The organism is Streptosporangium pseudovulgare, assembly GCF_014648055.1.
Classification (GTDB): Bacteria; Actinomycetota; Actinomycetes; order Streptosporangiales; family Streptosporangiaceae; genus Streptosporangium; species Streptosporangium pseudovulgare.
The window spans coordinates 115,343-170,784 of the sequence record NZ_BMQJ01000014.1; the positions used below are offsets into that span (position 1 = coordinate 115,343).

Genomic DNA, 55,442 nt, shown 5'->3' on the forward strand with positions numbered 1-55,442 from the left:
ATCGTGGAGATGGGCGACGGGCTGACCAGGTCGATCACCTGGCCGACCACCCGGCTGCTGGTGGCCCGGCCGCCGGGCGCCGACCGCGACGTGGTGCTGCTGCGCGGCATCGAGCCCAACATGCGCTGGCGCACGTTCTGCCAGGAGATCACCGATGTCTGCCGCCACGTGGGGGTGGAGCTGGCGGTGCTGCTCGGCGCGCTGCTCAACGACTCCCCGCACACCCGTCCGGTGCCGATCGTGGGCTCGGCGAGCGACGAGGACCTGGCGCGGGCGATCAACCTGGAGCTGAGCCGCTACGAGGGGCCGACCGGCGTCGTCGGCGTGCTCCAGCACATCCTGGGGGCCTCCGGGATACCGGCGGTCTCGCTGTGGGCGTCGGTGCCGCACTACGTCGCCCAGCCGCCCAACCCCAAGGCCACCATGGCGCTGCTGCGCCGCCTGGAGGACCTGCTCGACATCCCGATGCCGCTGGGCGACCTGGCCGAGGAGTCCAGGGCGTGGGAGCACGGCGTGGACGAGCTGGCCTCCCAGGACAGCGAGGTGGCCGAGTACGTCAAGGAGCTGGAGGAGCGCAAGGACGCCGCGGAGCTGCCCGAGGCCAGCGGTGACGCCATCGCCGCCGAGTTCGAGCGCTACCTCCGCCGCCGCGACCGCGACGGCGACGGCTGAGACCCCGGATCCGGGACGGCGCCGGATCCGGACGCTGGCCCGGAGACCATGCCCGGGCCCGGAGACCATGCCCGGGACGGCGCCGGAACCGCACCCGCGTCCGGGCCGGGAGCGCGCCGGCGGTCGCGGGCCAGGTCGGCGGTCCGCACCCTCCGGAAAAACACCCAGCGCATCGTTACCGTTACTCCGTCCCCGGCGCGCCCGCGCGGGGCCATAATCGGCCCACCCGGTTCGGCCGCGGGCCGTCCGCCGGGTAACCGCTCCGCAACGATTCGACGACCCGGAGGAACACGCCTTCGTAAACTCCGGTGAACGACCCCTCCCCCACGCCGCACATTGTCCGGGTGACTGCGCACGTTAGGGCAACCATGGCGACTCCCCAGCTCGACCCCCGTCGGCTCGACCCCTACCAGAAGGCCCAGGAGACGCGGCGCCGCGTCCTTGAGCTGGCCGGGCTGATGAAACGCGAGGACGGCGAGAACGCCGCCTCCTCCCCCCGCGCGGGCGGCGCCGCCCCCGGCCAGGCGGTCGACATGTTCCTCGCCCTGCTGCAGGACCGGCTGCCGGTCTGGCTGCGCATCCTCGACGACCTGGGGTACCTGGTCGGCCGGGGCGAGGTCGGCGGCAACCTTCTGCCCGTCGCGCGGGCCGGCATCGACTACTACGTCGAGGTGCAGTCGGCGGCGCTGCCGGTCTTCAGCTCGCCCTCCGTCACGGTGCGCCTCCGCGAGGCGCTGCGCGACTCCGCGATGGGGCCGATGGCGGAGGTGGTGCCGCTGACCGCCTACCTCGCGGCCGAGCAGCGCGCGGGCCGCGTCTCCCCCGGCGTGGACCCGGTCGCCAGCGCGCGGCTGCTGCTGGCCGGGTGCTTCCGCCACGCCTACTACGAGATGCTCGTCGGCGCCGACCCGCTGCCCTCGCGCGACGCCGCCGCCGGGGAGATCGTCCGGGAGCTGAGGCTGGACCCGTCCTGAGGCCGCCCGCCCCGCCGGGTGCGAGGGCGCGGGGCCGGCCGGCGGCACCGGCGTCCATGACGGCCTGAGCGGCGCCGGCCCCCGCCGGGCGGCGCCGCGGTCGCGAGAAGGCGGGCCGGACGGCGTCAGGCGGCGCCGCGGTCGCAGGCCAGGCGGTAGCCGCGCTTGATGACCGTCTCGACGATGCCGGACCGGCCCAGCGCCCGGCGCAGCCGGGTGACGGCCATCTCGACGGCGTGCTCGGCGGAGTCGCGGGACGTGGCGCCGGGCAGCACGGTCCGCAGCTCCGAGCGGGCCACCACGTGTCCCGGCTTGACGGCCAGGCGCTTGAGCACCGCCATGGGGGCGGGCGGCAGCGTCCGCAGGCCGCCGTCCACGGCGACGGCGTGCCCGCGGATCTCCAGCTCGCAGCCGGCGGCGACGAGGCGGGTGACGCCGTGCTCGGGCAGGTGCCGGGCGAGGACGCGGGCCAGCGCGCCCAGGCGAGGCCGTTCCGGGCACACCACCGGCACGCCCCTGGCCAGCAGGGGCCCGGCGGTGACCTGGCCCACGCAGGCCGCGACGACCGGGCCGGCGAACGCGGCGACGAGCGCCTCCTCCAGCCCCTCGGCGCGGGCCGCGGCGAGCATGGCCAGCACGGCGGGGGCGCTGGTGAAGGCCACCGCGTCCACCGCGCCGGTGACCGTCTGGCTGATCAGGCGGCGCAGCGGCGAGGGGTCGCGGTAGGGCAGCCAGCGGTAGACCGGCACCTCGACGACCTCGGCCCCGGCCGCGCGTAGCTCCGCCACGAAGCCGGTCAGCGGTTCGCCGTGCAGCTGTACGGCGACGCGGCGCCCGGTGAGGTCCTGGGCGAGGAGGTGGCGTTTGATCTCCTCGCACGACTCGGCGGGCGCCGTCCAGTGGTCGTCCAGCCCGGCGGCCCGGACGGCGCCGCGCGCCTTGGGGCCGCGGGTCAGCAGCCGGGCGCGGGACAGGTGCGCCGCCAGGTCGCCCGACAGCCCCCAGCCCTCGGCCGCGGCCGTCCAGCCCCGGAAGCCGACACCGGTGGTGATCACCACGTCGTCGATCGGGCCGGACAGGGCCTCCCGGGTGGCGGCCAGCAGGCCGGCGTCCTCCTCCAGGGGGACGAGCCGGATCGCCGGGGCCCGTACGACCCGGGCGCCGCGCCGCTCCAGCAGGGCGCAGAACTCCTCGCGCCGCCGGGTCGCGGTGACCCCGACGGTGAAGCCGGCCAGCGCGTCGGGCGCGGTCTCGGGGGACACGGCGGCGCGGCCCGCGAGCACCCCTCCCCCGCCGGAGGGATGCTCCGCGCCCGCCCCGGTCGCGGCGCGTCCCGGGATCGCCGCGGCTCCGGTCACGGCGCGCTCACCTCCACCGCGCCGTCCGCGAGCCGTACCGGATAGGTCGGTACGGCCACCGCCGGGTCGTCCAGGCAGGCCCCGGTGGCCAGCGAGAACGCCTGCCGGTGCATGGGTGAGATCACGACGGGCGAGCCGCCGCGGGTGCCGACGATCCCCCGGGAGAGGACCTGGGCGCCGCTGAACGGGTCGTGGTTGCCGATCGCGAACAGCTCGCCGTCGAAGGTCTGGAACAGCGCGATCTGGTGGCGGCCGACGAGCGCGCACACCCCGCGTTCGGGCAGCAGGTCGGTGTAGGCGCACACCGGTGTCCAGCGCGGCGCCGTATCCGCCCCGGGCGGGCCCCCGGACGGGGTTCCGGACGGGGTTCCGGACAAGGCGGCGGGCGGGGTTCCGGACGGGGCGGCGGGCGGCGTCTCGTGGAGAACGGTCATCGGGTGGCCTCCAGCGGGATGAGGACGGGCTTGATCTGGTCGCGTTCGGTCTCGAAGGCGATCGACGGGTCGGGGGTCTGCGGGGCGTTGACGAAGGAGACGAAGCGCCGCAGCTTGTCCGGGTCGTCGAGGACGGCGCGCCACTCGTCGGTGTAGGAGGCGACGTGCCGCTCCATCTGGGCGTCGAGGTCGGCGCAGATGCCGAGGGAGTCCTCCAGGACGACCCGCCTGACGTGGTCGAGGCCCTGCTGCTCCAGCCACGCCGAGGTCCGCTGGAGCCGGTCGGCGGTGCGGATGTAGAACATCAGGAACCGGTCGACGACGCGGACGAGCCCGCCGGTGTCCAGGTCGGCGGCGAACAGGTCGGCGTGGCGGGGGGAGAACCCGCCGTTGCCGCCGACGTAGAGGTTCCAGCCCTTCTCGGTGGCGATGATCCCGAAGTCCTTGCTCCGCGCCTCGGCGCACTCGCGGGCGCAGCCGGAGACGGCCGACTTGATCTTGTGCGGTGAGCGCAGGCCCCGGTAGCGCAGCTCCAGGGCGACGGCCAGCGCCGCCGAGTCCTGCACGCCGTAGCGGCACCAGGTGGAGCCGACGCACGACTTCACCGTGCGCAGCGCCTTGCCGTACGCGTGCCCGGACTCGAACCCGGCGTCGACCAGGCGCCGCCAGATGAGCGGGAGCTGCTCCACCCGGGCGCCCAGCAGGTCGATCCGCTGCCCTCCGGTGATCTTGGTGTAGAGGCCGAAGTCGCGGGCCACCTCGCCGATCACGATCAGCCTGTCGGGGGTGATCTCCCCGCCGGGGACGCGCGGCACCACCGAGTAGGTGCCGTTGCGCTGGATGTTGGCCAGGAAGTGGTCGTTGGTGTCCTGCAGGGCGGCCTGCTCACCGTCGAGGATGTGGCCGCCGCCGAGCGAGGCCAGGATCGAGGCGACGGCGGGTTTGCACACGTCGCAGCCCCGGCCGGTGCCGTGCTCGGCGATGAGCCGGGAGAAGGTGGTGATGCCGCGCACCCGCACGATGTCGAACAGCTCGGCCCGGCTGTGCGTGAAGTGCTCACACAGGGCGGTGGAGACCTCGACGCCCGCCCCGGCGAGGATCTTCCGCAGCGCCGGGACGCAGCTGCCGCAGGTCGTCCCGGCGCGGGTGCAGGACTTGATCCCGGCGACGTCGGTGAGCCCCTCCCCGGCGATGGCGGCGCGGACCCGCCCGGCGGTGACGTTGTTGCAGGAGCAGACCTGCGCGTCGTCGGGGACGTCGAGGTCGGCCGGGCCGCCGGTGAACAGCAGCTCGCCCGGCGCGGCCGGCAGGTCGCGGCCGACGAAGGGCCGCAGCGTGTCGTACGGCGCGGCGTCGCCGACGCAGACGCCGCCGAGCAGGGTTCGGGCGTCGTCGCTGACCAGGAGCTTCTGGTAGACGCCGCCGACGGGGTCCATGAAGGTGACGTCCAGCGCGCCCTCGGCGGCGCCGAACTGGGCGACCTCCACGCCGAGCAGCTTGAGCCTGGTGGAGGTGTCGGCCCGGGTGAAGACCGCCTCGCCGCCGAGGACGCGGTCGGCGGCCACCTCGGCCATCGTGAGGCACGGCCCGGCCAGGCCGTAGACGACGCCGTCGTGCAGGGCGCACTCGCCGACGGCGTAGACCGCCGGGTCGGAGGTGCGCATGCCGTCGTCGACGACGACGCCGCCGCGCTCGCCGACCGCCAGGCCGGCCCGCCGGGCCAGCTCGTCGCGCGGCCGGACGCCCGCGGAGAAGACCACCACCTGGGCCTCGATCGTCTCGCCGTCGGAGGTGACGAGGCCGGCGACCCGCCCGTCCGGCCCGGCGACGACCTCCCGCACGCCGGTCCCGGTGTGGACGGCCAGACCCAGCGCCTCGATGTGGCGGCGCAGCACGGCGCCGCCGCCCTCGTCGACCTGCCGGGGCATGAGCCGGCCGGCCATCTCCACGACGTGGGTGGTCAGGCCGAGGCCGCGCAGCGCGTCCGCGGCCTCCAGCCCCAGCAGGCCGCCGCCGACGACCACCCCGGCGCGGGCGCCGGCGCAGGCGGCCCTGATCGCGTCCAGGTCGTCGATCGTGCGGTAGGTGAAGCAGCCGGGCAGGTCGCGGCCGGTGACCGGCGGGACGAAGGGGCTGGAGCCGGTGGCCAGCACCAGCGTGTCGTAGGGCTCGGCGTGACCGTCGGCGGTGGTCACCGTACGGGCCTCCCGGTCGATTCCGACGACCGGGCGGCCGAGCCGCAGCGCCACCCCCTCGGGCACCGGGTAGGTGAGGTCCTCGGCGGTGCGGCCGGACAGGTAGGAGGTCAGCGCCACCCGGTCGTAGGCGGCCCTCGGCTCCTCGCCCAGCACCGTGACGCGCCCGGCGAAGCCGCCGGCGGTCAGCGCCTCGGTCAGGCGGGCGGCGGCCGGGCCGTGTCCCACCACGACGAGCCTGGTCCCGGCTCCGGCGGGGAGACGGTCGGAAGATCTCATACGGGTATGCCCTCCTGCTCGCACAGCCAGCCGACGATGCCCTCCACGGCGTCACGGCAGCTTCCGCAGCCGGTCGTGGCGCGGGTCGCGGCGGCCACCGCCGCGACGTCCCTGGCGCCCGACTCCCAGCAGCTCCGGATCTGTCCCTTGGTGACGTTGTTGCACTGGCAGACGCGCGCGGCGTCCGGCATCCGGACCGGGCTGTCGGCGGCGGCGCCGCCGGCGAGGCCGGGGAACAGCAGCCCGGCCCGGTCGGCGGGCAGCGGGCCGCCGTGGTCGAACAGCCGGGTCACGGTGCCCACCGCGGGCGTCTCGCCGAGGAGGATCGCGCCGACCAGGCGGCCGTCGCGGATGACGAGCTTGCGGTAGGCGCCCCGGGCCCGGTGGCTGAACCGCACGATCTCGGCCTCGTCCTCGGTCAGGTGGGTCTCGCCCATCGCCGCCAGCTCCACGCCGCGCGCCTTGAGCCGCGTCACCAGCCGCGAGCCGCGGTAGCGGGCGGTCTTGTCCGTGGCGGTCACCAGGTCGGCGACCACGGCCGCCTGCTCCCAGGCCGGGGCGACCAGGCCGTAGACGACGCCGTCGTGCTCGGCGCACTCGCCGATCGCGAAGACCGACGGGTCGCCGGTGCGCATCTCGTCGTCCACGACGATGCCGCGGGCCACCGCGAGCCCGGCGTCCCGGGCCAGCCGGGTCACCGGCCGCACACCGCAGGCGAGGACCACCAGGTCGGCCTCGACGACCTCCTCCCCCACCGCCCCGGACTCCCCGGCCCCGGACTCCCCGGTCCCGGACGGGCTCGCCGCCGCTCCCGCCGTCCCCGGCGCGGTTCCCGTCCCGGCGGCGAGCCGTACGCCGTCGTCGAGGATCTCCCGGACGGTCACGCCGGTACGGATCTCCACGCCCAGCCCGGCCAGGCTCTCCCCGAGCACCAGCCCGGCCTCGGCGTCGAGCTGGCGCTCCATCAGGTGGCCGGCCAGGTGCAGCAGCGTCACCGGCAGCCCGCGCCCGGCCAGGCCGCGGGCGGCCTCCACGCCGAGCAGGCCGCCGCCGACGACCACCGCGCGCCGCGCCGTACCGGCCGCGGCGAGGATCGCCTCGCAGTCGCCCATCGTCCGGAACGCCACGGCCCGCTCCGCACCGGGCAGCGGCGGCACCACGGCCTCGCTGCCGGTGGCCAGCACGAGCACGTCGTACGGCTCACGCCGGCCGCAGGCGGTCAGCACCTCCTGCGCCTCCCGGTCGATCGCGGTCACCTCGACACCGGGCAGGGCCGTCACCGCGTGGTCGGCGTACCACTCCGCGTCCAGCATCCGCACCTGGCCGGGCGTCATCGTCCCGGCCAGCACGTTCGACAGCAGCGCCCGGTTGTAGGGCCGCCCGGTCTCGGCGCCGAACACGGTGATCCGGATGTGCGGGTCGCGGGCGCGGACCTCGCTCACCAGGCGCGCGCCGGCCATCCCGTTGCCCACCACCACCAGCCGGGTCACGCGGCACGCTCCAGGCGGACCGCGCAGACCTTGAACTCCGGCATCCGCGACACCGGGTCCAGCGCCGGGTTGGTGAGGAGGTTCGCCCCCGCCCAGTGGAACGGCATGAACACCGTGTCCGGGCGGATCGCCGGGCTGATCCTGGCCACCGCCTCGGCCGTCCCCCGGCGGCCGACCACCCGCACCCGCCCGCCGGGTTCCACCTCCAGCCGCTCGGCGAGGTCGGGGTGCAGCTCCACGAAGAGTTCCGGGGCCGCCTCGTTCAGCGCGGCGATCCGCCTGGTCTGGGCGCCGCTCTGGTAGTGCGCCAGCACCCGGCCGGTCGTCAGGTACAGCGGGTGGTCGTCGTCGACGTCCTCCTCGGGCGGGCGGTGCTCGACCGGGGTGAACCTGGCGCGGCCGTCGGGGGTGGCGAAGCGGTCCAGGAACGGCCGGGGCGTGCCCGGGTGGCCGGTGTCCGGGCAGGGCCAGAACACGCCCGTCTCCGCGGCGATCCGCTCGTAGGTGATGCCGGAGTAGTCGGCGATCCCCCCGGCCGAGGCCCGCCGCAGCTCGTCGAAGACCTCGCGCGGCTCTGCGGGGAAGCCCTCCGGGCCGCGCAGCCGGGCCGCCAGGCCCCGGAGGATCTCCAGGTCGCCGCGGACCCCGGGCGGCGGCGCGACGGCCCGGCGGCGCAGCAGCACCCGGCCCTCCAGGTTGGTCATCGTGCCGTCCTCCTCGGCCCACTGGGTGCTGGGCAGGACGACGTCGGCCATCGCCGCCGTCTCGGACAGGACGAAGTCGGAGACGACGAGCAGGTCCAGGGAGGCGAGCCGCTCGGCGACGCGCCCGGCGTCGGGCGCCGAGATCACCGGGTTGGAGCCGAACAGCAGCAGCGCCCGGGGGCCCGCGGCGGTGCCGAGGGCGTCCAGCAGCTCGTAGGCGGACCGGCCGGGACCGGGCAGCTCGCCGGGGTCGACGCCCCACACGGCGGCCACGTGGGCGCGGGCGGCGGGGTCGTCGATCCTGCGGTAGCCCGGGAGCTGGTCGGCCTTCTGGCCGTGCTCGCGGCCGCCCTGGCCGTTGCCCTGGCCGGTGACGCAGCCGTAGCCGGACCCCTCGCGGCCGGGCAGGCCCAGGGCGAGGGCGAGGTTGATGAACGCGCTGACGGTGTCGGTGCCTTTGGCGTGCTGCTCGGCGCCGCGGCCGGTGAGGATCATCGCCCGGCGGGCGTCGCCGAGGATGGCCGCGGCCTGGCGCATGCGGGCGACGGGCACCCCGGTGATCCGCTCCACCCGCTCGGGCCACCAGGCGGCGGCCGAGGCGCTCACCCGCTCGAACCCGGTGGTGCGGGCGGCCACGTACGCCTCGTCCAGGTGCCCCTCGGCGATCACGATGTGCAGCAGGCCCATGGCCAGCGCCAGGTCGGTGCCGGGGACCGGCTGCAGGTGCAGGTCGGCCCGCCGGGCGGTGGCGGTGGCCCGCGGGTCGATGACGATGAGCCGGCCGCCCCGCTCCCGCATCGCGGTCAGGTGCCGCACGAACGGCGGCATGGTCTCGGCCATGTTGCCGCCTGCGACGAGGATCGCGTCGGCGCCGGCCAGGTCGGTGATCGGGAACGGCAGGCCGCGGTCCATGCCGAAGGCGCGGTTGGCGGCCGCGGCGGCCGAGGACATGCAGAACCGGCCGTTGTAGTCGATCTGGCTGGTGCGCAGCACGACCCGGGCGAACTTGCCGAGCTGGTAGGCCTTCTCGTTGGTGAGCCCGCCGCCGCCGAACACGGCCACGCCGTCGGGGCCGTGCTCCGCCCGCACCGCGCGGATCCGCGCCGCGACGGTGTCGAGCGCCTCATCCCAGGTCGCGGGGCGGCCGTCCACGAGCGGGGTGGTGAGGCGCCGGTCGCGGCCCAGCAGCTCCCCGGCGGTCCAGCCCTTCTGGCACAGCCCGCCGGCGTTCGCCGGGACGTCGTGCCTCGGGGTGATCGTCACGGTCGTCTCCGCGGTCTCCCCCACGGTCCCCGCCGCTCCCGTGTCTTCCACGGCTCCGGCGGCTCCGGCGGCTCCCGCTGCTCCGGCGGCGACGTTCATGCCGCACTGCAGGGCGCAGTACGGGCAGTGCGTCGCCGTACCCGCCCTCACAGGCGCGGGAGCGGCGGGTGAGATCGTCATGCGTCCGATGGTGCTTTCAGGCGGTTTCACCACTGGGTCCCCTCTGTTACCGGTGTGCTACAAGCCGCCAACGCGGTTCACATCGGCGATCGGCGGGTGTGAACCGCGCCGCCGGCGGCCCGCGCGGGCGGACGGACGGCCGCGCGGACGGCCTCCACGGCGCACGGTCCGCGGGCGGGCGGGCGGCCGGGCGGGCGGGCGGCCGGGCGGGGGCGGCTCACACCCGGGCGGCCGCCAGGCCCGCCACCGGACCGGCCGACCGCAGGTAGCAGGCCCACGTCAGCAGCGCGCACACCGCGTAGAAGCCGGCGAAGGCGGCCAGCGCGGCGCCCGCGCCGCCGGTCCCGGCGATCGAGCCGCCGAATCCGCGGTTGATGAAGAAACCGCCGAACGCGCCGATCGCGGAGATGATCCCGACCGCGGCCGAGGCGTCGCGCCGGCCTGCGGCCAGGGCGGCCTCGTGGGCGGGCGTGCCGGGCGCGAGCCCCGTGGTGGCCCTGGCCCGGAAGATCGCCGGGATCATGCGGTAGGTGGAGCCGTTGCCGATCCCGGTGGCGGCGACCAGGAGCAGGTAGGCGCCGAAGAACAGGACGAAGTCGTGCCGGGCCAGGCCCTGCCACACCAGCGCGGCCACGGCCGCCATGGCGGCGAAGCCGGCGAGCGTCACCCGCGCCCCGCCGAGCCGGTCCGACAGCCAGCCGCCCGCCGGGCGGACCAGCGAGCCGAGGAGCGGGCCGAGGAAGGCCAGCCAGACCAGGGAGGCCCGCTCGGGGAACTGGCTCTTGATGAGGAGCGGCAGCGCGGTGGAGTAGCCGATGAAGGAGCCGAAGGTGCCGATGTAGAGGAGGGACATGATCCACGTCTGGGCCCGTCCGGCGATCCTCAGCTGCTCGCGCGCCGGGGCGCGGGCGGACGACAGGTTGTCCATGAGGAAGAACGCGCCGAGCGCGGCGGCGACGATGAAGGGGATCCAGAACAGCCCGGCGGCGGCCAGTCCGAAGGCGCCGATCACCAGGGGCATGAGGAGCTGGACGGAGCTGACGCCGATGTTGCCCCCGGCCGCGTTGAGGCCGAGCGCCGCTCCCTGCCGCTCCTGGGGGTAGAAGTGGGTGATGTTGGCCATGCTGGAGGCGAAGTTGCCGCCGCCCAGGCCCGCGGTGGCCGCGATCACCAGGAACGCCCAGTACGGCGTGGCGGGGTCGCTCACCGCGACGGCCAGCAGCACGGCGGGGACGAGCAGGAGCAGCACGCTGACGACGGTGAAGTTGCGGCCGCCGAACCTCGCCGGGCCGAAGGTGTAGGGGATGCGCAGCGCCGAGCCCACCAGGTTGGGCAGGGAGACGATCCAGAAGAGCTGGTCGGTGGAGAACCGGTAGGCGCCGAGCTGCACGGCGACGATGCTCCACACCGTCCACAGCGTGAAGCCGAGGTGCTCGGCGAAGATCGAGAAGGCGAGGTTGCGCCGCGCGATCCTCCGGCCCGTGTCGGCCCAGAATCCGGGGTCGTCGGGCCGCCACTCGGCGATCCAGCGGTTCGCCATCGTTCCTCCTGCTCGCTGTCGGAGCGCCGGGCGCCGTTCGCCCGGCAAGATCAGCAGGCATCCTATGGGGGCTGGTTACTCACTTTCGTGACTTGGGGTAGTGAGCCGGTTAAATACGGCTAACCACAGAAATACGCAACGCACGAGCCGCACGGATGAAACATCCCGGAAATCCGGCGGCGGTACGGCCCGCCGGGCCGGGCGGCGCCGGGAGAACCCCGGCCGGGCGCCGGAGGCGCACAGGACGGGCACCGGAAGGGCGTCGGGCGAGAACCCGGAGGCACCGGGCGCCCGCCGGGAGAGCACCCGGCCGGGAGCGGCCGGAGGGCGGCCGGCGCGCGCCGGGGAGGACCCGGTGATCCGCGGTTGAGACGGCGCCGGAGCGGGAATCGTCCGCCTGACCTTTCGCCTGTCGTTTCGCCGCCCCGGGGAGTGCGCGTGGCCGTCCAGCCGATCCGACCGTTCGCCGATCCTGTCCTGCGCACCGCCGCCGAACCGGTGACCGCCTTCGACCGGACCCTGCGGGAGCTGGTCAAGTCGCTCCAGGCCACGCTGCGCGCCGGCGCCGGGCGCGCGGGCCTGGCCGCCCCGCAGATCGGCGTCCCGCTGCGGGTCTTCGTCTACGACGTGGACGGCCGGTCCGGCCACCTGGTCAACCCGCGCGTCGAGGCGTCCGAGCGCACGGTGCTGGCCGACGAGGCGTGCCTGTCGGCGCCCGACGCCTGGTGGCCGCTGGAGCGTTCCTACATGGTCACCGCGCGCGGGCGCGACATGTACGGCAAGCCCGTCACCGTCCGCGGTCTGGGCACGCTCGCGCGGGTCCTGCAGCACGAGGCCGACCACCTCGACGGCGTCCTGTTCATCGACCGCCTGCCCGAGGACGAGCGCGAACGCTTCCTGCAGGAGATCTCCTCCTGAGTGTCGGTGTCGTTCGCCGCCGGAAGCATGTAGAGTCGGGTTGTTGCAGTCGCAGTTCTTGATGACGCTTGACGACGGTTGTCAGCTCAGGTGTTCCGGGAAGCCGCCGACAACGGGCGCTCCATTTTCTCCGGTGATTCTGGCGGATACGTGGTGGTCCGCGCAGCCCCGAGCCGTCACTTGACGGCTCGGTGAGACTAGATCAGGAGAAACAGTTTTGTCTGAGGGCACCGTCAAGTGGTTCAACGCCGAAAAGGGCTTCGGGTTCATCGCGCCGGATGACGGCAGCGCCGACGTCTTCGTGCACTACTCGGCCATCGCCTCCAGCGGCTACCGCAGCCTGGAGGAGAACCAGCGTGTCAGCTTCGTCACCACGCAGGGCCAGAAGGGCCCGCAGGCCGAGCAGGTCCAGCCCCTCTAATCAGGGCTGACCAGGCTCGACCGGCCTAGGGGCCGTGGGCTTCCATCCGGGCCCGTACCGCTTCGGCGGTGCGGGCCCGGACTCGTTCTCCGGCGTCAGAGGGCGACGACGGCGCTCCGGCCGGGGCGCAGCAGGGTGAGCCGGTCGGCGAGCCCGGCCCGGCCGAACGCCTCGCGCAGCTCGTCGCCACCCTCGGTGAAGTGACCCCAGCCCTCGAAGTGCAGCGGAACCACGTGCCGGGCGCCGAGGAGGGCCGCCGCCTCGGCGGCCTGGGCGCCGGTGAGCGTGAGGTGGCCGTCGATCAGCGCGGTCCGCGCCGCGCCCGCGAAGAGGACCGCCACGTCGATCGGGCCGGTCCGCGCGGCTATCTCGCGCACGATCCGGAGAGAGGCGTTGTCCCCGCTGACGTAGACGGTCGGCAGGTCCTCTCCCGACAGCACGAACCCGGCGACCTCGCCGACCAGGTGCTCGCTGCCCTCGGGCCCGTGCAGGGCCGGCACCCGGGTCACGCGCAGCGTGCCCCCGCCGGGGCGCGGCAGGTCGGCGTGCTCCCAGGGGGCGAGCGCGCGGGCGGTCCCGGCCAGCCGTACGGCGGCGCCCGCGGTGGTCAGCACGAGCGGCGCCTCGGCGAGGTAGGCGCGGCCGGAGACGTCGAGGTTGTCGGGGTGCTGGTCGTGCGAGAGCAGCACGGCGTCGATCGGCCCGAGCCGCGGGGGCCGCAGGGCGGGCGGGGCCGTCTTGACGAGGACCCGCCCCTGGCCGACCGGGTACTCCCCCGGCTCGTCGAAGGCCGGGTCGGTGAGCAGGCGGAGCCCGCCGATCTCCAGTACGGCGGTGGACCCGCCGAGCAGGTGGACGCCGAGTCCCCGGCCCGAGCCGGCGGCCGGGACGGACGCCGGGGAAAGGGCGGATCGCCGACGAGCGGCCGCCGGAGGCGGTGCTCGGCGCGCTACGGGCCGCGCACGCCGGCGGCGCCGTGGTCGTGGGGCTGTGCCTGGGGGCGTTCGTGCTGGCGGCGGCGGGACTCCTCGACGGCAGGCGGGCCGCCACCCACTGGATGTTCGCGCCCGCCCTCGCGGCCCTCCACCCGGAGGTGCGGGTGGACGCGTCGGTCCTGTTCGTCGACGACGGCGACATCCTCACCTCCGCGGGCACGGCCGCCGGCATCGACGCCTGCCTGCACCTCGTGCGGCGCCGGTTCGGGGCCCGGGCGGCCGGGGCGATCGCCCGCCGCATGGTCGTCCCGCCGCAGCGCAGCGGCGGGCAGGCGCAGTACATCGAACGGCCCCTGCCCGAGACGGAGACCGGCGACCCGCTGGGCGAGGTGCTCGCCCACGCCATCCGGCATCTCGACGACCCCGGCCTCGACGTGGACGCCCTGGCGGGCCGGGCGTTCATGAGCCGGCGCAGCTTCGACCGGCGCTTCCGGGCGCTGACCGGCAGCTCGCCATTGCAGTGGCTGCTGGCGCAGCGTGTCATGCAGGCGCAACGGCTGCTGGAGGGCACCGGGCTGAGCGTGGACGAGGTCGCCCGCCGGGTGGGCTTCGCGAACGGCGTCGCGCTGCGCCCGCATTTCCGCCGCCTGGTCGGCGTCGCGCCGCAGACCTACCGCGACACCTTCCGGACCGGCGACGCGTTCCGAGCCGGTCACCCCACCGGGGCAGGCGGCATCTGAGGCCCCGGCGGACCCGAACCTCGGAGTGCGGAGGAACGGAAACGTACGCTGAGCCCGTCTGCCCAGCTCACTGCTAGCACGGGATCTTCGTTCACGGAGGGGCGCTGGCGTACGTTTCCGCACCAGTCGCACATTTCGGCGTCGCGCAACCCTCTTCCGTAGGTGCAGCCCTCCAGATTGACATTGCTAGCTATTTCAGTCATGTTTGAAATAACTAGCCAGCAAGTACGGAGCAACCCATGGAACACGTGACCTTCAACAGCCTCGGCACCCGCTGCGCGGGCGATCTCTACCTGCCCGAGACGAGCGACCCGGTCCCCGGGCTGGTGCTCGGGCACAGCGGGGTGATGGTCAAAGAGGCGCTGGCGTTCTTCGCGCCGCACTTCGTCAAGGCCGGCTTCGCGGTGCTGGCCATCGACTACCGCACGGTCGGCTCCAGCGAAGGCGAGCCGCGCGGCCTGGACCACCCGGAGCGGCAGGTGGAGGACTTCCGCAGCGCCGTGTCCTACCTGCAGACCCGTCCCGAAGTGCAGCCGGAGCGGATCGGGGTGTGGGGGGTGAGCATCGGAGGCTCAGTGGCGGCCCAGGCCGCCGTGCTCGATCGGCGCATCAAATGCGTTGTGGTGCAGAGCCCCAGCGTGTGGAACGGATGGCGGTACATGGAACGCCTCCTGGGCCGTGCCGGTGTCCACGCGCTGCGCGACCGGCTGCAGCAGGACTGGCAGCGGCGCTACGAGGGCGGGCAGAGCGCTCGCGTGCCGCACCTGACGCTGGAGGGCGACAACGTGAAGGACACCCCCGACATGTCGGCCCGCCTGTTTCCCACCTACCGCAACGAGAAGACCCTCGACTCCGCCGAGCACCTGCTCACCTTCGCCCCGGAGGACCTCATCCACCGGCTCGCGCCGACACCGCTGCTGATGATCGCCAACGGCGGCTGGGACCCGTACCACATGCTCGAGGAGGCGCAAAGCGCCTTCGCCAAGGCGGGCGAGCCCAAGCGGCTCGCGGTGCTGCCCTACGACGTGCTCGGCCTCTACACCGGCCCGGGTCTGGAGGAGGCGATGGCGCTCGCGATCGACTGGTTCGACCTCTACCTGCGCAGGACCCGGCTCGCGGACATCACCCCGACACCCACCTACGAGTCGGTGGCCGCCATGACACAGTGAACCCGCACACGATCGACAACGGAGGACGCGACGATGAGCACTGAGGAACAGCAGGACCGGCTGCTCCGCTGGGTGGAGCGGGTGGCCGCCTTCTGCGTCGAGGAGTGGGGGCTGCCGCCCATCACCGGACGCATCCTCGGCTGGCTCATGATCTGCGATCCGGCCGAGCAGTCCGCCGGGCAGATCTCGGAGGTCATCCAGGCCAGCCGGGCCTCGCTCACCTCGAACATGCGGTTTCTCACGGCCATCGGCCTGGTCAAGAAGGTGAGAAGGCCCGGCGATCGCGTCTCCTACTACCGCATCGAAGACGACGCCTGGCAGAAGGTCATCCAGCGCAAGCTCGAAAGCCTGAGCGCGTTCGGCGAGATCGCCGACGAAGGGTTCGGCATCGCGGGCGGCGAGGGGCACCGCACCGAGCGCATCAAGGCCGCACACGACTCCCTGACGTGGCTGCAGAACCTCGCGGCCCGTCATCCGCTACGCCGTTAAGGAATCTCCATGCACCGCCGGCAACCCGAGCTCGGGCTGATCCAGGAAACGCTGCTGCTCACTCTCCACGCCAGAGCCCTGGACGCCGGGCAGCCCAGCCCGATCCTCGGCGACACGTTCTCCGCCGACCTGGCCGGCACCATCGATTACGACTTCGGCAAGCTGAAGGTCAAGCCGAACCTCGTCCTCACCACGGCACTGCGCGCCAAGAAGCTCGACGGTGTCGTCCGCGCCTACATCGCCGCTCACCCCGGATGCGTGGTGCTCGATCTGGGCTGCGGCCTGGACACCAGGATGTTCCGCTGTGACCCCCCGCCCGGCGTCGACTGGTACGACATCGACTTCCCGGAAGTGGTGCGCCTGCGGGCCGAATGTCTGCCCGGCCGGTCCCACCTGGTCGGAGCCGACCTCACCGGCTCCGACTGGCTCACAGCCATCCCCGGTGACCGGCCGGCGATGATCGTCGCCGAGGGGCTGCTCCCCTTCATGCCCGGCGACTCCTTCCAGGCGATGACCCGCGCGCTGACCGGCCGTTTCCCTTCGGGCGAGCTCGCGCTCAACGGCTACACCCGCTTCGCCGCCTGGGCCATGAAGTACCACCCGACCATCAAGGCGCTCGGCATCAAAGCCGCCCAGGGCTTCGACGACCCACACGAACCGGAGTCCTGGGACGCCGGCCTGGAACTGATCGAGGAGCAGATCCTCGCCCGCGCACCGGAAGTAGCCCGGTTCCCGCAACCCCTACGCGCGCTCACCCGTCTCGCCGCCCGCAGTACGGCCTTGTCGCGGCAAGGGGCCCGCATTCTCCGTTACCGATTCTGACCGCCCCGGTCCCGCGCGGTGTCCGCGCGCGGGACCGGCGAGGCCGGTGTCAGCCCGGCTGACCGGCGAGGCGGCTTCAGAGGGCGACGCCCAGCAGGGCGTCGGTGAGGTCGCGGACCAGCGCGGGCGCCTGCGGCTCGGCCCCGCCGCCGGACAGGGCCTCCTCCGCCCAGGCGTCGACCGCGGCGAGCGCCCCGGGGGTGTCGAGGTCGTCGGCCAGCCGGGCGCGGACCTCGCCGAGCAGGGCCAGGGCCTCGGGACCCGCGGGCAGCGCCGCGGCGGAGCGCCAGCGGGCCAGCCGGGCCTCGGCGGCGGCGAGCTGATCGGCGGTCCACTCCCAGTCGGCGCGGTAGTGGTGGGCCAGCAGGGCCAGCCGGATGGCCATCGGGTCGGTCTCCTCGCGCAGCCGCGAGACGAACACGAGGTTGCCCTTGGACTTGGACATCTTCTCGCCGTCCAGGGCGACCATGCCCGCGTGCACGTACGCCCTGGCGAAGGGCCACTCGCCGCAGGCGACGTGCCCCTCGTGGGCGCCGCACTCGTGGTGCGGGAAGATCAGGTCGGAGCCGCCGCCCGCGACGTCGAAACCGCTGCCGAGGTTGGCCAGCGCGATCGCGGTGCACTCGATGTGCCAGCCCGGCCGGCCCGGCCCGAACGGCGAGGGCCACGAGGGCTCGCCGGGGCGCTCGGCGCGCCAGAGCAGCCAGTCGAGGGGGTGCTTCTTGCCCGTCCGGCCGGGGTCGCCGCCCCGCTCGGCGGACAGGGCCAGCATCGTCTCCTCGGAGTATCCGGAGACGGCGCCGAACTTGGGGGCGGCGGCGGCGTCGAAGTAGACGTCGCCGTCGAGGTCGTAGGTGGCGCCCTTGTCGCGCAGGGTCTCGATGAGCTCGATGACCTGGTCGATCACCTCGGTCACGCCGACGTACTCGCGCGGCGGGATGATCCGCAGCGCCTCCATGTCGGTGCGGAACAGCCGGATCTCCCGCTCGGCGAGGTCACGCCAGTCGACCCCGGTCTTCTCGGCGCGCTCCAGCAGCGGGTCGTCCACGTCGGTGGTGTTCTGGGTGAAGTGCACCTCGTGGCCGCCGTCCCGCCAGACGCGGTTGACCATGTCGAAGGCGAGATAGGTGTTGGCGTGGCCGAGGTGGGTCGCGTCGTAGGGCGTGATGCCGCAGACGTACATCCGTGCCTCGGGGCCCGGCCGGGTGGGGACGACCTCCCCGGCGGCGGTGTCGAACAGCCGCAACGGAACACCGGCACCGGGAAGCGGAGGGACCTTCGGTGCAGACCACGATTTCATATCAGGGAGCCTATCCAGCAGACAGACCGCCCCGATCGTCTCGGGGCGGTGGACACACAAGGGGCAATAACCTCAACCGCCGTGACGCGCCGGCTCATTCCAGCCGGGGGCGGCGCCGGGCGACGTCAGATGGGGGGCCAGGGGATGGCGGGCCAGTCCTGGGAGGGCAGGGGGTGCAGGCCGGTGTCGAGGAGCCTGCGGACCCTGACCCAGGTGGCCTCGACCTCGGCGAGGGTGAGCAGCTCGCGCAGCCGGCGGCCGAGACGGCCCTGCTCCAGGTCACGCTCCAGGCGGGCCAGGACGTTCATGGCCTCGCGCGACAGGGGCTTGCCGCGCCACTGCCACAGCACGGTGCGCAGCTTGTCGTCGGCGGAGAAGCAGACGCCGTGGTCGACGCCGTAGACGTGGCCGTCGGGCAGCGGGAGCAGGTGGCCGCCCTTGCGGTCGGCGTTGTTGATGACCGCGTCGAAGACGGCCATCCGGCGCAGGGCGGGCTGGCGCCCGCGGATCAGCGCCATCAGGTCGGCCTCGGGGTCGGCGTCGACCCACAGCTGGCACATGCCGGGGCCGAAGGGGCCGTCGCGGTAGACGGTGGGCGGCACGATCCGCCAGCCGGTCGCCGCCGACACCTCGAAGGCGGCCACCTCCCGGGCCGCCAGGGTGCCGTCGGGGAAGTCCCACAGGGGGCGCTCCCCCCGCACGGGTTTGTAGACGCAGGCGGCGGCCAGCCCGCCGTGCCGGATCGAACAGTAGAGCGTCATGTTGGTCGCCTCGACCAGCCGTCCGGCGATCTCCAGATGCCCCTCGCGGAGCAGACGCAGCGCGGTCTCGTCGTCCATTCCCGCCGTGGGCGCCGCGCTCAGCGCAGGCTCGCTCTCGGCACTCATTCGCCTCCCTCGCCCGGTGAAACGCTCTTACCCCGATAACCGTTGAGACGCACGCAGATATGCCCCTCGGCGTCGAGCGGCTGGCCGCACAGCGGGCACGGCGGGCGCCCGGCGGCGACGAGGGCCAGGGCGCGCCTGCTGAACGCGCGGGCCGCGCCGGGGGTGATGTGCACCCGCAGCAGGGCCGGCTCTACGAGCTCCTCCTCGAACGCCTCGCCCTCGGCGGTGACCTCCTGGGCCTCGATGACCACCATGGAGGCGTCGGCGTCCCAGGCGAGCGCCATCGTGCCGACCCGGAAGTCCTCGCTGATCGGCGTGTCGAGCGGGTCGTTGTCGGTGAGCGCGAGCGGAGCGGCGGCGGGCACCTCCGCGGTGCCCCCGCTGCGCCGCAGCACCTCGTCGAGAAGCTCGTCCAGACGGTCGGCCAGCGCCGCGACCTGGAACTTCTCCAGGGCGACGGTGGTCAGCCCGCCCTGTCCCCGTGCCTGGAGGAAGAAGGCGCGTGAACCCGGCTGCCCAACGGCACCGGCCACGAATCTGTCGGGCGGATCGTAGTCGAAGACCGGCATAGTCCTGACCTTACGTCGTCCCGGCTCCGCCGCCGACGGCGGCGTCGCTTCCGGACGGGTTTTCTCCCCCGCCGGCGTCCTCCGTACCCTCGGGGGGCCGCAGCCCGGCCACGTCTCCCCCGACGTCGTTGAGCCTGAGCACGAAGGGGCGCATGGGGGTGTAGCGGATCGCGGTGAGCGACGCCGGGTCGGCGGCTATCCGCTGGAACTGGTCCAGGTGGAGTCCCATGGCGTCGGCCACGATCGCCTTGATGACGTCCCCGTGGCTGCAGACGAGGTAGACGGCCTTCGGGCCCAGCCGCTCGTTCCACTCCCTGACGGCGCTCACCGCGCGGTGCTGGACCGCCGCGAGGGACTCGCCGCCGGGGAAGGTGACGGCGCTGGGGTGGTTCTGCACGACCGGCCAGAGGGGGTCCTTGGCGAGCTCGCCGAGCGGGCGGCCGGTCCAGTCCCCGTAGCGGCACTCGCCGAACCGCTCGTCGGTCCGCACCGGCGTCTCCCGGCCGGCGGCGACCGCCTGTGCCGTCTCCTGGCAGCGTTCCAGCGGGCTGGAGACGATCGCGTCGAGTTCCAGGGCCGAGAGCCGGGAGGCCAGCGCCCCGGCCTGCTCGCGGCCCCGGTCGCTGAGATGGACTCCGGGGGTCCAGCCGGCCAGCACCGGGCCGGTGAGGTGGGTGAGGCCGTGTCTGGCCAGCAGCAGGGTCGTCACGCGGCCAAGTCTTGCAGGCGGCGCTCCACTACTTTTAACTGGCCGGACGGTAACCTGGCCGGATCATGGAGCAGCGCTATGTGGGCCGGAGCGGGCTGTCGGTCTCCCGCCTCGGACTGGGGACGATGACGTGGGGGCGCGACACCGCCGCTGAGGAGGCCGCGGCCCAGCTCCGCGCCTTCGCCGAGGCCGGCGGCACGCTCATCGACACCGCGGACGTCTACACCGGCGGCGAGGCCGAGAAACTGCTGGGCCGGCTGCTCCGCGACACGGTGCCGCGGTCGCGGCTGGTGCTGTCCACCAAGGCCGTGCTCACCCCGGCCGGCCGCCGGCCCCGGGACGCCTCCAGGCGGCACCTGATCGCCGCCGCCGACGCCTCGCTGGCCCGCCTCGGCGTGGACGAGGTGGACCTGTGGCAGCTGCACGCCTTCGACCCCGAGGTGCCGCTGGAGGAGACCCTCGCCGCGGTGGACACCATCGTGGCGTCGGGGCGGGCGGCGTACGCGGGGGTGTGCGACTACACGGGCTGGCAGCTGGCGGCGGCCGCGGCCGGGCAGCGGGCGGTCCCCGGCCGGGCGCCGGTCGTCGCGGCGCAGGTCGAGTACTCCCTGCTGGCCAGGGACGCCGAGCGTGAGCTGATCCCGGCGGCCGAGTACGCCGGCGCCGGCGTGCTGGCCTGGTCCCCGCTCGGCAGGGGCGTCCTGACCGGCAAGTACCGCACGGGCGTCCCCGCCGGCTCGCGGGCGGCCACCCCGCACTTCGCCGACTTCGTCAAGCCGTACCTGGACGAGCGGTCGCGCCGGGTCGTGGAGTCGGTGGCGACCGCGGCCGAGGGCCTGGGCGTCTCGCCGCTCTCGGTCGCGCTGTCCTGGGTGCGCGACCAGCCGGGGGTCGTCGCGGCCATCGTCGGCGCCCGCACCTCCGTCCAGCTCTCCGGAGCGCTCCAGTCCGAGGAGCTGACGCTGCCCCTGGAGATCAGGGAGGCGCTGGACGACGTCTCGGCCGACTGAGGCCGCCCGAGCGGGCGCGGCCGGACCGGCGCTCCCCTCGGCGGCCCGGTCACGGTGACCCGCGTGAGGCGGTCCGCGCACGGCGGTCCGCGTGAGGCGGGCGCGACCGGGCGGAACAAGACGGGACAGAACCAGAATCGATCTCGTTTATCACGCGTCGATACCGAATCGTCCCTTCACCTGGCGAGACCGGCCCTTCCCGCAAAACTGTCGATTGGCGCATCGGGAGGGGAGCCCGATGGCCGGCGAGGCGACATTGGGCGAGGGGGACCGTTGCGAACTGCGATCTCGGCCGGTGCGCTCGTGCTCGCGTTGACCGGAGCCCTTCCCCTGGCCTCCGCGGCGCCCGCGGGGGCCGCCGCGTGGCCGGCGCAGCCGGGCTGCGAACGCCGGGGCCCGCTGGGCGGCGTGACCGGCGGGCTGTGCGACACCCTCGGCGCCGTCGGCGACACCCTCGGCACCGTCGGCGACACCGTCGGCAAGGCGGTGGACGGTGTCGGCAAGACGGTCGACGGCGTCGTGGACCGCGCGGCCGAGACGGTGGACACCGGACGGTTCGGCGTCGCCGCCGAGACCACCACCGGCACCGGCGACTCCCGCCTCGGCGTCGAGGCCGACGTCGGCGTCACCACCGGCATCCGCACCGGCGCCGGAGCGGAGACCTCAGGCTCCACCTCCCGGTCCGCCGGCCCGGGCGAAGACCCCTCCACGCCGGGAGACGGCGCGGCCGGACCGGCCACCGCCGCACCCCGTGACTCCACCGGCGCCTGCGCCCCCGCGGCCTCCTCCGGATGCGCCGACCCGGCCGAGCGCTCCGTCCGGAAGCCTCCTTCCCACGAGGCCCGGCCGACAGCGAGGCCGCTCCCCCGCCCCTCGCGGAGCGGCGATCCCGAGCAGGCCGTACGGCGGGACGCGCCGTCCGGACCGGTCCGCCCGACGGCGGTCCCGTCCGTCCACGACACGGGCTCCGGGCCGGTGACCGCCGAACCGTCCCCCCCGGTGGCCGACCCCGAGGCTCCGCGGGTGGAGCTGCTGTGGCCGGGCGCCGGGATGCGCGAACTGCGCGACCGGATGCCCGCGGACCGGCCCGTCAAGCCCACCCGGTCGTCCGATCCGGCCGGCACGGCGCTCACCATCGTGCTGCTCGTCGTGGCGATCCTCGCGGTCCGCCTGCTGTACGTCCGGCGCGGCGGGGAGTCGATGCCGTTCGAGCCGCTGCGGCTGGGCCGGCACCGGACGGCATCGGCCTCCCGGCTCTGAGCGGACGACCGGCACGCGGCGTGGACGCGTCCACGGAAGACCGCCGATGCCCGGGGGTGCGGCGCGCCTCGCCGCACCGGTGGCCGAGGCTCACCCCTCACACCCGTCGAGGCTCAGGGGATGTACACCTCGTAGTAGAAGCCCGGCATATAAGGGCCGCCCCCGCGGAACCAGTGACAGTAGAGGAGCCCGGTGTACTGACCGTTCTGCGCGGCGTCCTCGTAGGCGAGGTCGCAGGCGGCCATGGTCGGGTAGGGGCCCTGGAGGTACCAGTCCCGTGTCGGCCAGCCCCCGGCGGCCACGGCCGCGCCGGTCTGGGTGGCGGCGAGGGCGGGTGCGGCACCTGCCAGGAGACCGGCGCCCAGCGTCACGGCGAGCACGGCGGAACGTAATCGGGGGATCCTCATCGTGGGTGGCTCCTCGCGTCCGGGAAGGAGAGCACCTTCAGATAAGCACCGGCCACCGGGCTTGAGAAGATACCGTTTCTCCCCATTCGGCCGGAGATGGCGGAGCGCGTGGGCCCACGAGACGCCGGAAACACAGGGGAGGCCGGCGCGATCGGCGCCGGCCCCCCCCTGTTTCCGCCCGTCGTACGGCCCGTCAGCCGCCGATCGCGTGCACGCCCCCGTCGACGTGCACGATCTCACCGGTCGTGGCGGGGAACCAGTCGGACAGCAGCGCCAGGCACGCCTTGGCGGCGGGCACGGTGTCGCCCAGGTCCCAGCCGAGCGGCGCCTTGCCGGGCCAGCTCTCCTCGAACTCGGCGAAGCCCGGGATGCTCTTGGCGGCCATGGTGCGCAGCGGCCCGGCCGCCACGAGGTTGACCCGGATGCCGTGCCCGCCGAGGTCGCGGGCGAGGTACCGGGAGCAGGACTCCAGGCCGGCCTTGGCCACGCCCATCCAGTCGTAGACGGGCCACGCCTTGCTGGCGTCGAAGTCGAGGCCGACGACCGCGCCGCCCTCCTTCATCAGCGGCAGGCAGGCCTGGGCGAGCGCCTTGAAGGAGTAGGTGGAGATGTGCAGGGCGGTGGCGACGTCCTCCCACGGCGTGTTGAGGAAGTTGCCGCCCAGGCAGCTCTGCGGGGCGAAGCCGATGGAGTGGACCACGCCGTCGAGCCCCCCGACGTGCTCACCGACCCGGTCGGCCAGCGAGTCGAGGTGCTCGGTGTTCTGCACGTCGAGCTCGATCACCGGCGGCGGCTCGGGGAGCCGTTTGGCGATCCGCTCGACCAGGCTGAGCCGGCCGAAGCCGGTGAGCACGACCTGCGCCCCCTCCTCCTGGGCCATCTTCGCCACGGAGAAGGCGATCGAGGACTCGGTCAGCACGCCGGTGACCAGGATGCGCTTGCCTTCGAGGATTCCCATGTTCAGTGCCCCATTCCCAGGCCGCCGTCGACGGGGATGACCGCCCCGGTGATGTAGGCGGCGTCTTCGCTCGCCAGGAACCTGACCACGCGGGCGACCTCGTCGGTGCTCGCGTAGCGGCCCAGCGGGATGTTCTTACGGATCTGCTCCTGGTGCGCCTCCTCCAGCGCGGCCGTCATGTCGGTCTCCACGAAGCCCGGGGCGACGACGTTGACGGTGATGCCGCGCGAACCGAGCTCGCGCGCCGCGGAGCGGGCGAAGCCGATCATGCCGGCCTTGGAGGCGGCGTAGTTGGTCTGGCCGGCGGAGCCCAGCATGGCCACCACCGAGGAGATCAGCACCACCCTGCCGCGCTTGAGGCGCAGCATGCCACGGGTGGCGCGCTTGACCACCCGGTAGGCGCCGGTCAGGTTGGCGTCGATGACATCGGTGAAGGCGTCCTCCTTCATCAGCGGAAGCAGGGTGTCGCGGGTGATGCCCGCGTTGGCGACGAGCACCTCGACCGGGCCCTGCTCGGCCTCGACCTTCCCGAACGCCTCATCGACGTCGGCCGCGCTGGTCACGTCGCACCGCACGGCGAGGAAGCCCTCCGGGGGCTCCCCCGAACGGTACGTCACGGCGACCGAGTCACCGGCCCTGGCGAGTTCGCGGGCGATCGCGAGGCCGATGCCGCGATTGCCGCCGGTTACGAGAACAGATCGAGCCATGAAAGTGACGCTATCGGCTACCGAGGGGTAAACCTCTTGTCCGCCAGGGACAAGATCACAGGGCTAGGATCGTCGACATGCGCCAGATCGACTCCGATTTCCTCGCCCTTCCCCTGGGACGGCTGGCCGACGCGGCCCTGCAGCGCGCCCGCGACCTCGGCGCCGAGCACGCCGACTTCCGGCTGGAGCGCATCCGGTCGGAGGTGCTGCGGCTGTCGGACGCCTCGCTGGAAGGCTCCATGGACGCCGACGACCTGGGTTACGCCGTACGGGTCGTCAAGGACGGCACCTGGGGCTTCGCCGCGGGCATCGACCTCACCCCCGAGGCGGCGGCGCGGGTCGCCGAGCAGGCGGTGGAGGTGGCGGTCGTCTCCGCGGCGGTCAACCGAGAGCCCGTCGAGCTGGCCCCCGAGCCGGTCCACGCCGACGTCACCTGGGTCTCCTCCTACGAGATCGACCCGTTCGAGGTGCCCGCGCGCGACAAGGCGGCGCTGCTCGCCGAGTGGTCGGACGGCCTGCTGCGCGACCCCCGCGTGGACCACGTCCGGGCCTACCTCAACCAGGTCAAGGAGCAGAAGTTCTACGCCGACACCGCCGGCACGGTGACCACCCAGCAGCGGGTGCGCCTGCATCCGGAGCTGGAGGCGACGAAGGTCGAGGACGACCGCTTCGACTCGATGCGCACCCTCGCCCCGCCGGCCGGCCGGGGCTACGAGTACCTCACCGGCACCGGCTGGGACTTCCCCGCCGAGCTGGCCGCCCTCCCCGAGCACCTCGCCGAGAAGCTCAAGGCGCCCTCCGTCGAGGCCGGCGACTACGACCTGGTCGTCGACCCGTCGAACCTGTGGCTGACGATCCACGAGTCCATCGGGCACGCCACCGAGCTGGACCGGGCCCTGGGTTACGAGGCCGCCTACGCCGGGACCAGCTTCGCCACCTTCGACCGGCTCGGCTCACTGGTGTACGGCTCGCCGGTGATGAACGTGACGGGCGACCGCACGGTCGAGCACGGCCTGGCGACCGTCGGCTACGACGACGAGGGCGTGGCGACCCGGGAGTTCGACATCGTCTCCGGCGGGATCCTGACCGGCTACCAGCTCGACCGGCGGATGGCACTGCTCAAGGGCCTGGGCGCCTCGAACGGCTGCGCCTTCGCCGACTCCCCCGGGCACATGCCCATGCAGCGCATGGCCAACGTCTCGCTGCGGCCCGCCGACGGCGGCCCCTCCACCGAGGAGCTGATCTCCGGCGTGGAGCGCGGCATCTACGTCGTGGGCGACAAGAGCTGGTCCATCGACATGCAGCGGTACAACTTCCAGTTCACGGCTCAGAGGTTCTACCGGATCGAGAACGGCCGGCTCGCCGGGCAGCTCCGCGACGTCGCCTACCAGGCCACGACCACCGACTTCTGGCGGTCGATGGAGGCCGTCGGCGGGCCGCAGACCTACGTCCTGGGCGGCGCGTTCAACTGCGGCAAGGGCCAGCCCGGCCAGATCGCCGCGGTCAGCCACGGCTGCCCGTCGGCGCTCTTCCGCGGCGTGCGCATCCTCAACACCCTCAAGGAGAGTGGCAAGTGAGCCCCCAGGAGATGATCGAGAAGGCCCTCGACCTCTCCACGGCCGACGACGTCGTGGTGATCGCAGACGAGAGCTCCAGCGCCAACCTGCGCTTCGCGGGCAACACGCTGACCACCAACGGCGTGACCCGCTCGACGCGGCTCACCGTGATCTCGGTGGCCGGGCGCGGCGTGGGCGTGGTCTCGCGGTCGGCGGTCCGCCCCGAGCAGCTCGCCGACATCGTCGCCGAGGCCGACCACGCCGCCGAGGACTCCGCCCCGGCCGAGGACGCCCGGCCCCTGGTCGAGGGGATCCGTTCGGCCGACTGGGACGACCCCGCCGAACCCACCTCCATCGGGGTGTTCGGCGCCTTCGCCCCCGCGCTGGGCGAGGCGTTCGCCGCCGCCGAGGCGGGCGGGCGCAGGCTGTACGGCTTCGCCGAGCACATCGTGACCACGACCTATGTCGGCACCTCGGCCGGGACCCGGCTGCGTCACACCCAGCCCACCGGCCGGCTGGAACTCAACGCCAAGTCGGCCGACATGAAGCGCTCGGCCTGGGCGGGCGTGGCCACCCGTGACTTCGCCGACGTCGACGTGGCGGCGCTGGACGCCTCGCTGGCCCGGCGGCTGGAGTGGTCCAAGCGGCGGATCGACCTGCCCGCGGGCCGGTACGAGACGCTGCTCCCGCCGTCGGCCGTGGCCGACCTCATGATCTACACGTACTGGACGGCCGGCGCCCGGGACGCCATGGAGGGCCGCACGGTCTTCGCGAAGCCCGGCGGCGGCACCCGCGTCGGGGAGTCGCTGGCGCGGCTGCCGGTCCGCCTGTACAGCGACCCGGCCGCGGCGGGCGCCGAGTGCGCGCCGTTCGTGGTGGCGCACTCCTCCAGCCGGCAGAGCTCGGTGTTCGACAACGGCCTGCCGCTGGCGCCCACCGACTGGATCTCCGGCGGCGCGCTGTCCGGCCTGATCCAGACCCGGCACTCGGCCGAGCTGACCGGCCTCCCGGTGACGCCGGCCGTCGACAACCTCCTCATGGAGGGGCCCGAGGGCGGCCGGTCGCTGGAGGAGATGATCGCCTCCACCGAGCGCGGCCTGCTGCTCACCTGCCTGTGGTACATCCGCGAGGTCGACCCGCAGAGCCTGCTGCTGACCGGGCTGACCCGCGACGGCGTCTACCTGGTGGAGAACGGCGAGGTCGTGGGCGAGGTGAACAACTTCCGCTTCAACGAGAGCCCGGTCGACCTCCTCGGCCGCCTCACCGAGGTCGGCGCCGCCGTGCAGACCCTGCCCCGGGAGTGGAACGACTACTTCACCCGCACCGTCATGCCGCCGGTCCGGGTGCCGGACTTCAACATGTCCACGGTCAGCCAGGCCAGCTGACCGTCTCCGCCGTACGGCGGAGCCCCGCCCCGGGGCCCCGCCGTACGGTCAGGTGTCCTCCAGGCGGAAGCCGACCTTCAGCCCGACCTGGAAGTGCCCGACCTCACCGTCGACGATGTGCCCCCTGACCTCGGTCACCTCGAACCAGTCGAGGTGACGCAGGGTCTGCGAGGCGCGCCGGATGCCGTTGCGGACGGCCGCCTCGATGCTCTCCTCCGAGGTGCCGACGATCTCGGTCACCCGGTACGTTCGATCCGTCATACCGTCCTCCTCCAGGGCCATGATCGCACGGCCGTCCGCGAGGCCCGGGTTGGACCCGCCCCGGCCGGGGTCTAGGTTGGAAACGTGAAGGTATGGCACAAGCGCCGGACGGTCCACCAGGTCACCGATGCCCGCCCGTCCCTGACCGAGGACATCGGCAAGCGTGAGAAGAACTACCTGATCAAGATGGGGATCCGGCTGGCCTGCCTGATCCTCGCCTTCACGGTGCCCGCCCCGTTGCCCGTGCGGCTCCTGCTCTTCGCGGGGGCGATCTTTTTGCCATACGTTGCCGTGATCGGGGCCAATGCCCCGCAGAAGGGCGCCCCGGTTGACTCGGACATGCACGAAACCGGACAGAGTGAAATACCGCGCCACCGACGCGAGATCGGGTCGTGACTAACTCTTGACGTACCTCGGGGGTAGTAGGTGTACGCTTTAGCCAAGTGCCCTGGTCCCCCGTCGGGGCACTGGTGCCGGCGTTCCGGGCCCCCGTCGGAACGCCGATGAAGCGACGCCGGGTGGTTTGCCCCCGTAACCACCCGGCGTCGCCTTTCTTTTCCCACTTTTCTTTTCCCGCCCTCTTCTCCGCCGCGGATGCTCCCGGGCGCGAAGACGGGGACCGGACGACCTCGCCGCCCTCCACCGTGAACGCGGGGACCGGACGATCTCACCGCCCTCCACCGTGAACGCGGGGACCGGACGATCTCACCGCCCTCCGGTGTGAAGGCGGGAATCGGGCGGTCCCACCGTCCTTCTTCGGCGCGGGGGGCGAGGACCAGGCGGTGACTAGGCGGTCTCGCCGCCGGCCCGCCGTTCCCAGCCCCTGGCCAGCTCGGTCAGCCGCTCCACCGCGTCCGGCGACGCCGTACCCGCGCCCTGGGCCAGCCCGAGGAGATACGCCGTCAGCGGCGCGGCCGGGCGGGTCACGCCGTGCGCGACCTCCTTGGTCAGGTCCAGCAGCGCGTCGCGGTCGACCGCCGAGGGGTCGATGCCCAACTCGCGGCAGGCCAGGGCGGTCCACTCCGTCAGCACGTTCAACTGTTCACTCCTCGTTCGGAACCGGCCCGGTCTCACTCCGGGCACGCAGCAGGTCGTCCATGGTGTCGCAGTCGAACCACGGTGCGCCACCGAGATGGAGCCTGGCGGGCGCCAGGGGGGCGAGCAGCCCGTGCAGGGAACGCCCGTCGTAACGCGCGAGGGCCCGGGTGAGCTCGGCGGTGCGCCAGGCCCCGGCGAGCCACTGCTCACGGCCGTCGTCGTCGACGAGCACCGCCCCGGGGTCGGCCGCCTCCAGCAGCGCCCGGACGTGCCCGGCGGTGAGGAACGGCAGGTCGGCGGCGAGCAGCGCGACCAGCGGCGCGGTCACCCCGGCCAGCCCCGCCCGCAGCGCCGGGACCGGCCCGCCGCCGGGCGGGTCCTCCCGCAGGAAGACCGCGTGCGGCAGACCCGGGCGGCGCGGCCCGACGACGATGAGCCGCCCGGCGTCGGGCACCGCCGCCGCGACCGTCTCGATCAGCGGGCGGCCGCCGACGGCCATGCCGGGCTTGTCACGGCCGCCGAGCCTCCTGGCCTGGCCGCCGGCCAGCACGCACGCGTCGTAGCGCACGCTCAGCCGCCGATGGCCGACATCGGCCGGGACGGCTGCAGGAAGGCCGGGTCGTCGATGCCGTGGCCCGCCCTCTTGCCGCGGACCGCGGCCGTCCACCGCTCGGCGAGCTCGTCGTCCCCGGCGCCGGAGCGCATGGCCGCGCGCAGGTCGGACTCCTCGGTGGCGAACAGGCAGTTGCGGATCTGGCCGTCGGCGGTGAGCCGTACGCGGTCGCAGGCGCCGCAGAACGGCCGGGTGACGGAGCCGATCACCCCGACCCTGGCCGGTCCGCCGTCGACGACGAACAGCTCCGCCGGGGCGCTGCCGCGCTCCACCGGGGAGTCGGGGACCAGGTCGAACGACTCCTTCAGCAGCGCGAGGATCTCGTCAGCCGTGATCATGTCGTCCCGGCGCCAGCCGTGCTGGGCGTCCAGCGGCATCTGCTCGATGAACCGCAGCTCGTATCCCCGCTCCAGGCAGTGGCGCAGCAGCGGCACCGCCTCGTGGTCGTTGACGCCGCGCATCAGCACCGCGTTGACCTTGACCGGGCGCAGCCCGGCGGCGTCGGCGGCGGCCAGGCCGTCGAGGACGTCGACGAGGCGGTCGCGGTGCGCGAGCCGTTTGAAGGTCTCGCGATCGAGGGTGTCGAGGGAGACGTTCACCCGGTGCAGGCCCGCCGCGGCGAGCGGGGCGGCCAGCCGGGCCAGCCCGATGCCGTTGGTGGTCAGCGAGACCTGGGGGGTGGGGTCCAGCGCCGCGGTGCGGGTCACGATGTCGAGGAGCTCGCGGCGGAGCAGCGGCTCGCCGCCGGTGTAGCGGACCTCGGTGATGCCGAGCCGCTCCACGCCGATGGTCACCAGGCGGACGATCTCGTCCGCGGTCAGCAACCCGGCCTTGGGCAGCCAGTCGAGGCCCTCGGGCGGCATGCAGTAGGAGCACCGCAGGTTGCAGCGGTCCGTGAGGGACACCCGCAGGTCCGTCGCCACCCGGCCGAACGAGTCCTGCAACATGGGACGTCACCTCCCTTGTCAGTGCTGACCGGACAGGGCCGGTCTGGGCCGGCCCGGTGCGCCCATGAAACCACGTCCAACCGTTGAGAACATCATCGGCGAATCGCTGATTCCGCGGGCGGACGCCCATTGTCCCGCACCGGCGCCGGCCCGCCATCCCCTGATCGGACCCGGGCCTCCCCTGATCAGGCCCGGGGACCGGCCCCGGTCGGTCCCCGGGCCCGGCCTTCCCGGGAGACACTCGTCACATCGCCGTCAGCCCTTGACGCAGACGAGCTGGCGCAGCCGGGCGACGACCTCGACCAGGTCGGACTGCGCGGCCATGACGGACCGGATGTCCTTGTAGGCCGCGGGGATCTCGTCGATCACACCGGTGTCCTTGCGGCACTCCACGCCGTCGGTCTGCGCCCTGAGGTCGGCGAGGGTGAAGGTCCGCTTCGCCTTGTTGCGGCTCATCCGGCGACCGGCACCGTGTGAGGCGGAGTTGAACGCCGCGGCGTTCCCCAGGCCCCTCACGATGTAGGTGCCGGTCGCCATCGAGCCGGGGATGATGCCGAGATCGCCGGATCCCGCGCGGATCGCGCCCTTGCGGGTGACGAGCACATCCACGTCGTCGTACCGCTCCTCGGCCACGTAGTTGTGGTGGTACAACATTGATCTAGGCGATAGGTTTACCCAGCGGAGGACCGATGGACGACCTCGTACCGGTGGTGAGCTACCAGCGGGCAAGCGCGGACAAAGCGAGAGATGAGCACACGGTCACCGATCAGAGCAAAGTCAACCGGATGACGGCCGCACGTCTCGGCTGGCGTATCGTCCACGCCTTCACCGACAACGACAAGTCAGCCGCCAAGGAAGGCGTCATCCGGGACGGTTTCGAGGCCATGCTCAGGGTTCTCCGGGCGGGCAGGCTCCCAGACGGCACACTGGTACAGGGCTGCGTGGTGGTAGCGGAGGATCGCCTCGTCCGGCGCGCGGGGGACTACGAGCGCTTCGTGGACGCCATCACGTCACGGGATGGAAGGGTCTTCGCCGACGCACGAGGGTCAAAAGACCTCTACAGCGAAGACGTGGAGTCCATGGGGCTCATGGGGGCGGTCCTGTCCCGCATGGAGGTCAAGAAGATGCGGCGGCGGGTCACCCGCTGGCACCGCAGCCGCGCCGAAGACGGCGTGATCCCGAACGGCTACCGGCCCTTCGGCTGGAAGGACGACAAGCGCACGCTTGATCCCGTGCAGTCGGCCGCGATCAGGAAGGCCGTGCAGGAAATCCTTGCGGGAAGGTCGCTCAACTCGATCGTTCGGGGCTGGCAAGAGAGAGGGTTCGTCACGACTCGGGGCAATGCCTGGGAGGCACAGACCCTCAAGCAGTTGTTACGCAACCCCCGCCTCTGCGGCTGGCGCAAGATCAACGGAGAGATCGTCAAGGACGCGGCGGGAATACCTGTGCAAGGCCAGTGGGAGGCGATCATCGCGCCACAGGAGTGGGAGGCGGTCCAAGCGATCTTCGATGCTCGGCGCGGCAAGCAAGTCGGCAACAACGGCATCATCGGCAACCTGCCTGCGGACTTCCGGGAGCACACCTATCTCCTTACGGGCATCCTGCGCTGCGGCCGTCCCAAGGATGACGGGACTCTATGCATGGCGAAACTACGTGTCACGCCGCATCGGGACTGCGATCACCACGTGTACGCGTGCAGATCGAGGACTCAAGGAGGGTGCGGCAGACTCGCGAGACGCGGGGACATGGTGGACATGTTCGTCTCTGAGGCGGTACTTGCCACGATCGAAGAAGGGCCGATGTCCCCTCCGCAAACAGAGCCATGGGCAGGGGCCAGCGATCTGAAGGACTCCGAGACGCAGCTTCGTGAACTGACCGAGCACTGGCACCGCAAGAAAGTGAGCAACTCTCTGTTCTTCGCGGAGGTCGAACGCTTAGAGTCCGAGATCTCTCGCTTGATCAAGGAGCGTGCCCAGCACGAGGCTACGACCCGACGGGCAAAGGCCAACCTCACCGATATACGGCGCCGGTGGTACTCGGAGACGGATGATGATCGGCTGGACGTGTCCCAGAAGCGCGCGGTAATCCGGGAAGCCTTCCATGCGGTCATCGTTCATCCGGTCGGACAGGGAAGAGGGAGCCGGGGAACGTTCGATCCCGACAAGCTTGAACTCATCTGGCGTGAGGATTGAGGATCGTACAGCCTCCAGCCAGCTCCGGCTGGGGCTCGGCACCCAGAAGACGGGCCGTACGTGGGAGGGCGGGACTGATGGTGCAAACCTCGGAAATCCGCGTTTGCCTTGCCCCTCTACGGCTGGTCTGCTTGGCTTGATCCGGACCGATGTCGACGAACAAGAGTGGAGACATGGACGTCTGGATCACCTATCGGCTTGTTGCTCATGATCTCCCTGACGGAGAGTGCGAGGCTGGCAGCGACGCTCAAGGGGATCGGCGCGAATTGTTCACTTTTCCGACCCCTGATCCGCCGGGATTCCTCATGGGGGAAACCTTCGTCTATCACGGCCCCAGCATCGGGCAAATGAACGCTGCGATCCGCCAGCGCAACGGCAGAGAGGGGGTCGTCCTAAGCACAGAGTTCACGACTAAGCACGTCGCTCCGCGTCGGCCAGGCGCATCTGATAGTACTCCTGGTCTTTAGGGTATCCGGCGAGTTCGGGAATTGCTTCCCGGAATCCCTCAGCCGCCGCCTGCCAATCTCGGACAGCGTACGCCACATCCGCGAGATGCAATCGTGCACGTACCGGCTCCAGCCAATACAGCCAGTCTGGGCGCTCCTCCTCATCTGGCACCTGCAACGCCAGGTCGTACGCCTCATCCGCCAGGCTCCGGGCCTGGTCTCGCTCCCCTAGCGCCGCAGAAGCCATACATACGGCATGGGTAGCGACAGACAAGGATGCCGGAGACAAGGTATTGGAGATGCGCCGGGCGGCTTCGGCAGTGCGTAAGGCACGTATCGGGTCTCCTTTTGCCAAAGCATAGTAAGAGCGGACACGGATGACCCATGAGCCCAAGTCTCCGTCTCCGGCATCAGTAGCCCATCCATGTGCAAGGTCAAGCCATGCGAGAGCCGCGCCATACTGCCCCTGCGCGGCAGCCACCCATGACAGCCAGTGCGCATGCTCACCCGCGAGGATCATCAGCCGGTCGGCGGCACGTCCGGCGCTCTCGGGTATGAGCCGGGTCACCGCGTCAAGCTGAGACTTGACCACCGGCCAAAGCTCACGCCCACCAACGACATCCTCGGCACGGCGATGTTCGGCCAGTACCCGACCGATCCATTCCGCCGTACGAAGATCCGACCGTCCGACCGCATAGGTATGCGCTACTCGCTCGCGCAACTCTGGGTCCGGCAGCCATTTAGCCAAATCTTCCGCGTTACGGGCGATACCGCCCAATTCCTCTGGCACCTGCAACCCTTCGGTTATGCGCGAGATGACCTCAGCCGCAGTGATCTGCCTGCGGCCGTTCTCGATAGCCGAGATGTGAGGTTGGGGCATGCCTACCAGCTCCCCCAGCTTGAGCTGGGATATTCCAGCAACACGCCTGTACTCACGAAAGACAGCAGCCCAATCACTTCGCGCCCACGCGGCTCGTAGACGGACGTCCGTCCAAAGCATTGACCTGCTGCTCATGGAGTTGACAATACGCCCTCGGTATACACCTCGGGTATCGGATTCGAGATAGACGATCAGCAGCATGAGGGGAGAAAAGGCGGACCCGCCGAAACGTCTCACCGTTCGACGGGTCCTGACCGCACGTCGGAGGTGCGATCTATGGATCACTCTAAAGCCCTGCCGCCGGGTGAGGCGACACCGGCTGACCAGGCGCAACCGGCCCCCCTCACGCGGCGGCCCGTCCTGGGGACGGTGCAGGAAGACCAGTACATCCATCTCGTCCGGCTGGCGTGGGACCTGCGCGGCGTGGGCGTGGCGGTGCGGCTTGAGCTTCCGCTGAACGAGGAGCCGTATCTGACGGCGCAGGGTATGAGGCGGCCGGTGCGGGTGATCGCCTACAGGTTCGGTGAGTACTGGATCTATCAGTGGGGGCGGGGCCGTAACCAGCGGATCGGTGCCCTTGATCAGGAGGCGGCGCAGGAGATCCGTAAGGCGGCGGCGCGGTGAGCCGGGAAGCCGTCTATGAGGCGTTCGAGGCGATGCTCAAGCGCTGGAACGGGCTGCGCTTCCTCGATCATCGGGACTTCTACGGGGTGCCGCAGTCGGCGGCGGACGCGCGTCACTGGGTGCGGAAGCTACTGAGCGCGCACATCATGGCCTCGGCGGAGGTTCTGGAGACGGTGGAGCTGCTGGTGAGCGAGGTCGTCACCAACGCGATTCTTCACAGCGACTCGGGCCACCCTGACGAGATCATCACGGTCGGCGTCGGTCTGGGGGACGGCCTGGTCCATGTCGAGGTGATCGACAAGGGTTCACCCGTCAACGTCCCCGCGATGCGGCCTGCTGACGATGACAGTCTGGGCGGGCGGGGTCTGGCGTGGGTGGACTTCCTGTCCACTGCATGGGGCACCGACTACGACCCGGAGATAGGCCGGGCGGTCTGGGTGCAGCTCACCTACCGCTGATCTCCCTTGGAGCCGGTGCGGCGGTACGGCCTTCCCCCGTAGTCGTGCCGCCGCACCCGACCGGCAATGACCGTGATCACGGTGACCCCGTCATTCGATGGCAACCCGACCCGTACCGCAGGGCCTCCCAGGCCCGAGGAACGGAAGCGGGGCGGCAGCCCTGCCCTTCCTCATGGACCTCGTGTGCCTGATGAACGTGCAGAGCGGAGACGGCCGGCGCAATGCCGAAGGCACCCCGGAGGGGCCGCGTAGCGGTTGGGCCGGCGGTCGCAGCGGCGGCAGCGCGCACCCAGGGCGGCGGGTTCGGTTCCGTGCGGCGGGCGCTCGGTGCGGCGGGCGGCGGGGTCTGCCCGCTCCCGCCGGGCGGGCGCGGGCCGGGACCGGCCCCCAAGGCCGCATGCCCGGTCCCGATGTCCGCGCGGCGGGGGCGGGCACGCCCCGCCGTGCGGCGGCGCGAAGCGCTGCCGCCTTGACTCTGTAATGAAACTCCTCGCCAAAACAGGCCCATTGCTCAAGATCTCCAGGGCTCAAGCAGCGGTCAACGCTCCGGAATTCGGCTGAATCAGCAGCTCAGCAGGCCATCTCTGCGTTATGTGGGCGCACGGGAGGGATTCAGGCGGCAAGCGAGAACCTCTTGCCCGAAGCAATGTTGTGGTGGCAGGAGATCGGCTGTTCGAAGGTGACACCCGGCAGGTGGCGCCGGAGCACGCCGCAGGCCAGGGCCATCATGACCGTCCGGTTGCGCCGCGCGTAGTCCTGCGCCCAGAACAGGTCGCGGCGGTAGGCGTCCATCTGCGGCGTGCCCGCGACGAACACCGCGAGGTCGCGGTCGGGCAGGTCCTGGTTGTGCGGCAGCGCCCGGGCCCGCTCGATGTGGTAGTCCGCCAGCTCCTTGCCGATGTTGCGGGAGCCGGAGTGCAGCACGACCCAGACCGCGTCGCGGTCGTCGGCGCAGATCTCCAGGAAGTGGTTGCCGCCGCCGAGGGTGCCCATCTGCGCCTCGGCCCGCTCCCGCTTCGGGCGCACGGCCGGGGCGAGGCGGTCGAAGTCCTTCCAGAAGTCCGCCCAGCCGGCGGTCGGGACCCCGTGCAGCCTGACCGGGTCGACCGGGTTCTTGTGCAGGCCGAAACCGACCGGGATCGCCTGCTCCAGCTTCGAGCGCAGGTAGCCGAGATCGTCGGGGAGGTTCGCGGCGGTGAGGGAGGTCTTCACCGCGGTCATTCCGCAGCCGATGTCCACCCCGACCGCGGCGGGCGAGACGGCGTCCCGCATGGCGATGACCGAGCCGACCGTCGCGCCCTTGCCGTGGTGGACGTCGGGCATCACGGCGACGCCGTGGGTCCAGGGGAGGTTCGCCACGTTGCGCAGCTGCCGCATCACCTCGGGCTCGATCCCGTCGGGGTCGGCCCACATGCGGATCGGGGCCCGCTCTCCGGTCACCTCGTTGTACGCCATCACCGCATCGCCTCCTTCCGTACGGTCGACCGATCGCTCACAATGACGCCAGAACACCCGGAAAGCCGCAACCGGTTAAAGATCCCGGCGGCCGCCGCCGGAGCCGCGGTCCCCGGACCGGCCGCGGTGGACCACGAGGTCAGGACGGTTTCCGGGAGCCGATGGGCGGGAGCCCGGAGATGTGCTTTCCGCATGGCCTGCCGTGGCCGGCGACCGCGGCCGGAGGGGTGACCGGCGTCAGGCGGCGGTGATCTCGGTGCCGCGGGCCAGCAGCAGGACCACCCCGACCGCGGCCACCGCGATCGCCGTGGCGAACGGGACGCGCGGTGAGCGCCCGCCCAGCAGCGTCCCGGCGCCGGTGAGCGCGACGGCCGCGGCGAGGGCGGCCCAGCCTCCCGTACCGGGCGGCCCCGGCGGGGCGAGGGCCAGCACCGCCGTGGCCAGCAGCAGCGGCAGCGGGACCAGCACGCGGACGCGGGCCTCGCCGAGCCGCTGCGGCCAGCCGCGGACCCCGGTGGCGAGGTCGGCCGGGATGTCGGGCAGGACGTTGGCCAGGTGCGCGCCGCAGCCGAGCAGCGCCGCCGCCAGGACCGCCCACCAGGCGGGCCAGGGGTGGCCCGGCAGCCCGAGGGCCACGAACGCCGGCAGCGAGCCGAACCCCACCGCGTACGGCAGCCACGACAGCGCGGTGGCCTTGAGTCGCAGGTCGTAGGCCCAGGCGGCGGCCACGCCGGCCAGGTGCGCGGTCCCGGCGGCGGGCCCGGAGGCCAGGGAGAGCGGCACGCACAGCGCCGCGGCGACAGCGGCGGCGGCCCACACCGTCCGCGCGCCCACCGCGCCCTCGGCGACCGGCTTGCCGGTACGGCCGGCGGCGACGTCGCGCCCGGCGTCCACCGCGTCGTTGCACCAGCCGATCGACAGCTGCCCGGACAGCACCGCGGCGGCCACCAGGACGCACCCGGCGGCGTCGCGGCCGCTCGCCACGGCCAGCGCGGCCACCATGGCGGTGACCGCCGCGGTAGGCCCGGGATGGCAGGCCCGCCCCAGCGCCCACGCCACCCGGATCGCGCCCACCGGTCCCCGGCGGCCCTCCGGCCCGGCGGGGTGCCCATGCTCCCGCGAACGCCCGCTCATCGTCACGGACCGATCGTAGAGGGGAAGACCTCGCGGCCGTCCGGACGGCCGGGCCACCGGGCCGGGGCGGCGCGTCGCCGCCTGGGGCGGGCGGGACGTCACACTACTGTTAGGACGGGTGAGGCATGTCACAGTCGTAGGTGGGCAAGGAAGCCGGTGTCCGCTTTCCTCCGTGCGGGGGGTACCTGCCACATGACGCGAATCGCCGCGGTACGCGGCGCGCTGCCACCGAACCGCTACTCCCAGGCCGAGATCACCGACGCCGTCGCGCGGATGTGCGGGCTCGAAGGCACCGGCCGGCGGCTGCTGGACCGCCTGCACGCGAGCGCCCGGGTCCGTTCGCGGCACCTGGCCCTCCCCCTCGACGGGTACGCCAAGCTCGACGGGTTCGGCGCGGCCAACGACGTGTTCGTCGAGACCGCCGTGGACCTGGGCGCCGAGGCGGTCGGCGCGGCGCTGGACGCGGCGGGCCTCGAACCCCGCGACGTCGACATGATCATGTTCACCTCGGTGACCGGCGTCGCCGCCCCGTCGGTGGACGCCCGGCTGGTCGGCCGCCTGGGGTTGCGCCCCGACGTCAAGCGGGTGCCCGTGTTCGGGCTCGGCTGCGTGGCGGGGGCCGCCGGGATCTCCCGGGTGCACGATTACCTGCGCGGCTGGCCCGATCACGTGGCCGTGCTGCTGTCGGTGGAGCTGTGCTCGCTGACCCTGCAGCGCGACGACGTCTCACCGGCCAACATGGTCGCCGGTGCGCTGTTCGGCGACGGCGCGGCGGCGGTGGTGGCCTGCGGCGGCGAGCGGGACGGCGGGAGCGGCCCGGCGACGCCCGCGGCGGGCGCCGGTGCGGGGGCGTCCGCGGCGATGGACGGCGGTTCCGCGAACGGCGGCGCGGCGGACGGCGGGACGGGTCCGCGGGTGGTGGCGACCCGCAGCCACCTGTACCCCGACTCCGGGCACGTGATGGGCTGGGACGTCCGCGACGGCGGCTTCAAGGTGCTGCTCGACCCGGGCGTGCCCGACGTGGTGCGCGCCTACCTCGCCGACGACGTGCACGGTTTCCTGGCCGACCACGGCCTCACCGCCTCCGACGTGACGGCGTGGGTGTGCCACCCCGGGGGCCCGAAGGTGCTGGAGGCCGTCTCCGAGTCGCTGGACCTGCCCGCCGGCGCGCTGGACGTCACCTGGCGTTCGCTGGCCGAGGTGGGCAACCTGTCGTCCTCCTCGGTGCTGCACGTGCTGCGCGACACCATCGCCCTGCGGCCACCGCCGGGCACCCCGGGGCTGCTCATCGCGATGGGCCCCGGCTTCTGCTCGGAACTCGTCCTGTTGCGCTGGTAGGGGCCGATGACCTGGCATCTCTCGATGTGGTACCTGCTGCTCGTGCTGCTCGTCGGGGCCGAGCGGCTCGCCGAGCTGGTGGTCGCCCGCCGCAACGCCCGCTGGAGCCTGGCCCGGGGCGGGGTGGTGTACGGCCGGGGCCACTACCCGTGGATGGTCGCCCTGCACACCGGGCTGCTCGCCGGGTGCCTGCTGGAGGCCGGGCTGGCCGGCCGCCCGTTCGTCCCGGCGCTGGGCTGGCCGATGCTGGCCGTGGTCGCCGCCGCCCAGGCGCTGCGCTGGTGGTGCATCGCGGCGCTGGGCCCGCGCTGGAACACCCAGGTGATCGTGGTGCCGGGCCTGCCGCTGGTGGAGCGGGGCCCGTACCGGCTGTCCTGGCTGCGCCACCCCAACTACGTGGCGGTGGCCGCCGAGGGCGCGGCTCTGCCGCTGGTGCACGGCGCCTGGGTCACCGCGGCCGTCTTCACCGTGCTCAACGCCGCGCTGATGGTGGTGCGGATCCGGTGTGAGGACGCCGCGCTGGCCGTGGCGGCCCCGCCGGTGCCCGGGCGGGCCCCGGCGTGATCGACGTGCTCGTCGCCGGCGGCGGGCCGGCGGGCCTGGCCACCGCCATCCACGCGACGCTGGCGGGCATGGAGGCCGTCGTGGTCGAGCCCCGCCTCGCGCCGGTGGACAAGGCGTGCGGCGAGGGGCTGATGCCGAGCGGCGTCGCCGCGCTGCGGGCGCTGGGCGTGCGGCCACCGGGCCGGGAGCTGCGCGGCATCAGCTATCTCGACGGGCGGCACCGGGCGCAGGCGGCCTTCCGCGACGGGCCCGGGCTCGGGGTGCGGCGCACGGAGCTGCACGCCGCGCTGTCGGCGCGCGCCGCCGAGCTGGGGGTGAAGGTCCTCCCCGGCCGGGTGGAGGAGGTGCGGCAGGACGGCGAGGGGGTCCGGGCCGCCGGGCTGCGCGCCCGCTGGCTGGTGGCCGCCGACGGCCTGCACTCCCCCGTGCGGGCCATGCTGGGACTCGGCCTGCCCGATCCGGGGCCGCGCCGGTACGGCCTGCGGCGGCACTACCGCGTCGCCCCCTGGAGCGACTTCGTGGAGGTCCACTGGGCCGCGGACGGCGAGGCGTACGTGACGCCGGTGGGCGACGAGCTGGTCGGCGTGGCCGTGCTGAGCTCTCGGCGGCGCGGCTACGCCGAGCACCTGGCGGACTTCCCCGCGCTGCTGGAGCGGCTGGGCGGCCGGGCCGTGACCCCGGTGCGCGGGGCCGGTCCGCTGCGCCAGCGGGTCCGCGCCCGCGTCGCCGGCCGGGTGCTGCTGGTCGGCGACGCGGCCGGGTACGTCGACGCGCTGACCGGCGAGGGGGTGTCCCTCGCGCTGACGTCGGCGCGGGTGCTGGTGGGCTGCCTGCGGGCCGGCGCCCCGCAGTCCTACGAGGGCGCCTGGCTGCGGCTGTCGCGGCGGCACCGGCTGCTCACCGGGGCGCTGGTGTCGGCCCGCAGGCACCGGGCGGTGCCCCGGCTGGTGGTCCCGGCGGCGCAGCGGCTGCCCGCCCTGTTCGGCGCGGTCGTGCACGCCCTGGCCTGAGCCGGAACCGTGCCCGGCGCGGCGGGCGGCCGTATCCGTGGCCGCTCCGGAGGTCGTCTGTGCGGACCGCGGACCGCGGACCGCGGGGCACGGCGGGTGCCGGGAGCCCGTGTCCGTTCCGGGGCCCGGCCGTTACCGGCCGCCGGTCGGGTGGATGACGCTCAGCCGGGGGGCGTGGCCGGACGTCCCGGCGTACCGGATCCGCCAGTCGCCGCCTCCCCCGCGGGCCGCGCCCGGCATCCGGCGGGTGAAGCGTCCCTGCCGGTCGGTGGTGGCCGAGGCCGCCGTCGTCCAGCTCGTCTGCCCCTCCTCCCGGTGCAGGATCTCGACGGGCTGGCCGGGGAACGGGGCGTAGTCGAGGTAGCCCTGCGGATCGACCCGGTTCAGCACTCCCGTGACCTTCACGTCCCGGCCCTCCCGGACAGCCTCGATCGAGCTGAACCGGGTGGCGCGTTTCAGCTCGAACCGGGCGTAGCCGGTGGCCGAGGCGCCGTCGGCGCCCCGGGCGGTCGCGATGACCATCCAGGGTCCGGCGGGGTACCAGCGGTTGAGCTGCTTGTCGGGCAGGAACCGCCACGTCTCCCACCCGCCGCCGGCCTCCGCCGCGGGCTCGGCGAGCGCTCCGGGCGCCCCGGGGACCGCGAGGGCGGTGAGCACCCCGGACCCGGCGGACGCCCCGGGCACGACGGGCGCGGGGGGAACGGCCGCGACGCGGGCGGCCTGGGTCCGGCGCCCGCCGCCGGTCCTCCGTACGGCGAGCGCCCGGGGAACGGCGGGACGCGAGAAGACGGCGTGGGCCGGGATCGGCGTCCCCCACTGCTGGACGGTGGGCGGCAGGGGCTCGGGCCGGAGCACCGTGCCGCCGGCGGGCGGGGTGCCCGGCTCGACCCGGACGGTCACCGCGCCCGGCCCGGCGGCCCCGCGGGCGACCACGTCGATCACCAGGCGGAGGGAACCGGCCGGGCCGACCACGGGGGTGCCGGGGCGCAGGGTCACGGAACGGATCACCGGCTCCTCGGTGGCGGTGGCGGGCCCCGCCTGGGCGGACAGGGCGGCCCCCGACGCCAGGAGCGGCAGAAGGAGTCTCATAGCCATGGCCAGGACGTTAGGAAACGCCCGGTAACGACCGGGCAGGCGACACACGCCCGGTTGGCAAAACGACGGCTCCCGGCGGCGCCGCGCCCCGCCACCGGCCCCGGCCTGCCGTGGGGACCCGGGCCGTTCCCGCCGGGGGGACGCCGCGTCCCGGCCCGGCGCCGCGCCCGTCAGTCGCGGTACAGCTCGTCGATGATCCCGGCGTACTTGGCGTGCACGACCCGGCGCTTGAGCTTGAGGCTGGGGGTCAGCTCCTCGGTCTCGGCGGTCCACTCGGCCGGCAGCAGCCGCCAGCGCTTGACCCGCTGGACACGGGCCAGCCGCTCGTTGGCGGCGGCGACGGCGGCCCCGACCTCCGCCAGGACCTCGGGGTGACCGGCGAGGCCGGCGAGGTCGGTGACGGGGATGCCGCGGCTGCGGGCCCAGCCGGCGGCGACCTCGCCGTCGAGGGTGAGGATCGCCACCGGGTACGGCCTGCCGTCACCGTAGGCGAGGGCCTGGCCGATCAGCGGGTGCTCCTTGAGGTGGCTCTCGATGTTGGCCGGGGAGATGTTCTCGCCGCCGGCGGTGATGATGAGCTCCTTCTTGCGGTCCACGATGCGGACGAAGCCGTCGTCGTCGATCGTGCCTCGGCGGTCGCCTCGGGGCGGTTCAGGTAGCCGCGGGTGTTGGCGGGGCTGCGGGTGAGGATCTCCCCGTCCTCGGCGATGCGGACCTCCACGCCCGGCCCGGCCTGGCCGACCGTGCCGAGTTTGTAGCGGTCCGGGGCGTTGGCGGTGAAGGCGCCCGTCGTCTCGGTCATTCCGTACACGTCCAGCACGCACAGGCCGAGGCCGGCGAAGAAGCGCTGGACCTCCAGCGGCATCGGCGCGGCGGCGCTGCCCAGCCAGGCGGCGTCGCCGAGGCCGATCATGGAGCGGATCGCCGACAGCAGCTTGGCGTCGGCGCGCTCGTAGGCGGCCCGCACCTCGGGCGAGGGCGTGCCGCCGTACTGCCCGGCCTCCATGTGGGCGAGCCCGGCGGCCATGGCCTCGCGCATGGCCCGCTGCCGCTCCTCCGGCTGGGAGACCAGCAGCGCCTGCAGGCGGGCCATCATCTTCTCCCACACGCGCGGCACACCGAAGAACAGCACCGGCTTCACCTGGCCGAGGACGGCGCCGAGGCGGGCCATGTCGGTGCAGAAGTGGGTGTGGGAGATCTTCAGCAACGGCAGGTAGAGGCTGAGGACCCGCTCGGCGATGTGCGCGTAGGTGAGGTAGGAGATCTGCGTGCCGCGCTGCGGCAGGTCGGCCATCCTGGTGGTGGCCGCCACCTCGAACAGCACGTTGGCGTGGGTCAGCGGCACGCCCTTGGGGTTTCCGGTGGTGCCGGAGGTGTAGAGGACGGTCAGGACGTCGCCGGGCCGGGCGGCCCGCCAGCGGGCCTCGACGGCGGCGGGGTCGGCGGCGAGCCGCTCGCGGCCCAGGGCCAGGAAGTCGTCCCAGGCGAGGAACCGGTCGCCGGCCGGGGCTCCCTCCAGCACGATGACCTTCTCCAGGGCGGGGAGGCGGTCGAGCACCGGCTCCCACGTGGCCAGTTCCCCGGGCCCGCCCAGCACCGCGATCCGCGCGCCGACGTCACCCGCGACGAAGGCCACCTGCTCGGGGGTGAAGGTCGCGTAGACCGAGCAGGAGACGCCCCCGGCGTGCACCGTTCCCAGGTCGGCCAGGACGTGCTCGCTGCGGTTGACCATCATCAGCGCGACCGCCTCGCCGGGCCGCAGCCCCAGGGCGGCGAGGCCGGCGGCGATCTCCAGGACGCGGCGGCGGGCGTCGGCGTAGGTGAGGGTGACCCAGCCGTCGCCGTCGGGGTCGGAGTAGGCGGGGGCGCCGGGATGGTGCTCGGCCGCCTCCCGCAGCAGGTCGCAGACCGTACGGCCGCCGATCTCCCGCTCGATCTCCGCGCGCTCTTCGAGGACACCCGCCATGACGCCTCCGCACCGTGTTCGCCCACCCGGTTGGGATGCATCGCACCACACGCCGCGGACCTGGGACAAGGCCCAAAACCGGGGAGCGGGCCGGTCCGGGGCGGGCGGTGCCCGCCGATGCGCCCACCGGGTCGAAAACACCCGCCACCTGCGCAAACACCCCGGAACGGGATGCTCCCGACCGGGACAGGACACCCCGTTCCGCTACGTAGGGTGGAGTGTCATCACGCGACGAGGCCGGGGGGCTCACACATGTCCGCGGAGACCCGCACCGAGGAGAAGACCTTCTTCGGACATCCACGTGGCCTGGCCACGCTGTTCGGCACCGAGATGTGGGAGCGCTTCAGCTGGTACGGCCTGCGCGCCATCCTGGCCACCTTCATGGCCGCCTCCCCCGCCGCGTCGGGCCTGGGGCTCTCGCAGCAGACCGCCACGGCCCTCGTCGGCGTCTACGGCGCGCTGATCTATCTCGTGGCGCTGCCCGGGGGCTGGATCGCCGACCGGATCCTGGGGGCCCGGCGGGCGGTGCTGTGGGGCGGCTTCGTCATCATGTGCGGCCACATCAGCATGGCGATCCCGGTGAGCGGAGGCGCCTTCGTCGCCCTGGGCCTGCTGCTCATCATCACCGGCACGGGGCTGCTGAAGCCGAACATCTCCGCGATGGTCGGCAAGCTGTACCCGGAGGACGAGGACGCGCGCCGGGACGCCGGCTTCTCGATCTTCTACCTCGGCATCAACATCGGCGCCTTCGCCGCGCCGCTCGTCGTGGGCTGGCTCGCCTCCGGCGACCGCTGGCACCTGGGCTTCAGCGCGGCGGCGGTCGGCATGGCGCTGGGGCTGTGGCAGTACGCGGCGGGCCGCCGCCACCTGCGGGGCGCGGGCGACGCGCCCGGCCACCGGCTGACCCCGCGCGAGCGGCGGCACTTCGCCACCGCGGCCGTGGGCGCCGCCGTCGTGGTGGCCGGCGCGCTGGCGCTCTGGGTGGCCTCCGGCACGTTCAGCCTGGGCGCGTTCTCGCTGGTGGTGACCCTGCTCATCGTCGCCGTGCCGGTGGGCTACTTCGCCTACATCCTGCTCGGCAGCCACAACCTGACCGAGGACGAGCGTTCGGGGATGAAGGCCTACATCTGGCTGTTCGCCGCCGCGGCGGTCTTCTGGATGCTCTACGACCTCGCCCCGACCGTGCTGCTGTTCTTCGCCCAGGACCGCACCGACCTGTCGCTGTTCGGCCTCAGGATCACCGCGGCGACCACGCAGTCGTTCAACCCGCTGTTCATCGCGATCCTCGTCCCCGTCTTCGCGGCGCTCTGGGTCAAGCTGGGCAACCGGGTGACGGCCCCGCACAAGTTCGCCTTCGCCCTGTTCATGAACGGGCTGAGCTTCGTGGTCATGGCGCTGGCCGCCAAGCTGGCCGAGCAGGGCAGGATCTCGGTGTGGTGGCTGGTGCTGGTCTACCTCGTGCAGGTCTTCGGTGAGCTGGCGCTGAGCCCGGTCGGGCTGTCGATCACCACCAGGCTCGCCCCCGCGGCGTTCAAGGGCCAGATGCTGGGGGTGTGGTTCATCGCCATCGCGGTGGGCGACGCGGTGGGCGGGCAGACCGCGCGGCTGCGCGACTACGTGTCGGAGCCCATGTACTTCCTGACGCTGGCGCTGATCGCGCTCGCCGCCGGCGCGCTGATGTTCGTGTTCGTCCCCCGGCTCAACCGGCTGATGCGGGAGCACCACCATGAGGAGGCGGCGGCCGGGTCGCCGCCCGCCTGAAACGGTGATCACAGATATCCGGTCCTGGGATGATTAGACGGTGAGCCAGGCCCTCGATCTCATCGGAATCTTCGTCTTCGCGCTCTCCGGGGCGCTGGTCGGCGTCCGCCGCCGGCTGGACGTGGTCGGCATGACCGTGCTGGCGGAGATGACCGCGCTGGGCGGCGGAATCCTGCGTGACCTGATCCTCAACGTGCGGCCCGCGGCCTTCTCCAGCACCGGCTACGTGGTCGTGCCGGCCGTGGCCGCGGCGATCGTGTTCTTCTGGCATCCCCAGGTGGAGCGGGTGATGCCCGCGGTGGACGTGCTCGACGCGGCGGGGCTGGGCCTGTTCTGCGCGGTCGGCACCGAGAAGGCGATGAACTACGGCCTCAGCCCGCTGCACGGCGCCCTGCTCGGCGTCACCACCGCGGTCGGCGGCGGCATCCTGCGCGACGTCCTGGCCGGGCAGATCCCCCTCCTGCTGTACGACCGCCAGCTGTACGCGGTGCCGGCCATGCTCGGCTCGGCGGTCATGGCCGCGCTCTACACCCTCGACCTGCACGGCTGGCCGGCCACGCTGGCCTCGGCGGTGCTGGCCTTCGGGCTGCGCATCGCCGCCATGCGGCTGCGGCTGCGCGCGCCGCTGGCCCGGGGTGTGGCCTCCGACCAGGGCCCCTGACCCCTCACCGCCGCGCGGGCGGGCCGGCGCGGCGGCCGGACGGCCCACGTGGTGGCCGGACCGCGCACCCGGCGACCGGCCCCGCTCACCCGGCGGCGGGGCGGCTCAGAGGACCGGGGTGAGCGGCTCGGCGGGGCGGGCGCCGTACGGACCCCTGACCCTCGCCTCGGCGATGCGCGCCACCGCCTCGGCGATGACCGGCGGCGGCTGGGTGAACGGCAGGCGCAGCCGGCCCTCCAGCGCGCCGTCCATCCCGAACCAGGGGCCCGGGGCGAGCCGCACGCCGTGGCAGGCCGCGGCGTCGGCGAGCGGGACGGCCGACGGGCCGGGCAGCCGCGCCCACAGCGCGCCGCCGCCGGCGGGCACGGTGAAGGTCAGGTCGGGCAGGTGCTCGGCCAGCGCGGTGACCAGGGCCGCGCGGGAGGCGCCGAGGGTCCGGCGGCGTTCGGCCCTGGCCTCCTCGATCCGGGAGAACAGCTCGGTCACCACGAGCTGCTCGAACACCGGGCTGGCGATGTCCACGGCGGCGCGCAGCACGGCCAGGCGGCGCACCATGGCGGCGCTCGCGCGGACCCACCCGATGCGCAGGCCGCCCCACCACAGCTTGGACGCCGAGCCGACGCTGATCACCCGCCCGTCGGTGTCGAAGGCGCCCAGCGGGGCGGTGCGGGGCACCTCGTCGAGGGCCAGCTCGCTCCAGGTCTCGTCCACGATGAGGGTGGTGCCGTGCCGCCTGGCCTCGCCGACCAGGCCGGCCCGGACGGCGTCGTCCATCAGGTGGCCGGTCGGGTTCTGGAAGTCGGGGATCACGTAGGCCAGCCGGGCCGCCGACTGGCGCAGCGCGGAGGTGAGCAGGTCGAGGTGCCAGCCGCCGTCGGGGACGCCGACGGGGACGATCCGCGCGCCGCGCGTCCTGGCGGCGTCGATCGCGTGCGGGTAGGTCGGCGACTCCAGCAGCACCGGGTCGCCCGGTGTCAGCAGCATCGTCATCACCAGGTGGATCGCCTGCTGGGCGCCGGTGGTGACGAGGATCTGCTCGGGCCGGGTGGCCAGGCCCCGGTGGGTGTAGCGGGCCGCGATCGCCTCGCGCAGCGGGGTGATCCCGGGGGGTTCGTAGCCCGTGCCGAGCGCGCGGCACGGGTAGCGCTCGGTGGCCGCCGCGACGGCCTCGGGCAGCAGCGGGGTGGCCGGCGGCGCGGCGGCGTGCAGCGGCAGCAGGCCGTCGTCCCCGGAGGCGATCCAGGGGTTGTCGGCGCCCATCTCGGAGGGCCGCGGCAGTGCCGTCCAGCTTCCCGCGCCCTGCCTGCTCTCCAGGTAGCCCTGCTCGCGCAGGCGGTCGTAGGCCGCGGTCACGGTGGTGCGGCTGACGCCCAGCTCCTGGGCGAGGTGGCGCTCGGCGGGGAGGCGGACCCGCACGGGCAGCCGGCCGTCGAGGATCAGCGACCGCACCGTCTCGGCCAGCACCCGGTAGTACGGCCGGGCGCCGGGGTCGATCGCCACCAGGCGGGCCAGTTGCGGGCCGCTCAGATACCGGTTCACGTGCGCCACTATAAGGCCATTTTCCGAGAATTGGCCCTTTTGTCACGCACTAATGGCCTTGAAGAATCAAGGCCATTATGAGCGAAGCATCCCTCCCATCCCTGGGTTCGCTGCCGAACCGCCTCCTGCGCCTGTACGCGGGCCTCGCGCTGTACGGCACCGGCATCGCCCTGCAGATCGAGTCGCGCCTCGGCGGAAGCCCCTGGGACGTCTTCCACCAGGGCCTGGCCGTCCACCTGGGCCTCTCGGTCGGCATGTGGATCATCATCGTGGGCGCCCTGGTCATGCTGCTGTGGATCCCGCTGCGGCAGAGGCCCGGGATCGGCACCATCAGCAACGTCATCCTCGTCGGCGTGTTCGCCGACGCGGTCATGTGGCTGGTCCCGGAGCCCGGCCCGCTGGCCGTGCGCTGGGCCTGCCTGCTGGCCGGGGTCGTGGTCACCGCCGCGGCGACCGGCCTGTACATCGGGGCCGGGCTCGGCCCCGGTCCGCGTGACGGGCTGATGACCGGCCTGAACCGGCTGGGCCTGAGCATCCGGGTGGCCCGTACCCTCATCGAGGTCACGGCGCTGGCCGTGGGCTGGCTGCTCGGCGGCGTCGTGGGCGTCGGCACCGTGGTGTTCGCCCTGGCCATCGGGCCCCTGACGCAGTTCTTCATGCCGCGTATGCGGCCGCGCGGCTGAGCGCGGCCGAGGCGGCCGAGGACGGCCGAGGCGGCCGGGCGTCGCCGGGCCGGGACCAGACGGGCGCCGGGCCGGAACCGGAGCATCGGCCGGGGCAGGGCTGATCCGCCGCCGCCGGGGTAGCGTCGGAGCCATGCGGATCGAGGACTACGCGCTCATCGGCGACATGCAGTCGGCCGCCCTGGTCGGGCGGGACGGCTCCATCGACTGGCTCTGCCTGCCACGTTTCGACTCCCCGGCGTGCTTCGCGGCACTGCTCGGCGACAAGTACAACGGGCAGTGGTGGGTGGGCCCCTCCGGTCACGAGCGGCCGCCCGCCACCCGGCGGCGCTACCGGGGCGAGACGCTGATCCTGGAGAGCGAGTGGGACACCCCCACCGGCACGGTCCGGGTGATCGATTTCATGCCCGCCCGGCACGCCAACCCCGACCTGGTCAGGATCGTGGAGGGCGTGTCGGGGACCGTGGAGATGTCCACCGAGATCCGCGTCCGCTTCGACTACGGCCGCATCGTGCCCTGGGTGCGCCGCACCGACGGGCTGCTGCACGCCGTCGGCGGCCCCGACTCGATCTGGCTGCACTCCCCCGTCCCGCTGCACGGCGGCGACTACGCCCACCGCGCGAGGTTCACCGTCTCGGCGGGCGAGCGGGTGCCGTTCGTGTTCACCTGGCACCCCTCCCACCAGCCCAGGCCCGTGGAGATCGACCCGATCGAACAGCTCACCGAGACGGAGAAGCTGTGGGAGGAGTGGGTGGAACAGTGCACCTACCAGGGTCCCTGGCGCGAGGCCGTGGTCCGCTCCCTGATCACGCTCAAGGCCCTCACCTACGAGCCCACCGGCGGCATCGTCGCCGCCCCCACCACCTCGCTGCCCGAGGACATCGGCGGGGTCCGCAACTGGGACTACCGCTTCTGCTGGCTGCGTGACGCCACCATGACGCTGGACGCGCTCATCGGCGCCGGCTACCTCGGCGAGGCCCGCTCCTGGCGCGCCTGGCTGCTGCGGGCCATCGCCGGCCGCGCCCAGGACCTGCAGATCATGTACAGCGTCTCCGGGGAGCGGCGGCTGACCGAGCTGGAGCTCGACTGGCTGCCGGGCTACGAGGACTCCCGCCCGGTCCGGATCGGCAACGGCGCGGTCACCCAGCTCCAGCTCGACGTCTACGGGGAGGTGATGAACTCCCTGCACCTGTCGCGCGCCTCGGGCATGGAGCCCGACGACCGGGCCTGGACCATCCAGCTGGAGCTGATGGACTACGTGGAGGCCCACTGGGACGAGCCCGACGAGGGGCTGTGGGAGGTCCGCGGCCCGCGCCGGCACTTCACCCACTCCAAGGTGATGTGCTGGGTCGCGCTCGACCGGGCCATCAGGCAGGTGGAGGACTTCGGCCGGCCGGGGCCGGTGGAGCGGTGGCAGGCGCTGCGCGAGCAGATCCACGCCGAGGTCTGCGACAAGGCGTTCGACGCGGCCCGCAACACCTTCACCCAGTCGTACGGCTCGCGGGAGCTGGACGCCGCGCTGCTGATGATCCCGATGGTCGGGTTCCTGCCGCCGGACGACCCGCGGGTGGTCGGCACGGTGGAGGCGATCCAGCGGGAGCTGATGACCGACGGCTTCGTGCGGCGCTACCCGGTGTCGGAGGACGGCAACCTCGACGGCCTGCCCGGCGGCGAGGGCGCGTTCCTGGCGTGCAGCTTCTGGCTGGCCGAGGCGCTGGCGATGATCGGCCGCAGGGAGGAGGCCGTGGAGCTGTTCGAGCGCCTGCTGTCGCTGCGCAACGACGTGGGCCTGCTCGCCGAGGAGTACGACCCCCGCCACGGCCGCCTGGTGGGGAACTTCCCGCAGGCGTTCAGCCACGTGCCGCTGATCCACGCCGCCCGCGCGCTCGCCGGGGACGACTGACCGGTACGGCCCGCCTCCTCCCGCCGGCCGGCGGGGGGACGCGGGGAGGCGTCCGGCGCGGGGCCTTCCCGCCCGGCGCGGGACGCGCGGTAGGCGGGCCCGCCGTACCGCCCCGGGTCAGCGCTCGGGGGTCTCGGCGTCGGACCGGACGGCCAGGGCGGCGATGACGCGGGCGAACTCCGGCGGCGGGGCCACCACCAGGCGGACCTGCCCGTCCTGGGCGATCAGATCGGCCCGTACCAGGGCGAGCCCGCCGTCGTGCCACCAGTAGACGTGCGGGCTGAGGGCGTCGTCGCGCCGCTCGAACTCCCGCTGGGCGAACAGCCTCAGCCGCTCGATCGCGCGGACCACGCCGATGCCCTCGACCGGGTGGACGACCACGGTGGCCGGGCCGGTCAGCGCGACCAGCGCGCCGTCGGCCGGGAGGGGCAGGTGCTCGTCCAGGCGGCGCAGGCAGGCGGCGGCGCCCGCGCCGTCCAAACTCAGGACCGCGACGCCGCCGAGGTCGGCCTCGGTGACCGAGGACCGCCCACCGCCGGCGTTGCCCGCGGCCAGCTCCAGGGCCTGGGCGGCGGTGACCGGCCAGCAGCCGGCCTCCTCCGGGCGGACCGGCCGCTCGGCCGCGCCGTGCCCGACGGTCAGCACCTCCACCAGGTCCGCGGCCAGGTGCCGGCCGACCACGAGGCCGTCGTCCAGGCCGTCGTCGAAGCGGACGCGGGTGCCCAGCAGCGGGCCGGCCTGGGCCAGGTCGCAGGCGTCGAACGGCTCGTCCGCCGTGGCCAGCGCGTGGGAGAGGTGCCCGGAGACCAGCACAGGCCAGTCCTCCCGCGACCGGCGGCGCGCCTCGGCGCGCAGGCCCGTCAGCCGGACCTCGATCGTGCGGGGGCCGGACAGCGTCAGCGTGGCGCCGCCGGGCTCGAAGGAGCAGCCGTAGCCGAGGGTGTCGGCGACGAGGGCGAGCAGGGAGTCGAGATCGACCTCCTCGACCGGGCGGGCCGGGGCGGCCTGGGCCGCCGATCCCGCCGGACCCACCGGGTTCACCGAGGTCGCGGCCCGTCGATCACGGTGCCGCCGGAACAGCCTCACGCACTTTTCCCCTCTCCCGTTCGCTAGGTCCGCACCCAGGGTGCCTTCCCGGGATCGGTGAGTGAGCCCGTCAGAGAGCACGATTCTGCATCAATAGCACCAAGTGCCCCCAACTGCACACTGAACTGTGGTGTCCCGTGGCCCACCGGAAGCCCGGCGATCACCGGCACCCCGAGCGGCGCGAGCCGCTCGACGAGCGTCGGGTAGGGGTCGCCGCACCCCACCCAGGAACCCAGGGCGAACCCGGCCGCGCCGTCCAGCGAGCCCGAACGCAGGAGCTGGGTGAGCATCCGGTCGATGCGGTAGGGCTCCTCGGCGATGTCCTCCAGCAGGACGATCCGGCCCTGGGCCCGCATCCGGTGCGGCGTGCCGCACAGGGCGGCCAGCAGACTGAGGTTACCGCCCGTCACCGGTGCGACGGCCCGGCCCGGGACGACGACCCGGTCGCCGGTGACCGGCCCGGGCTCGCCGAACAGCGCGGCCGCGAGGTGCTCCAGGGTGCGGGGCTCGGAGCCGGCGGGGCCGCTGAGCACGTCGCAGGCGGGCATCGGGCCGAACAGGGAGGCCAGCCCCAGCTCGACGGCGAACGCCTGGTGCAGCGCGGTGACGTCGCTGGAGCCGACGAGGATCTTGGGCCCCGCGGCCCGCATGGCCTCCCAGTCGATCAGGTGCAGGATCCGCGAGGCGCCGTAGCCGCCCCGGCCGCAGAACACCGCGGCGACCGCCGGGTCGCACCAGGCCCGCTGCAGGTCGGCGGCCCGGTCCGCGTCGGAGCCGGCGAGGTAGCGGTCACGGTCGAGGACGTGCTCGCCCATGACGACCTTCAGCCCCAGTTCCTCCAGCACGCCGGCGCCGCGCCGCAGCTGCGCCGGGTCGGGCGGGCCGCACGGGCAGACCACCGCGACGGTGTCGCCGGGGTGCAGCCGGGGCGGGACGACGGCGGGCCGGACGGCCGCGCCGTCCGCAGGGGCTGGTGTGGGCAGGGCCGGTTCGTTCACGCTGGAAACGGTGCCACACTGGGCACACATATGCGACCTCCGCCCCACATCCTCGTGGTCAACGGCATCAAGGTCCGCCAGCCGGTGTTCGTGCTCGCCGCCCCGCACTCCGGCTCGGACCTGCTGGCCCGCGCCCTGAAACGCTCCCCCGGCTTCCACGTCACGATCGGCCGCGCCCCGGTCGCCCACGTGGTGTACGCCTTCGCCCGGCGCCCCTCCATCGCGGGCCGGGGCATGGGAGCCACCCGGGTGCTGCGTGACGCCCTGGCCGAGTCCTGGCAGATCGTCCCCGGGGCCTGCGGCGAGTGCCCGGCCGCCTGCCGGGAGGCGGGCGGCGTGACCGGTGCCGGGCCGTGCGCGGCGCCGGGCGCGGTGGCGCGGTTCGGCGACGCCAGCCCCGACCTGATCTACAGCGCCCAGGTGCTGCTGCAGGCGTTCCCCGACGCCCGGTTCGTCCAGCTGATCAGGGACGGCAGGGACGTGGTGGCCGACATGCTGGCCGACCCGGCGGCGCTGGCGTGGTTCAAGCCCGCCATGCTGAGCGAGGAGGCCGAGTTCCCCAACCCGTTCCTCGGTGTCAACGCCGCCGAGCACCGCGACCGCTGGAAGGCGATGCCCACGGCGGGCAAGTGCGCGCTGCGCTGGCGCAGCGCGGTTCGGCTGTCGGCCGCGCTCCACCGCGACCTGCCGCGCGGGCAGCTGCTGACCCTGCGCTACGAGGAGCTGGCCTCCTCTCCCGCCCGGGCCGCGGAGGAGCTGTCGGCCTTCCTCCAGGCGCGGGTGTCCAAGGTCGCCCTGTACGGCGGGCGCGCCCCGAAGACCGGCGCCTGGCGGAGCAGGCTGCACGGCGAGGACGCCGCCCTGGTGGAGAAGGTGGCCCGCACCGAGCTCGCCCGCCTGGGCTACCGGTGATCCCGCGCCCGGTCCGCGTCCTGCCGGTGACCGTCGCGCGGCCCGCCGTACCCGGGCCGCGTGGGGAGGATCACTCGCCGCTGAACTGGGTGCGGTAGAGCTCGGCGTAGACGGCGCCGCCGGCCAGCAGCTCCTCGTGGCGGCCCCGCTCCACCACCCGGCCGTCGGCGATCACCAGGATCTGGTCGGCCTCGCGGACGGTGGACAGCCGGTGCGCGATGACCAGGGAGGTCCGGCCGTCCAGTGCGGTCTTCAGGGCCCGCTGGACCGCGGCCTCGGACTCGGAGTCTAGGTGGGCGGTGGCCTCGTCGAGGACGACCACCCGGGGCGCCTTGAGCAGCAGCCGGGCCAGGGCCAGGCGCTGCTTCTCGCCGCCGGACAGGCGGTATCCCCGGTCGCCCACCACGGTCTCCAGGCCCTCGGGCAGCGCCTCGACCAGGTCGGCGATCTGCGCGGCGCGCAGGGCCTCCCAGATCTCCTCCTCGGTGGCCCCGGGCCTGGCGTAGGCGAGGTTGGCCCCGATGGTGTCGTGGAAGAGGTGGGCGTCCTGCATCACCACGCCCACGGTGTCGCGCAGGGACTCGAAGGTGGCGTCGCGCACGTCCAGGCCGTTGATGCGCACGGCCCCCTCGTTCACGTCGTACAGGCGCGAGACCAGGCTGGTGATGGTGGTCTTGCCGGCGCCGGAGGGGCCGACCAGCGCGATCATCTGGCCCGGCCGGGCGGTGAAGGAGACGTCCCGCAGCACCTCGTGGCCGGGTCCGGGGTCGGGGCGGGCCACCGACTCCAGCGAGGCCAGCGACACCTCCGAGGCCGCGGGATAGGTGAACCGGACGCCGTCGAACTCGATCGAGGCGGGCCCGTCCGGGACGGGCCGGGCGCCGGGCCGCTCGGCGACCATGGGCTTCAGGTCGAGCACCTCGAAGACCCGGTCGAAGCTGACCAGCGCGGTCATCACGTCCACGTGCACGTTGGACAGGCTCGTCAGCGGGCCGTACAGGCGCATCAGCAGGGCGGCGAGCGCCACCAGGGTGCCGAGCTCGAAGGCGCCGTCGATGGCCAGCAGGCCGCCCCCGCCGTACACCAGCGCGGTGGCCAGGGCCGCGACCAGGCCGAGCGCGACGCGGAAGAACGTGCCGTACATGCCGACGGTGACGCCGACGTCGCGCACCCGTCCGGCCCGGCGGCCGAAGTCGGCGGCCTCCTCGTCGGGGCGGCCGTACAGCTTGGCGACCATGGCGCCGGCGACGTTGAACCGCTCGGTCATCAGGGAGCTCATCTCGGCGTCGAGCTGCATCTGCTCACGGGTCAGGCCGGACATCTTCCGGCCCACCCAGCGGGCCGGGAAGAGGAAGACCGGCAGCAGCACCAGGGCGACCAGGGTGATCTGCCACGACAGCGCGAGCATCGCGCCGAGCACCAGCACGAGCATGACCACGTTGGACACCACCGACGACAGGGTGCTGGTCAGCGCCCGCTGGGCGCCGATCACGTCGGTGTTCAGCCGGGAGACCAGGGCGCCGGTCTGGGTGCGCATGAAGAACGCCACCGGCATCCGCTGCACGTGGTCGAAGACCTCGGTGCGCAGGTTGTAGATCAGGCCCTCGCCGACCCGGGCGGAGAACCAGCGCTGGACGAGGGTGAGCGCCGCGTCGGCGAGCGCCAGGACCGCGATGACCCCGGAGAGGGCGAGCACCACGCCGGGCCGTTTCTGGGCGATGCCGTCGTCGATGATCGCCTTCATCAGCAGCGGGTTGGCGATCACGATGACCGAGCCCGCCACGACCAGCACCAGGAACGCCGTTATCTGCCGGGCGAACGGCCGCGCGTAGCGCGCTATGCGCCTGACCGTGCCCGGTGCGAGACGCTCCTTGGTCACCGAGCTGTCGCGCCGCAGCGAGCGCATCGCCTGGGGGCCGAACCCCCCGCCCATCATCGCCATGTGGCCTCCTCCATCGGAAGGAGCACCGGCCGGGATCTTTCCATTCCGCCGTCAGCTTCCGGCGAACAGCGCCTTGACCCGGGCGACCTGCTCGTGCCGTTCGGCGGCGGTCTGCTCCTCCAGCGTGCGGCCCGCGGCGCCCTGGAGCAGGCGCTTGGTCGCCGTCGCGGCGTCGCGGTTCACCGCCAGCAGCGCGGCGGCCAGGTCGCGTACGGCGCCGGCCAGCTCGTCCGGGGCGACCACGAGCTCGGCCAGGCCCAGCCGGGCGGCCTCCTCGGCTCCCACGGTGCGGGCGGTGAGGCAGATCTCCAGGGCCCTGGGCAGGCCGACGATGTCGACCAGCGGCTTGGTGCCGGTCAGGTCGGGCACCAGCCCGAGGGCGGGCTCCTTCATGCACAGCTTGGCGTCGTCGGCGAGGACGCGCAGGTCACAGGCGAGGGCGAGCTGGAAGCCGGCGCCGATCGCGTGCCCCTGGACGGCCGCGATCGAGACGATGTCGGGGCGGCGCAACCACAGGAACCCCCGTTGCGCCTGGGCTATCCGCTGCTCGAAGGCCGAGTCGCCGAGCGTCGCGGAGGACGCGAACGATCCCTGGCCCGGCACCC

General features: G+C 73.3%; 52 protein-coding genes and 2 pseudogenes (2 of these 54 running past the window's edge). 24 read left to right on the forward strand and 30 right to left on the reverse strand.

Annotated elements, in window-relative coordinates; genetic code table 11:
• Together IEZ10_RS25885 and IEZ10_RS40050 are read left to right on the forward strand one after the other, a co-directional pair.
• Positions 1-672, forward strand: partial view of a PAC2 family protein gene (locus tag IEZ10_RS25885; protein ID WP_189249122.1) — the 3' portion only. 183 nt of this gene lie to the left of the window's left edge; 672 of the gene's 855 nt are visible here — the last part of the coding sequence; its start codon lies beyond the left edge, outside the window; the stop codon is at positions 670-672.
• Positions 673-1,040: 368 nt separating this feature from the next.
• On the forward strand, positions 1,041-1,646 hold the full coding sequence (locus tag IEZ10_RS40050) for a hypothetical protein (protein WP_268246372.1): 606 nt from the start codon (positions 1,041-1,043) through the stop codon (positions 1,644-1,646).
• Between the two features lie 125 nt (positions 1,647-1,771).
• Here IEZ10_RS40050 and IEZ10_RS25895 read toward each other — a convergent pair whose 3' ends face one another.
• From IEZ10_RS25895 to IEZ10_RS25920, 6 genes are all read right to left on the reverse strand, one after another.
• Positions 1,772-2,929, reverse strand: a complete 1,158-nt coding sequence (locus tag IEZ10_RS25895) for a uroporphyrinogen-III synthase (RefSeq protein WP_229811666.1) — start codon at positions 2,927-2,929, stop codon at positions 1,772-1,774.
• 71 nt (positions 2,930-3,000) lie between these two features.
• Positions 3,001-3,438 (reverse strand): nitrite reductase small subunit NirD, encoded by a 438-nt coding sequence (nirD, locus tag IEZ10_RS25900; RefSeq protein WP_189249124.1) that lies wholly within the window; start codon positions 3,436-3,438, stop codon positions 3,001-3,003.
• Positions 3,435-5,912, reverse strand: a complete 2,478-nt coding sequence (nirB, locus tag IEZ10_RS25905) for a nitrite reductase large subunit NirB (RefSeq protein ID WP_189249125.1) — start codon at positions 5,910-5,912, stop codon at positions 3,435-3,437. Before nirB ends, nirD begins: the two co-directional genes overlap by 4 nt.
• Positions 5,909-7,402 carry an FAD-dependent oxidoreductase gene (locus IEZ10_RS25910; protein ID WP_189249126.1) on the reverse strand — a complete coding sequence of 498 codons (1,494 nt, stop codon included), beginning with the start codon at positions 7,400-7,402 and terminating at the stop codon, positions 5,909-5,911. The genes nirB and IEZ10_RS25910 overlap by 4 nt, the downstream gene beginning before the upstream one ends.
• Positions 7,399-9,549, reverse strand: a complete 2,151-nt coding sequence (locus tag IEZ10_RS25915; RefSeq protein WP_189249127.1) for a molybdopterin oxidoreductase family protein — start codon at positions 9,547-9,549, stop codon at positions 7,399-7,401. Before IEZ10_RS25915 ends, IEZ10_RS25910 begins: the two co-directional genes overlap by 4 nt.
• Positions 9,550-9,766: 217 nt before the next feature.
• Positions 9,767-11,089, reverse strand: a complete 1,323-nt coding sequence (locus IEZ10_RS25920) for an MFS transporter (protein WP_189249128.1) — start codon at positions 11,087-11,089, stop codon at positions 9,767-9,769.
• 438 nt (positions 11,090-11,527) lie between these two features.
• On the opposite strand from IEZ10_RS25920, the gene IEZ10_RS25925 reads away from it, so the two are divergent.
• Positions 11,528-12,007: a peptide deformylase gene (locus IEZ10_RS25925; RefSeq protein ID WP_189249129.1), complete on the forward strand. Its 480-nt coding sequence runs from the start codon at positions 11,528-11,530 to the stop codon at positions 12,005-12,007.
• A gap of 217 nt (positions 12,008-12,224) precedes the next feature.
• The gene (locus IEZ10_RS25930; RefSeq protein WP_179828083.1) at positions 12,225-12,428 is read left to right on the forward strand and encodes a cold-shock protein; all 204 of its coding nucleotides are present in this window, start codon (positions 12,225-12,227) and stop codon (positions 12,426-12,428) included.
• Positions 12,429-12,523: 95 nt separating this feature from the next.
• On the opposite strand, the gene IEZ10_RS25935 is transcribed toward IEZ10_RS25930, so the two are convergent.
• On the reverse strand, positions 12,524-13,279 hold the full coding sequence (locus IEZ10_RS25935) for an MBL fold metallo-hydrolase (RefSeq protein ID WP_189249256.1): 756 nt from the start codon (positions 13,277-13,279) through the stop codon (positions 12,524-12,526).
• Positions 13,280-13,338: 59 nt separating this feature from the next.
• Here IEZ10_RS25935 and IEZ10_RS25940 point away from each other — a divergent pair, with 59 nt between their 5' ends.
• From IEZ10_RS25940 to IEZ10_RS25955, 4 genes are all read left to right on the forward strand, one after another.
• Positions 13,339-14,103: a helix-turn-helix domain-containing protein gene (locus IEZ10_RS25940; RefSeq protein ID WP_189249257.1), complete on the forward strand. Its 765-nt coding sequence runs from the start codon at positions 13,339-13,341 to the stop codon at positions 14,101-14,103.
• Positions 14,104-14,342: 239 nt separating this feature from the next.
• Positions 14,343-15,272, forward strand: a complete 930-nt coding sequence (locus IEZ10_RS25945) for an alpha/beta hydrolase (protein WP_189249130.1) — start codon at positions 14,343-14,345, stop codon at positions 15,270-15,272.
• Positions 15,273-15,305: 33 nt separating this feature from the next.
• On the forward strand, positions 15,306-15,761 hold the full coding sequence (locus IEZ10_RS25950) for a GbsR/MarR family transcriptional regulator (protein WP_189249131.1): 456 nt from the start codon (positions 15,306-15,308) through the stop codon (positions 15,759-15,761).
• A gap of 9 nt (positions 15,762-15,770) precedes the next feature.
• Positions 15,771-16,583 carry a class I SAM-dependent methyltransferase gene (locus IEZ10_RS25955; RefSeq protein ID WP_189249132.1) on the forward strand — a complete coding sequence of 271 codons (813 nt, stop codon included), beginning with the start codon at positions 15,771-15,773 and terminating at the stop codon, positions 16,581-16,583.
• Positions 16,584-16,659: 76 nt separating this feature from the next.
• Here the strand turns inward: IEZ10_RS25955 and mshC are convergent, their stop codons facing one another.
• The 4 genes from mshC to IEZ10_RS25975 all read right to left on the reverse strand — a co-directional run bounded on the left by mshC (position 16,660) and on the right by IEZ10_RS25975 (position 20,048).
• On the reverse strand, positions 16,660-17,883 hold the full coding sequence (gene mshC, locus IEZ10_RS25960) for a cysteine--1-D-myo-inosityl 2-amino-2-deoxy-alpha-D-glucopyranoside ligase (protein WP_189249133.1): 1,224 nt from the start codon (positions 17,881-17,883) through the stop codon (positions 16,660-16,662).
• Between the two features lie 125 nt (positions 17,884-18,008).
• Positions 18,009-18,770, reverse strand: coding sequence for an SCO1664 family protein (locus IEZ10_RS25965; RefSeq protein ID WP_179828075.1), 762 nt, complete (start codon positions 18,768-18,770; stop codon positions 18,009-18,011).
• Complete coding sequence (locus tag IEZ10_RS25970; RefSeq protein ID WP_189249134.1) at positions 18,767-19,339, reverse strand: DUF3090 domain-containing protein; 573 nt, start codon at positions 19,337-19,339, stop codon at positions 18,767-18,769. Before IEZ10_RS25970 ends, IEZ10_RS25965 begins: the two co-directional genes overlap by 4 nt.
• A 10-nt stretch (positions 19,340-19,349) precedes the next feature.
• Complete coding sequence (locus IEZ10_RS25975; protein WP_189249135.1) at positions 19,350-20,048, reverse strand: histidine phosphatase family protein; 699 nt, start codon at positions 20,046-20,048, stop codon at positions 19,350-19,352.
• 65 nt (positions 20,049-20,113) lie between these two features.
• Between IEZ10_RS25975 and IEZ10_RS25980 the strand changes: the two genes are divergently transcribed.
• Positions 20,114-21,058 (forward strand): aldo/keto reductase, encoded by a 945-nt coding sequence (locus IEZ10_RS25980; protein WP_189249136.1) that lies wholly within the window; start codon positions 20,114-20,116, stop codon positions 21,056-21,058.
• A gap of 273 nt (positions 21,059-21,331) precedes the next feature.
• A complete protein-coding gene (locus IEZ10_RS25985) occupies positions 21,332-22,318 on the forward strand; it encodes a hypothetical protein (RefSeq protein WP_189249137.1) in 987 nt (328 codons plus the stop codon).
• Between the two features lie 113 nt (positions 22,319-22,431).
• Here the strand turns inward: IEZ10_RS25985 and IEZ10_RS25990 are convergent, their stop codons facing one another.
• The 3 genes from IEZ10_RS25990 to IEZ10_RS26000 form a co-directional block, all read right to left on the reverse strand.
• Complete coding sequence (locus tag IEZ10_RS25990; RefSeq protein WP_189249138.1) at positions 22,432-22,725, reverse strand: hypothetical protein; 294 nt, start codon at positions 22,723-22,725, stop codon at positions 22,432-22,434.
• Positions 22,726-22,918: 193 nt separating this feature from the next.
• Entirely contained in the window at positions 22,919-23,683 is a 765-nt protein-coding gene (gene fabI / locus IEZ10_RS25995; protein WP_189249139.1) for an enoyl-ACP reductase FabI, read from the reverse strand.
• Positions 23,684-23,685: 2 nt separating this feature from the next.
• Positions 23,686-24,390, reverse strand: coding sequence for a beta-ketoacyl-ACP reductase (locus tag IEZ10_RS26000; RefSeq protein ID WP_189249140.1), 705 nt, complete (start codon positions 24,388-24,390; stop codon positions 23,686-23,688).
• A 77-nt stretch (positions 24,391-24,467) separates the two neighbouring features.
• Between IEZ10_RS26000 and IEZ10_RS26005 the strand changes: the two genes are divergently transcribed.
• Together IEZ10_RS26005 and IEZ10_RS26010 are read left to right on the forward strand one after the other, a co-directional pair.
• Positions 24,468-25,967, forward strand: a complete 1,500-nt coding sequence (locus tag IEZ10_RS26005; protein WP_189249141.1) for a TldD/PmbA family protein — start codon at positions 24,468-24,470, stop codon at positions 25,965-25,967.
• The gene (locus tag IEZ10_RS26010) at positions 25,964-27,331 is read left to right on the forward strand and encodes a TldD/PmbA family protein (RefSeq protein WP_229811652.1); all 1,368 of its coding nucleotides are present in this window, start codon (positions 25,964-25,966) and stop codon (positions 27,329-27,331) included. Before IEZ10_RS26005 ends, IEZ10_RS26010 begins: the two co-directional genes overlap by 4 nt.
• 48 nt (positions 27,332-27,379) lie before the next feature.
• On the opposite strand, the gene IEZ10_RS26015 is transcribed toward IEZ10_RS26010, so the two are convergent.
• The gene (locus IEZ10_RS26015) at positions 27,380-27,592 is read right to left on the reverse strand and encodes a dodecin (RefSeq protein WP_189249142.1); all 213 of its coding nucleotides are present in this window, start codon (positions 27,590-27,592) and stop codon (positions 27,380-27,382) included.
• Positions 27,593-27,676: 84 nt separating this feature from the next.
• Between IEZ10_RS26015 and IEZ10_RS26020 the strand changes: the two genes are divergently transcribed.
• Positions 27,677-27,988 (forward strand): DUF3099 domain-containing protein, encoded by a 312-nt coding sequence (locus tag IEZ10_RS26020; protein WP_189249143.1) that lies wholly within the window; start codon positions 27,677-27,679, stop codon positions 27,986-27,988.
• A 390-nt stretch (positions 27,989-28,378) separates the two neighbouring features.
• On the opposite strand, the gene IEZ10_RS26025 is transcribed toward IEZ10_RS26020, so the two are convergent.
• From IEZ10_RS26025 to IEZ10_RS26040, 4 genes and pseudogenes are all read right to left on the reverse strand, one after another.
• A complete protein-coding gene (locus IEZ10_RS26025) occupies positions 28,379-28,624 on the reverse strand; it encodes a DUF6457 domain-containing protein (RefSeq protein WP_308426312.1) in 246 nt (81 codons plus the stop codon).
• Between the two features lie 10 nt (positions 28,625-28,634).
• On the reverse strand, positions 28,635-29,204 hold the full coding sequence (mobA, locus tag IEZ10_RS26030; RefSeq protein ID WP_189249259.1) for a molybdenum cofactor guanylyltransferase: 570 nt from the start codon (positions 29,202-29,204) through the stop codon (positions 28,635-28,637).
• Entirely contained in the window at positions 29,201-30,190 is a 990-nt protein-coding gene (gene moaA, locus IEZ10_RS26035; protein WP_189249145.1) for a GTP 3',8-cyclase MoaA, read from the reverse strand. Before moaA ends, mobA begins: the two co-directional genes overlap by 4 nt.
• 255 nt (positions 30,191-30,445) lie before the next feature.
• Positions 30,446-30,835 (reverse strand): annotated as a pseudogene (locus IEZ10_RS26040) (RtcB family protein); the annotation flags it as partial.
• Between the two features lie 44 nt (positions 30,836-30,879).
• Here IEZ10_RS26040 and IEZ10_RS26045 point away from each other — a divergent pair.
• Positions 30,880-32,382, forward strand: coding sequence for a recombinase family protein (locus tag IEZ10_RS26045; RefSeq protein WP_189249146.1), 1,503 nt, complete (start codon positions 30,880-30,882; stop codon positions 32,380-32,382).
• Positions 32,383-32,793: 411 nt separating this feature from the next.
• On the opposite strand, the gene IEZ10_RS26050 is transcribed toward IEZ10_RS26045, so the two are convergent.
• Positions 32,794-33,909 carry a helix-turn-helix domain-containing protein gene (locus IEZ10_RS26050; RefSeq protein ID WP_229811653.1) on the reverse strand — a complete coding sequence of 372 codons (1,116 nt, stop codon included), beginning with the start codon at positions 33,907-33,909 and terminating at the stop codon, positions 32,794-32,796.
• A gap of 75 nt (positions 33,910-33,984) precedes the next feature.
• Here IEZ10_RS26050 and IEZ10_RS26055 point away from each other — a divergent pair, with 75 nt between their 5' ends.
• A complete protein-coding gene (locus IEZ10_RS26055; RefSeq protein ID WP_189249147.1) occupies positions 33,985-34,332 on the forward strand; it encodes a hypothetical protein in 348 nt (115 codons plus the stop codon).
• Complete coding sequence (locus tag IEZ10_RS26060; RefSeq protein ID WP_189249148.1) at positions 34,329-34,790, forward strand: ATP-binding protein; 462 nt, start codon at positions 34,329-34,331, stop codon at positions 34,788-34,790. Before IEZ10_RS26055 ends, IEZ10_RS26060 begins: the two co-directional genes overlap by 4 nt.
• Before the next feature lie 627 nt (positions 34,791-35,417).
• Here the strand turns inward: IEZ10_RS26060 and IEZ10_RS26065 are convergent.
• A pseudogene (locus tag IEZ10_RS26065) lies at positions 35,418-36,245 on the reverse strand (RtcB family protein); the annotation flags it as partial.
• Positions 36,246-36,482: 237 nt separating this feature from the next.
• Complete coding sequence (locus IEZ10_RS26070; RefSeq protein WP_189249261.1) at positions 36,483-37,379, reverse strand: UbiA family prenyltransferase; 897 nt, start codon at positions 37,377-37,379, stop codon at positions 36,483-36,485.
• A gap of 192 nt (positions 37,380-37,571) precedes the next feature.
• Here IEZ10_RS26070 and IEZ10_RS26075 point away from each other — a divergent pair, with 192 nt between their 5' ends.
• The 3 genes from IEZ10_RS26075 to IEZ10_RS26085 are packed head-to-tail and all read left to right on the forward strand — an operon-like array spanning position 37,572 to position 40,291.
• Positions 37,572-38,717, forward strand: a complete 1,146-nt coding sequence (locus tag IEZ10_RS26075; RefSeq protein ID WP_189249149.1) for a type III polyketide synthase — start codon at positions 37,572-37,574, stop codon at positions 38,715-38,717.
• Between the two features lie 6 nt (positions 38,718-38,723).
• The gene (locus tag IEZ10_RS26080; RefSeq protein ID WP_189249150.1) at positions 38,724-39,281 is read left to right on the forward strand and encodes an isoprenylcysteine carboxyl methyltransferase family protein; all 558 of its coding nucleotides are present in this window, start codon (positions 38,724-38,726) and stop codon (positions 39,279-39,281) included.
• The gene (locus IEZ10_RS26085; RefSeq protein WP_189249151.1) at positions 39,278-40,291 is read left to right on the forward strand and encodes an NAD(P)/FAD-dependent oxidoreductase; all 1,014 of its coding nucleotides are present in this window, start codon (positions 39,278-39,280) and stop codon (positions 40,289-40,291) included. Before IEZ10_RS26080 ends, IEZ10_RS26085 begins: the two co-directional genes overlap by 4 nt.
• 132 nt (positions 40,292-40,423) lie before the next feature.
• Here the strand turns inward: IEZ10_RS26085 and IEZ10_RS26090 are convergent, their stop codons facing one another.
• The 3 genes from IEZ10_RS26090 to IEZ10_RS26095 all read right to left on the reverse strand — a co-directional run bounded on the left by IEZ10_RS26090 (position 40,424) and on the right by IEZ10_RS26095 (position 43,352).
• Positions 40,424-41,386, reverse strand: coding sequence for a hypothetical protein (locus IEZ10_RS26090; protein ID WP_189249152.1), 963 nt, complete (start codon positions 41,384-41,386; stop codon positions 40,424-40,426).
• 170 nt (positions 41,387-41,556) lie between these two features.
• On the reverse strand, positions 41,557-41,982 hold the full coding sequence (locus tag IEZ10_RS40325) for a hypothetical protein (protein WP_308426308.1): 426 nt from the start codon (positions 41,980-41,982) through the stop codon (positions 41,557-41,559).
• Positions 41,892-43,352: an AMP-dependent synthetase/ligase gene (locus IEZ10_RS26095; protein WP_308426309.1), complete on the reverse strand. Its 1,461-nt coding sequence runs from the start codon at positions 43,350-43,352 to the stop codon at positions 41,892-41,894. The genes IEZ10_RS40325 and IEZ10_RS26095 overlap by 91 nt, the downstream gene beginning before the upstream one ends.
• 252 nt (positions 43,353-43,604) lie before the next feature.
• Here IEZ10_RS26095 and IEZ10_RS26100 point away from each other — a divergent pair, with 252 nt between their 5' ends.
• Positions 43,605-45,113 (forward strand): peptide MFS transporter, encoded by a 1,509-nt coding sequence (locus IEZ10_RS26100; RefSeq protein WP_189249153.1) that lies wholly within the window; start codon positions 43,605-43,607, stop codon positions 45,111-45,113.
• Positions 45,114-45,153: 40 nt separating this feature from the next.
• A complete protein-coding gene (locus tag IEZ10_RS26105; protein WP_189249154.1) occupies positions 45,154-45,774 on the forward strand; it encodes a trimeric intracellular cation channel family protein in 621 nt (206 codons plus the stop codon).
• A gap of 105 nt (positions 45,775-45,879) precedes the next feature.
• Here the strand turns inward: IEZ10_RS26105 and yczR are convergent, their stop codons facing one another.
• Positions 45,880-47,313: a MocR-like transcription factor YczR gene (gene yczR / locus IEZ10_RS26110; RefSeq protein ID WP_229811654.1), complete on the reverse strand. Its 1,434-nt coding sequence runs from the start codon at positions 47,311-47,313 to the stop codon at positions 45,880-45,882.
• Positions 47,314-47,390: 77 nt separating this feature from the next.
• On the opposite strand from yczR, the gene yczE reads away from it, so the two are divergent.
• Together yczE and IEZ10_RS26120 are read left to right on the forward strand one after the other, a co-directional pair.
• Positions 47,391-47,996 (forward strand): membrane protein YczE, encoded by a 606-nt coding sequence (gene yczE, locus IEZ10_RS26115; RefSeq protein WP_189249155.1) that lies wholly within the window; start codon positions 47,391-47,393, stop codon positions 47,994-47,996.
• Positions 47,997-48,129: 133 nt separating this feature from the next.
• The gene (locus IEZ10_RS26120; RefSeq protein ID WP_189249156.1) at positions 48,130-49,899 is read left to right on the forward strand and encodes a glycoside hydrolase family 15 protein; all 1,770 of its coding nucleotides are present in this window, start codon (positions 48,130-48,132) and stop codon (positions 49,897-49,899) included.
• 117 nt (positions 49,900-50,016) lie between these two features.
• Here IEZ10_RS26120 and IEZ10_RS26125 read toward each other — a convergent pair whose 3' ends face one another.
• Together IEZ10_RS26125 and IEZ10_RS26130 are read right to left on the reverse strand one after the other, a co-directional pair.
• Positions 50,017-50,985, reverse strand: coding sequence for a hypothetical protein (locus IEZ10_RS26125; RefSeq protein WP_229811655.1), 969 nt, complete (start codon positions 50,983-50,985; stop codon positions 50,017-50,019).
• Between the two features lie 23 nt (positions 50,986-51,008).
• Positions 51,009-51,983: a S66 peptidase family protein gene (locus tag IEZ10_RS26130; RefSeq protein ID WP_229811656.1), complete on the reverse strand. Its 975-nt coding sequence runs from the start codon at positions 51,981-51,983 to the stop codon at positions 51,009-51,011.
• A gap of 30 nt (positions 51,984-52,013) precedes the next feature.
• Between IEZ10_RS26130 and IEZ10_RS26135 the strand changes: the two genes are divergently transcribed.
• Positions 52,014-52,895, forward strand: a complete 882-nt coding sequence (locus IEZ10_RS26135; protein WP_179828027.1) for a sulfotransferase family protein — start codon at positions 52,014-52,016, stop codon at positions 52,893-52,895.
• 70 nt (positions 52,896-52,965) lie between these two features.
• On the opposite strand, the gene IEZ10_RS26140 is transcribed toward IEZ10_RS26135, so the two are convergent.
• Positions 52,966-54,837: an ABC transporter ATP-binding protein gene (locus tag IEZ10_RS26140; RefSeq protein WP_189249158.1), complete on the reverse strand. Its 1,872-nt coding sequence runs from the start codon at positions 54,835-54,837 to the stop codon at positions 52,966-52,968.
• 51 nt (positions 54,838-54,888) lie between these two features.
• On the reverse strand, positions 54,889-55,442 hold the 3' portion of the coding sequence (locus tag IEZ10_RS26145) for an enoyl-CoA hydratase/isomerase family protein (RefSeq protein WP_189249159.1). It continues 256 nt past the right edge of the window; the window shows 554 of its 810 coding nt (coding positions 257-810); the start codon falls outside the window, past its right edge; it ends in the stop codon at positions 54,889-54,891.

Coding starts and splice junctions, on each gene's coding strand:
- IEZ10_RS40050 (WP_268246372.1), top strand. CDS start 1,041: ATGGCGACTCCCCAGCTCGACCCCCGTCGGCTCGACCCCTACCAGAAG.
- nirD (WP_189249124.1), bottom strand. CDS start 3,438: ATGACCGTTCTCCACGAGACGCCGCCCGCCGCCCCGTCCGGAACCCCG.
- nirB (WP_189249125.1), bottom strand. CDS start 5,912: ATGAGATCTTCCGACCGTCTCCCCGCCGGAGCCGGGACCAGGCTCGTC.
- IEZ10_RS25915 (WP_189249127.1), bottom strand. CDS start 9,549: ATGACGATCTCACCCGCCGCTCCCGCGCCTGTGAGGGCGGGTACGGCG.
- IEZ10_RS25920 (WP_189249128.1), bottom strand. CDS start 11,089: ATGGCGAACCGCTGGATCGCCGAGTGGCGGCCCGACGACCCCGGATTC.
- IEZ10_RS25945 (WP_189249130.1), top strand. CDS start 14,343: ATGGAACACGTGACCTTCAACAGCCTCGGCACCCGCTGCGCGGGCGAT.
- IEZ10_RS25950 (WP_189249131.1), top strand. CDS start 15,306: ATGAGCACTGAGGAACAGCAGGACCGGCTGCTCCGCTGGGTGGAGCGG.
- IEZ10_RS25955 (WP_189249132.1), top strand. CDS start 15,771: ATGCACCGCCGGCAACCCGAGCTCGGGCTGATCCAGGAAACGCTGCTG.
- mshC (WP_189249133.1), bottom strand. CDS start 17,883: ATGAAATCGTGGTCTGCACCGAAGGTCCCTCCGCTTCCCGGTGCCGGT.
- IEZ10_RS25965 (WP_179828075.1), bottom strand. CDS start 18,770: ATGAGTGCCGAGAGCGAGCCTGCGCTGAGCGCGGCGCCCACGGCGGGA.
- IEZ10_RS25970 (WP_189249134.1), bottom strand. CDS start 19,339: ATGCCGGTCTTCGACTACGATCCGCCCGACAGATTCGTGGCCGGTGCC.
- IEZ10_RS25980 (WP_189249136.1), top strand. CDS start 20,114: ATGGAGCAGCGCTATGTGGGCCGGAGCGGGCTGTCGGTCTCCCGCCTC.
- IEZ10_RS25990 (WP_189249138.1), bottom strand. CDS start 22,725: ATGAGGATCCCCCGATTACGTTCCGCCGTGCTCGCCGTGACGCTGGGC.
- fabI (WP_189249139.1), bottom strand. CDS start 23,683: ATGGGAATCCTCGAAGGCAAGCGCATCCTGGTCACCGGCGTGCTGACC.
- IEZ10_RS26000 (WP_189249140.1), bottom strand. CDS start 24,390: ATGGCTCGATCTGTTCTCGTAACCGGCGGCAATCGCGGCATCGGCCTC.
- IEZ10_RS26005 (WP_189249141.1), top strand. CDS start 24,468: ATGCGCCAGATCGACTCCGATTTCCTCGCCCTTCCCCTGGGACGGCTG.
- IEZ10_RS26015 (WP_189249142.1), bottom strand. CDS start 27,592: ATGACGGATCGAACGTACCGGGTGACCGAGATCGTCGGCACCTCGGAG.
- moaA (WP_189249145.1), bottom strand. CDS start 30,190: ATGTTGCAGGACTCGTTCGGCCGGGTGGCGACGGACCTGCGGGTGTCC.
- IEZ10_RS26045 (WP_189249146.1), top strand. CDS start 30,880: ATGGACGACCTCGTACCGGTGGTGAGCTACCAGCGGGCAAGCGCGGAC.
- IEZ10_RS26050 (WP_229811653.1), bottom strand. CDS start 33,909: ATGCTGCTGATCGTCTATCTCGAATCCGATACCCGAGGTGTATACCGA.
- IEZ10_RS26055 (WP_189249147.1), top strand. CDS start 33,985: ATGGATCACTCTAAAGCCCTGCCGCCGGGTGAGGCGACACCGGCTGAC.
- IEZ10_RS26070 (WP_189249261.1), bottom strand. CDS start 37,379: ATGAGCGGGCGTTCGCGGGAGCATGGGCACCCCGCCGGGCCGGAGGGC.
- IEZ10_RS26075 (WP_189249149.1), top strand. CDS start 37,572: ATGACGCGAATCGCCGCGGTACGCGGCGCGCTGCCACCGAACCGCTAC.
- IEZ10_RS26080 (WP_189249150.1), top strand. CDS start 38,724: ATGACCTGGCATCTCTCGATGTGGTACCTGCTGCTCGTGCTGCTCGTC.
- IEZ10_RS26090 (WP_189249152.1), bottom strand. CDS start 41,386: ATGGCTATGAGACTCCTTCTGCCGCTCCTGGCGTCGGGGGCCGCCCTG.
- IEZ10_RS26095 (WP_308426309.1), bottom strand. CDS start 43,352: ATGGCGGGTGTCCTCGAAGAGCGCGCGGAGATCGAGCGGGAGATCGGC.
- IEZ10_RS26100 (WP_189249153.1), top strand. CDS start 43,605: ATGTCCGCGGAGACCCGCACCGAGGAGAAGACCTTCTTCGGACATCCA.
- yczE (WP_189249155.1), top strand. CDS start 47,391: ATGAGCGAAGCATCCCTCCCATCCCTGGGTTCGCTGCCGAACCGCCTC.
- IEZ10_RS26120 (WP_189249156.1), top strand. CDS start 48,130: ATGCGGATCGAGGACTACGCGCTCATCGGCGACATGCAGTCGGCCGCC.
- IEZ10_RS26135 (WP_179828027.1), top strand. CDS start 52,014: ATGCGACCTCCGCCCCACATCCTCGTGGTCAACGGCATCAAGGTCCGC.
- IEZ10_RS26140 (WP_189249158.1), bottom strand. CDS start 54,837: ATGGCGATGATGGGCGGGGGGTTCGGCCCCCAGGCGATGCGCTCGCTG.